Annotated in this window: 56 protein-coding genes and 1 tRNA gene (2 of these 57 only partly in view); 33 read left to right on the top strand and 24 right to left on the bottom strand. The window is 53.8% G+C overall.

Going from position 1 to position 57,219, the window contains the following annotated elements:
* From gcvP to M2406_RS23680, 3 genes are all read left to right on the top strand, one after another.
* Positions 1 to 2,082 carry the 3' portion of an aminomethyl-transferring glycine dehydrogenase gene (gene gcvP, locus M2406_RS23690; protein ID WP_259191622.1) on the top strand. It extends 798 nt beyond the left edge of the window, so only the last 2,082 of its 2,880 coding nucleotides appear in the window; the start codon falls outside the window, past its left edge; it ends in the stop codon at positions 2,080 to 2,082.
* Between the two features lie 239 nt (positions 2,083 to 2,321).
* A complete protein-coding gene (locus M2406_RS23685; protein WP_259191619.1) occupies positions 2,322 to 5,597 on the top strand; it encodes an autotransporter domain-containing protein in 3,276 nt (1,091 codons plus the stop codon).
* Positions 5,598 to 5,714: 117 nt separating this feature from the next.
* The gene (locus M2406_RS23680) at positions 5,715 to 6,680 is read left to right on the top strand and encodes a zinc-binding alcohol dehydrogenase family protein (protein WP_310473643.1); all 966 of its coding nucleotides are present in this window, start codon (positions 5,715 to 5,717) and stop codon (positions 6,678 to 6,680) included.
* Between the two features lie 98 nt (positions 6,681 to 6,778).
* On the opposite strand, the gene M2406_RS23675 is transcribed toward M2406_RS23680, so the two are convergent.
* Both M2406_RS23675 and M2406_RS23670 read right to left on the bottom strand, forming a co-directional pair.
* Positions 6,779 to 8,185: a HAMP domain-containing sensor histidine kinase gene (locus tag M2406_RS23675; protein ID WP_135344952.1), complete on the bottom strand. Its 1,407-nt coding sequence runs from the start codon at positions 8,183 to 8,185 to the stop codon at positions 6,779 to 6,781.
* A complete protein-coding gene (locus M2406_RS23670; RefSeq protein WP_017893868.1) occupies positions 8,182 to 8,850 on the bottom strand; it encodes a response regulator in 669 nt (222 codons plus the stop codon). The genes M2406_RS23675 and M2406_RS23670 overlap by 4 nt, the downstream gene beginning before the upstream one ends.
* Positions 8,851 to 9,037: 187 nt before the next feature.
* On the opposite strand from M2406_RS23670, the gene M2406_RS23665 reads away from it, so the two are divergent.
* Both M2406_RS23665 and M2406_RS23660 read left to right on the top strand, forming a co-directional pair.
* Positions 9,038 to 9,256, top strand: a complete 219-nt coding sequence (locus tag M2406_RS23665) for a hypothetical protein (protein ID WP_115183882.1) — start codon at positions 9,038 to 9,040, stop codon at positions 9,254 to 9,256.
* 148 nt (positions 9,257 to 9,404) lie between these two features.
* A complete protein-coding gene (locus M2406_RS23660) occupies positions 9,405 to 10,151 on the top strand; it encodes an SDR family oxidoreductase (protein ID WP_112363189.1) in 747 nt (248 codons plus the stop codon).
* Between the two features lie 167 nt (positions 10,152 to 10,318).
* On the opposite strand, the gene M2406_RS23655 is transcribed toward M2406_RS23660, so the two are convergent.
* Positions 10,319 to 10,996, bottom strand: coding sequence for a GntR family transcriptional regulator (locus M2406_RS23655; protein ID WP_259191612.1), 678 nt, complete (start codon positions 10,994 to 10,996; stop codon positions 10,319 to 10,321).
* A 129-nt stretch (positions 10,997 to 11,125) separates the two neighbouring features.
* Between M2406_RS23655 and M2406_RS23650 the strand changes: the two genes are divergently transcribed.
* From M2406_RS23650 to M2406_RS23635, 4 genes are read left to right on the top strand one after another with little or no spacing between them, the layout of a single operon-like run.
* Positions 11,126 to 11,839 carry a DUF2848 domain-containing protein gene (locus M2406_RS23650; RefSeq protein WP_012146607.1) on the top strand — a complete coding sequence of 238 codons (714 nt, stop codon included), beginning with the start codon at positions 11,126 to 11,128 and terminating at the stop codon, positions 11,837 to 11,839.
* A complete protein-coding gene (locus M2406_RS23645) occupies positions 11,839 to 13,188 on the top strand; it encodes an amidase (RefSeq protein WP_259191610.1) in 1,350 nt (449 codons plus the stop codon). The genes M2406_RS23650 and M2406_RS23645 overlap by 1 nt, the downstream gene beginning before the upstream one ends.
* 51 nt (positions 13,189 to 13,239) lie before the next feature.
* On the top strand, positions 13,240 to 13,893 hold the full coding sequence (locus M2406_RS23640; protein WP_259191606.1) for a DUF4286 family protein: 654 nt from the start codon (positions 13,240 to 13,242) through the stop codon (positions 13,891 to 13,893).
* Complete coding sequence (locus M2406_RS23635) at positions 13,890 to 15,215, top strand: MFS transporter (RefSeq protein ID WP_017893860.1); 1,326 nt, start codon at positions 13,890 to 13,892, stop codon at positions 15,213 to 15,215. The genes M2406_RS23640 and M2406_RS23635 overlap by 4 nt, the downstream gene beginning before the upstream one ends.
* Before the next feature lie 50 nt (positions 15,216 to 15,265).
* Here the strand turns inward: M2406_RS23635 and M2406_RS23630 are convergent, their stop codons facing one another.
* Positions 15,266 to 15,874 (bottom strand): HD family hydrolase, encoded by a 609-nt coding sequence (locus M2406_RS23630; RefSeq protein WP_012146603.1) that lies wholly within the window; start codon positions 15,872 to 15,874, stop codon positions 15,266 to 15,268.
* Between the two features lie 183 nt (positions 15,875 to 16,057).
* Here M2406_RS23630 and M2406_RS23625 point away from each other — a divergent pair, with 183 nt between their 5' ends.
* Positions 16,058 to 16,732, top strand: a complete 675-nt coding sequence (locus M2406_RS23625) for a hemolysin III family protein (protein ID WP_012146602.1) — start codon at positions 16,058 to 16,060, stop codon at positions 16,730 to 16,732.
* 90 nt (positions 16,733 to 16,822) lie between these two features.
* Here the strand turns inward: M2406_RS23625 and ygfZ are convergent, their stop codons facing one another.
* The gene (gene ygfZ, locus M2406_RS23620; RefSeq protein ID WP_112363194.1) at positions 16,823 to 17,815 is read right to left on the bottom strand and encodes a tRNA-modifying protein YgfZ; all 993 of its coding nucleotides are present in this window, start codon (positions 17,813 to 17,815) and stop codon (positions 16,823 to 16,825) included.
* Between the two features lie 323 nt (positions 17,816 to 18,138).
* On the opposite strand from ygfZ, the gene sdhE reads away from it, so the two are divergent.
* From sdhE to creD, 5 genes are all read left to right on the top strand, one after another.
* A complete protein-coding gene (gene sdhE, locus M2406_RS23615) occupies positions 18,139 to 18,405 on the top strand; it encodes an FAD assembly factor SdhE (protein ID WP_012146600.1) in 267 nt (88 codons plus the stop codon).
* The gene (locus M2406_RS23610; RefSeq protein WP_012146599.1) at positions 18,386 to 18,808 is read left to right on the top strand and encodes a protein YgfX; all 423 of its coding nucleotides are present in this window, start codon (positions 18,386 to 18,388) and stop codon (positions 18,806 to 18,808) included. The genes sdhE and M2406_RS23610 overlap by 20 nt, the downstream gene beginning before the upstream one ends.
* Positions 18,808 to 19,503 (top strand): two-component system response regulator CreB, encoded by a 696-nt coding sequence (gene creB / locus M2406_RS23605; protein ID WP_012146598.1) that lies wholly within the window; start codon positions 18,808 to 18,810, stop codon positions 19,501 to 19,503. Before M2406_RS23610 ends, creB begins: the two co-directional genes overlap by 1 nt.
* Positions 19,500 to 20,918, top strand: coding sequence for a two-component system sensor histidine kinase CreC (creC, locus tag M2406_RS23600; RefSeq protein ID WP_259191603.1), 1,419 nt, complete (start codon positions 19,500 to 19,502; stop codon positions 20,916 to 20,918). The genes creB and creC overlap by 4 nt, the downstream gene beginning before the upstream one ends.
* Before the next feature lie 82 nt (positions 20,919 to 21,000).
* On the top strand, positions 21,001 to 22,365 hold the full coding sequence (gene creD, locus M2406_RS23595) for a cell envelope integrity protein CreD (protein WP_012146596.1): 1,365 nt from the start codon (positions 21,001 to 21,003) through the stop codon (positions 22,363 to 22,365).
* Between the two features lie 36 nt (positions 22,366 to 22,401).
* Here the strand turns inward: creD and fldB are convergent, their stop codons facing one another.
* Positions 22,402 to 22,920, bottom strand: coding sequence for a flavodoxin FldB (fldB, locus tag M2406_RS23590; RefSeq protein ID WP_017893855.1), 519 nt, complete (start codon positions 22,918 to 22,920; stop codon positions 22,402 to 22,404).
* Between the two features lie 107 nt (positions 22,921 to 23,027).
* On the opposite strand from fldB, the gene xerD reads away from it, so the two are divergent.
* From xerD to M2406_RS23560, 6 genes are all read left to right on the top strand, one after another.
* Positions 23,028 to 23,927 (top strand): site-specific tyrosine recombinase XerD, encoded by a 900-nt coding sequence (gene xerD / locus M2406_RS23585; protein WP_112363198.1) that lies wholly within the window; start codon positions 23,028 to 23,030, stop codon positions 23,925 to 23,927.
* 27 nt (positions 23,928 to 23,954) lie between these two features.
* Positions 23,955 to 24,671 carry a bifunctional protein-disulfide isomerase/oxidoreductase DsbC gene (dsbC, locus tag M2406_RS23580; protein WP_012146593.1) on the top strand — a complete coding sequence of 239 codons (717 nt, stop codon included), beginning with the start codon at positions 23,955 to 23,957 and terminating at the stop codon, positions 24,669 to 24,671.
* Between the two features lie 6 nt (positions 24,672 to 24,677).
* Complete coding sequence (gene recJ / locus M2406_RS23575; RefSeq protein WP_012146592.1) at positions 24,678 to 26,411, top strand: single-stranded-DNA-specific exonuclease RecJ; 1,734 nt, start codon at positions 24,678 to 24,680, stop codon at positions 26,409 to 26,411.
* A gap of 166 nt (positions 26,412 to 26,577) precedes the next feature.
* Positions 26,578 to 27,676, top strand: a protein-coding gene (prfB, locus tag M2406_RS23570) for a peptide chain release factor 2 (RefSeq protein WP_112363199.1) whose coding sequence is annotated in 2 segments (ribosomal slippage) — positions 26,578 to 26,652 and positions 26,654 to 27,676 — 1,098 coding nt in all. Because the reading frame shifts where the segments join, the coding sequence is not laid out codon by codon here.
* A 9-nt stretch (positions 27,677 to 27,685) separates the two neighbouring features.
* Positions 27,686 to 29,203, top strand: coding sequence for a lysine--tRNA ligase (lysS, locus tag M2406_RS23565; protein WP_012146591.1), 1,518 nt, complete (start codon positions 27,686 to 27,688; stop codon positions 29,201 to 29,203).
* 168 nt (positions 29,204 to 29,371) lie between these two features.
* Positions 29,372 to 29,445, top strand: a tRNA-Gly gene (locus tag M2406_RS23560).
* Positions 29,446 to 29,880: 435 nt separating this feature from the next.
* On the opposite strand, the gene M2406_RS23555 is transcribed toward M2406_RS23560, so the two are convergent.
* Positions 29,881 to 30,906, bottom strand: coding sequence for a DUF4062 domain-containing protein (locus M2406_RS23555; RefSeq protein ID WP_259191602.1), 1,026 nt, complete (start codon positions 30,904 to 30,906; stop codon positions 29,881 to 29,883).
* A gap of 437 nt (positions 30,907 to 31,343) precedes the next feature.
* On the opposite strand from M2406_RS23555, the gene M2406_RS23550 reads away from it, so the two are divergent.
* The 7 genes from M2406_RS23550 to M2406_RS23520 all read left to right on the top strand — a co-directional run bounded on the left by M2406_RS23550 (position 31,344) and on the right by M2406_RS23520 (position 36,586).
* Complete coding sequence (locus tag M2406_RS23550) at positions 31,344 to 31,898, top strand: recombinase family protein (protein WP_151415949.1); 555 nt, start codon at positions 31,344 to 31,346, stop codon at positions 31,896 to 31,898.
* A gap of 310 nt (positions 31,899 to 32,208) precedes the next feature.
* Entirely contained in the window at positions 32,209 to 32,982 is a 774-nt protein-coding gene (locus tag M2406_RS23545; protein ID WP_259191601.1) for a helix-turn-helix domain-containing protein, read from the top strand.
* A gap of 226 nt (positions 32,983 to 33,208) precedes the next feature.
* Positions 33,209 to 33,598: a hypothetical protein gene (locus M2406_RS23540; protein ID WP_259191600.1), complete on the top strand. Its 390-nt coding sequence runs from the start codon at positions 33,209 to 33,211 to the stop codon at positions 33,596 to 33,598.
* Between the two features lie 73 nt (positions 33,599 to 33,671).
* A complete protein-coding gene (locus M2406_RS23535; RefSeq protein WP_259191599.1) occupies positions 33,672 to 34,637 on the top strand; it encodes a hypothetical protein in 966 nt (321 codons plus the stop codon).
* Positions 34,621 to 35,214, top strand: a complete 594-nt coding sequence (locus tag M2406_RS23530) for a hypothetical protein (RefSeq protein WP_259191598.1) — start codon at positions 34,621 to 34,623, stop codon at positions 35,212 to 35,214. Before M2406_RS23535 ends, M2406_RS23530 begins: the two co-directional genes overlap by 17 nt.
* A gap of 374 nt (positions 35,215 to 35,588) precedes the next feature.
* Entirely contained in the window at positions 35,589 to 36,074 is a 486-nt protein-coding gene (locus M2406_RS23525; protein ID WP_259191596.1) for a hypothetical protein, read from the top strand.
* An 8-nt stretch (positions 36,075 to 36,082) separates the two neighbouring features.
* Complete coding sequence (locus M2406_RS23520; protein ID WP_259191595.1) at positions 36,083 to 36,586, top strand: HNH endonuclease; 504 nt, start codon at positions 36,083 to 36,085, stop codon at positions 36,584 to 36,586.
* 11 nt (positions 36,587 to 36,597) lie between these two features.
* Here the strand turns inward: M2406_RS23520 and M2406_RS23515 are convergent, their stop codons facing one another.
* The 7 genes from M2406_RS23515 to M2406_RS23485 form a co-directional block, all read right to left on the bottom strand.
* Complete coding sequence (locus M2406_RS23515; RefSeq protein ID WP_259191593.1) at positions 36,598 to 36,981, bottom strand: hypothetical protein; 384 nt, start codon at positions 36,979 to 36,981, stop codon at positions 36,598 to 36,600.
* Positions 36,978 to 37,139 (bottom strand): hypothetical protein, encoded by a 162-nt coding sequence (locus M2406_RS23510; RefSeq protein WP_174574723.1) that lies wholly within the window; start codon positions 37,137 to 37,139, stop codon positions 36,978 to 36,980. Before M2406_RS23510 ends, M2406_RS23515 begins: the two co-directional genes overlap by 4 nt.
* 384 nt (positions 37,140 to 37,523) lie before the next feature.
* Positions 37,524 to 37,769: a hypothetical protein gene (locus M2406_RS23505; RefSeq protein ID WP_259191647.1), complete on the bottom strand. Its 246-nt coding sequence runs from the start codon at positions 37,767 to 37,769 to the stop codon at positions 37,524 to 37,526.
* Between the two features lie 165 nt (positions 37,770 to 37,934).
* Complete coding sequence (locus tag M2406_RS23500; protein ID WP_259191592.1) at positions 37,935 to 39,128, bottom strand: site-specific integrase; 1,194 nt, start codon at positions 39,126 to 39,128, stop codon at positions 37,935 to 37,937.
* Between the two features lie 119 nt (positions 39,129 to 39,247).
* Positions 39,248 to 40,477 (bottom strand): cysteine desulfurase-like protein, encoded by a 1,230-nt coding sequence (locus M2406_RS23495; protein WP_259191589.1) that lies wholly within the window; start codon positions 40,475 to 40,477, stop codon positions 39,248 to 39,250.
* A complete protein-coding gene (locus tag M2406_RS23490) occupies positions 40,474 to 41,088 on the bottom strand; it encodes a 2OG-Fe dioxygenase family protein (RefSeq protein WP_259191587.1) in 615 nt (204 codons plus the stop codon). Before M2406_RS23490 ends, M2406_RS23495 begins: the two co-directional genes overlap by 4 nt.
* A 177-nt stretch (positions 41,089 to 41,265) precedes the next feature.
* Positions 41,266 to 42,099, bottom strand: coding sequence for an oxidoreductase (locus M2406_RS23485; protein ID WP_259191586.1), 834 nt, complete (start codon positions 42,097 to 42,099; stop codon positions 41,266 to 41,268).
* Between the two features lie 161 nt (positions 42,100 to 42,260).
* On the opposite strand from M2406_RS23485, the gene M2406_RS23480 reads away from it, so the two are divergent.
* The gene (locus tag M2406_RS23480; RefSeq protein WP_135344976.1) at positions 42,261 to 43,202 is read left to right on the top strand and encodes an AraC family transcriptional regulator; all 942 of its coding nucleotides are present in this window, start codon (positions 42,261 to 42,263) and stop codon (positions 43,200 to 43,202) included.
* 15 nt (positions 43,203 to 43,217) lie between these two features.
* On the opposite strand, the gene M2406_RS23475 is transcribed toward M2406_RS23480, so the two are convergent.
* Both M2406_RS23475 and M2406_RS23470 read right to left on the bottom strand, forming a co-directional pair.
* The gene (locus M2406_RS23475) at positions 43,218 to 43,346 is read right to left on the bottom strand and encodes a hypothetical protein (protein ID WP_256138119.1); all 129 of its coding nucleotides are present in this window, start codon (positions 43,344 to 43,346) and stop codon (positions 43,218 to 43,220) included.
* Positions 43,347 to 43,417: 71 nt separating this feature from the next.
* Complete coding sequence (locus M2406_RS23470; protein ID WP_112363203.1) at positions 43,418 to 43,885, bottom strand: helix-turn-helix domain-containing protein; 468 nt, start codon at positions 43,883 to 43,885, stop codon at positions 43,418 to 43,420.
* Between the two features lie 87 nt (positions 43,886 to 43,972).
* Here M2406_RS23470 and M2406_RS23465 point away from each other — a divergent pair, with 87 nt between their 5' ends.
* The gene (locus M2406_RS23465; RefSeq protein WP_259191583.1) at positions 43,973 to 44,914 is read left to right on the top strand and encodes an aromatic alcohol reductase; all 942 of its coding nucleotides are present in this window, start codon (positions 43,973 to 43,975) and stop codon (positions 44,912 to 44,914) included.
* A 254-nt stretch (positions 44,915 to 45,168) separates the two neighbouring features.
* The gene (locus M2406_RS23460) at positions 45,169 to 46,509 is read left to right on the top strand and encodes an anaerobic C4-dicarboxylate transporter (protein WP_012146566.1); all 1,341 of its coding nucleotides are present in this window, start codon (positions 45,169 to 45,171) and stop codon (positions 46,507 to 46,509) included.
* Between the two features lie 163 nt (positions 46,510 to 46,672).
* Here the strand turns inward: M2406_RS23460 and cspA are convergent, their stop codons facing one another.
* The 4 genes from cspA to M2406_RS23440 form a co-directional block, all read right to left on the bottom strand.
* A complete protein-coding gene (cspA, locus tag M2406_RS23455; RefSeq protein WP_012146565.1) occupies positions 46,673 to 46,885 on the bottom strand; it encodes an RNA chaperone/antiterminator CspA in 213 nt (70 codons plus the stop codon).
* A 1,160-nt stretch (positions 46,886 to 48,045) separates the two neighbouring features.
* Positions 48,046 to 48,351 carry a chaperone modulator CbpM gene (gene cbpM, locus M2406_RS23450; protein ID WP_012146564.1) on the bottom strand — a complete coding sequence of 102 codons (306 nt, stop codon included), beginning with the start codon at positions 48,349 to 48,351 and terminating at the stop codon, positions 48,046 to 48,048.
* Positions 48,344 to 49,273 (bottom strand): curved DNA-binding protein, encoded by a 930-nt coding sequence (gene cbpA / locus M2406_RS23445; protein ID WP_012146563.1) that lies wholly within the window; start codon positions 49,271 to 49,273, stop codon positions 48,344 to 48,346. The genes cbpM and cbpA overlap by 8 nt, the downstream gene beginning before the upstream one ends.
* Before the next feature lie 155 nt (positions 49,274 to 49,428).
* A complete protein-coding gene (locus M2406_RS23440; protein WP_259191582.1) occupies positions 49,429 to 49,998 on the bottom strand; it encodes an HdeD family acid-resistance protein in 570 nt (189 codons plus the stop codon).
* A 212-nt stretch (positions 49,999 to 50,210) separates the two neighbouring features.
* On the opposite strand from M2406_RS23440, the gene M2406_RS23435 reads away from it, so the two are divergent.
* Positions 50,211 to 51,977 carry an ABC transporter ATP-binding protein/permease gene (locus tag M2406_RS23435; RefSeq protein ID WP_026142513.1) on the top strand — a complete coding sequence of 589 codons (1,767 nt, stop codon included), beginning with the start codon at positions 50,211 to 50,213 and terminating at the stop codon, positions 51,975 to 51,977.
* A gap of 43 nt (positions 51,978 to 52,020) precedes the next feature.
* Here M2406_RS23435 and M2406_RS23430 read toward each other — a convergent pair whose 3' ends face one another.
* Positions 52,021 to 52,410: a tautomerase family protein gene (locus M2406_RS23430; RefSeq protein WP_012146560.1), complete on the bottom strand. Its 390-nt coding sequence runs from the start codon at positions 52,408 to 52,410 to the stop codon at positions 52,021 to 52,023.
* A gap of 140 nt (positions 52,411 to 52,550) precedes the next feature.
* Between M2406_RS23430 and M2406_RS23425 the strand changes: the two genes are divergently transcribed.
* Positions 52,551 to 53,501, top strand: a complete 951-nt coding sequence (locus M2406_RS23425; RefSeq protein ID WP_112363208.1) for a LysR family transcriptional regulator — start codon at positions 52,551 to 52,553, stop codon at positions 53,499 to 53,501.
* Positions 53,502 to 53,565: 64 nt separating this feature from the next.
* On the opposite strand, the gene lldD is transcribed toward M2406_RS23425, so the two are convergent.
* The 3 genes from lldD to M2406_RS23410 all read right to left on the bottom strand — a co-directional run.
* Positions 53,566 to 54,708: an FMN-dependent L-lactate dehydrogenase LldD gene (gene lldD / locus M2406_RS23420; protein WP_012146558.1), complete on the bottom strand. Its 1,143-nt coding sequence runs from the start codon at positions 54,706 to 54,708 to the stop codon at positions 53,566 to 53,568.
* A gap of 34 nt (positions 54,709 to 54,742) precedes the next feature.
* Positions 54,743 to 56,323, bottom strand: coding sequence for an L-lactate permease (locus M2406_RS23415; RefSeq protein ID WP_259191581.1), 1,581 nt, complete (start codon positions 56,321 to 56,323; stop codon positions 54,743 to 54,745).
* 334 nt (positions 56,324 to 56,657) lie between these two features.
* Positions 56,658 to 57,219 carry the 3' portion of a LysR family transcriptional regulator gene (locus M2406_RS23410; protein ID WP_259191580.1) on the bottom strand. The gene runs 359 nt beyond the window's last position, so only the last 562 of its 921 coding nucleotides appear in the window; its start codon lies beyond the right edge, outside the window — the gene reads right to left on this strand; it ends in the stop codon at positions 56,658 to 56,660.

The following is a 57,219-nucleotide window of genomic DNA, read 5'->3' as shown; positions in this document are numbered from 1 at the left end:
TTCGGCTCCGCGCAGCGCTTTGGCGTGCCGATGGGCTACGGTGGCCCACACGCCGCCTTCTTCGCCTGCCGTGACGAATTCAAACGTTCGATGCCGGGCCGCATCATCGGTGTTTCCCGCGATGCCGCTGGTAACACCGCGCTGCGCATGGCGATGCAAACCCGTGAACAACATATCCGTCGTGAAAAAGCCAACTCGAATATCTGTACCTCGCAGGTGCTGCTGGCCAACATCGCCAGCCTGTACGCGGTGTACCATGGCCCACAGGGCCTGCAGCGCATTGCCGGGCGTATCCATCGCCTGACCGACATTCTGGCAGCCGGGCTGCAACAGGCCGGTCTGCAATTGCGCCACAAAACCTGGTTCGACACCCTGACGGTGGAAGTGAAAGACAAGGCCGCGGTGCTGGAACGCGCATTGAGCTTTGGTATCAACCTGCGTACCGACATTCACGGTGCGGTGGGTATCACGCTGGACGAAGCCACCTCACGTGAAGACGTGCAGACTTTGTTCGCCCTGCTGGTGGGCGACAATCACGGTCTGGACATCGACGCGCTGGACGCGGCGGTAAGCAAAAATAGCCAGTCGATCCCGGCGGGCATGCTGCGTAAGGATCCGATCCTGACGCACCCGGTATTCAACAGTTACCACAGCGAAACCGAGATGATGCGTTATATGCACCGTCTGGAGCGCAAGGATCTGGCGCTTAACCAGGCGATGATCCCGCTCGGCTCTTGCACCATGAAGCTGAACGCCGCGGCGGAAATGATCCCGATTACCTGGCCTGAATTCTCCGAGCTGCACCCGTTCTGCCCGCCAGAGCAGGCTGCAGGCTATCAGCAGATGATCGGCCAGTTGTCACAGTGGCTGGTGCAATTGACCGGTTACGACGCGGTTTGCATGCAGCCTAACTCCGGCGCGCAGGGTGAATATGCCGGGTTGCTGGCGATCCGCCATTACCATGAAAGCCGTAACGAATCCGGCCGTCATATCTGCCTGATCCCAAGCTCCGCACACGGTACTAACCCGGCTTCTGCCCAAATGGCAGGAATGAGCGTGGTGGTGGTGGCCTGCGACAAGAACGGCAACATCGATCTGCACGATCTGCGCGTCAAGGCAGAGCAAGCGGGTGAAGCGCTGTCTTGTATCATGGTGACTTACCCGTCGACCCACGGCGTGTATGAAGAAACTATCCGTGAAGTGTGCCAAATCGTTCATCAGTTCGGCGGCCAGGTGTACCTCGACGGCGCCAACATGAATGCTCAGGTGGGCATCACTACGCCAGGTTATATCGGTGCGGATGTCTCACACCTTAACCTGCATAAAACCTTCTGTATCCCGCACGGCGGCGGCGGTCCAGGCATGGGGCCAATCGGCGTTAAAGCGCATTTGGCACCCTTCGTTCCAGGCCACAGCGTAGTGCAGATCGACGGTGTGCTCACTCAGCAGGGTGCGGTTTCCGCTGCGCCGTTCGGCAGCGCTTCTATTCTGCCAATCAGCTGGATGTATATCCGCATGATGGGCGCGGAAGGGCTGAAACAGGCGAGCCAGGTGGCAATTCTTAATGCCAACTACATTGCGACCCGCCTGAAGGACGCTTACCCGGTGCTGTATACCGGCCGCGATCACCGCGTGGCGCATGAATGTATTCTCGACATTCGTCCGCTGAAAGAAGAGACCGGCATCAGCGAAATGGATATTGCCAAACGTCTGATTGACTACGGTTTCCATGCGCCGACCATGTCGTTCCCGGTAGCGGGCACGCTGATGGTTGAACCTACCGAATCGGAGAGCAAAGTGGAGCTGGATCGCTTTATCGACGCGATGCTGGCTATCCGCAGCGAGATCGACCGGGTGGCAAAAGGTGAATGGCCGTTGGAAGACAACCCGCTGGTGAACGCGCCGCACATTCAGGCGGAACTGGTCAGCGACTGGCAGCATGCCTATAGTCGTGAGCTGGCTGTGTTCCCTATCGCCGGTGTGCGTGAGAACAAATACTGGCCGAGCGTGAAGCGTCTGGATGATGTGTACGGCGACCGTAACCTGTTCTGTTCCTGCGTGCCGATGAGCGAATACGAATAAGCTCTTCTGTAGTCCGGTGTTTAAAAAGCAGCGCATCATGCGCTGCTTTTTTTTGCCCTTTAACCCATACTTTTCTTGCTTATATTTTTGATGTTTTTTTATTTATTGTGCAGCTCTGCGCAGTTTATTCTCAACCTGGTTTAAGACTTCATCCGGTATACATTCCGTTTAAACCCTGGTGATTAAATTGATCTCAGCAAAATATTTTGCAGGGAAGATTGACTCACAAGGAGTGCTCTATGAAAAGGTTGGCTATCGCAATCATTGCGGCTTTACCCTTCTGTTCCGCGCAGGCGGTTGAGAGTTATGAAGTCCGTAATCACAGCGGACAAACGGTATTTAAACTGAATTTTTACGCTCCCCCCGACGGCAGTTATTTTACGGATGAGGATGGGCCTCAGCGCTCATCCTGGACACTGGATGCCGGACAAAAGGCCCAGGTGATCAGTGCGGCGCAGCGCTGGGCCGATATCATTAAACCCAAGCCCGGCGAATTGCCCGGGGTGATCAATATCGGTACTTTTGATGAACAGAATGCCGGAGCATTGAGCCCTGATGTTAGCGAAGCCCCTTTCAGCCTGACCCAACTTCAGGCGGTATTGCAAGGCCAGGATGCGGGTGAGTTGGACAGTGGCGCTCACGCCTTCGTCAGCATCGGTAAACTGAACTTTACCCCGGTACAGGCCGCGCCTGCGCAGGTCCCGACCGATTCCCGCTTTGATCTGGAAGTCACCCTATTTCATGAGCTTGCCCATGCGTTAGGGATTAGCACCAGCGCCGGCGTGCCGGATGATGGCGTGACCCAGTTCGGTCCGACGCAGGGCAGCTGGACATCACACCTGTTTGACGACAACGGTAATCCGGCACGGCCAGGGCAGGCTATTTTATGCAAAGGATGCGAGGGGCCGGACGATCCTTCAGGCTTTGACGTGCGCAAAGACCAGGGCTATTTTGCCGGCAGTCACGTCAAAGAGGTGCTGGCCGGTGCTATGCCGGGAGTTCCTGTGCGAATCCTCTTTGAGGATGGCAGTCTGGATGATGATTACATGTCCCACAGTGAGCTGGACCGCAGTCTGATGAGCCATCAAGACTACCGCAACTACACCTCCATGATGGAAGCCGAACTGGCGGTGTTGCAAGACATGGGATACGACATCGATCGCCGTAACTTCTTTGGTCGCTCTGTGTACGGCAGTGGCCTGGATGTGGTTAATCAGCTGGGGTATTTCGCGCGCAATGCCGCAGGAACTGCGTATCTCGACGGCCAGGCCAATACCGCCGCCCGCGGTGTCGGGTTGCACATTTACGGCAGTAATAACCGGGTGGAGCAACGCGGTGACTTACTGGCCGACGGCGTTGCCGCCGCCGGTATTCGGGTTGACGGTGCGGGCAATACGCTGACCATCGCACCGGGTACCCGGGTACAGGCCAACGGTGATTACGGCACCGGTTTATTGGTGGCCTACGGAGATAACCACAGGATTCTCCAGCGCGGCAGCCTGGAGGCGACCGGCAAAGAAGGCGTCGCCGCCCGGTTGGATTTCGGCAACAACCTGCTGGGCAATGAGAGTGAATATCGGGGTTCATATATTTGGCTGGTGGGCGGCACCGATCAGTCCGAAGACATGGCGGGACCATTGGTGTCCAGTTTCGATATCACCGGCTCGTTAAAGGGGGCCAAAGCGGCTATTTACCAGTCGGTGAATGCGCTGGCCGGCGCGATTAACGTGATGCGCGGCGCCGATATTCAGGGTGATATTATTTCTGATTATGCGCAATGGGACGAAAATAATCAGGCTCGGCTCACCCGTTTAACCTTCGGTCTGCAACCGGATGGGTTGGGGCAGGTGACCGCTGCGGCGGATAGTGGCTTTGATTTCACCTATAACGGCAACATTCGCGGTAAGGATAATTTGGCTCTGGTGGCCGAAGGGGGCAAAACCACCCTGAATGGCGAGCATCAGGTGTATAGCGTGGATATTGATCCGGGGGCCCAGTTGGCAGGCAACAGCCGTTATGCGCTGTCGGATGCCGGGTTGTTCACCAATAATGGCTTGCTGACGACCGGTTCGCCTTTTGGCCAGGTTGCTATCATTGGTGATTACCAGCAGGGGCCGCAGGGGCGTTTGCAACTGATGTTCGACAGCCTGGGGCGCGGAGATCAGGTGTCAATCAGTGGCACATCCAGTCTGGACGGTGCCCTGACGCTGATGCCGGTAAAAGGCTGGTATGCCTCAGACTGGCAGTTGAACAGCGCTTCGCTGCTGCAACTGGGACAGGTCAGCGGCGAGTTCGATCAAGTCAGCGTGCAGACGCAGTCACCGACGCTGAGTTTCAGTACAGCGCCATTGGCGGCTGGAGAATATCAAATCAGTGCGACCCGTGGTGCATCTGCCTACAGCCAGTATGCGCAGAGTGCTAATGAGCGAAACGTCGGGCTGGCGTTGGCCCGTGCGGCGGCGAGGGCGGGTAATGATATGCGGCCGTTGCTGACCGCGCTGGATTTTTCCACCCCTGATGGCAAGCAGGTGAGCGGCGCTTTGGCGCAGCTGGAGCCGTCGGCCTATAACAGCCTGATTCAGGCGTCATTCGATCGCGAACGCCAATTAACCCGAGCGTTGACGGCGCCGGAGCGCAATTTGACGTTGGCTCCAATGGGCGACGAGCAGGATTGGATCAGTTTTGCCCTGCCTTACGGCGGTGGCACCTGGCAGCGTAATGCGGCCAACATCACCGGTTACAACGCATCGCGCTATGGCGTGCTGTTCGGCGCGGAGAAACGCAATGTCCTGGTGCCGGGGCTGACAACCGGCTTCCACGCGGCGGTTGGTGGGCAAACGGTCAATGCCAAAAGCGCCGATCGGGCGCGTGCACACAGCACGTCATTTGATGTCGGTCTGCAGTTCAGCTTCGCGCAGGATCCCATGGCCGGGCCGTTTGCCTATGGCCTGGGTCGTGTAGGGGCTGAGGATAATCATATGAAGCGTCAATTTGATGTTGCCGGCGTGAGTGGCACCAGCAAGAGCGACTGGACGTCGTGGAACGGTTCATTAGCCCTGGGCGGCGGCTATCATTTTGCGTTAACCGAGTCGTTCAGCTTCGGCCCGTTGGCGGCACTGGATTATACCGCCAGCAGGCATCGTACAATTAAAGAGTCCGGGTCTGGTACCTTGCCGATGCAGATTAAAGGCCATTATGCCGATTCACTGCAAAGCACGCTGGGCGTAGAAGCGTTGTACCAGGGGCCACAGGCTTTGTCCGCCACCCTGCGCCTTGGCTGGCAGCATGAGCTGCTGAGCAACAATGTCACTCAGCGTGCTCAATTCGTCGGTTATGACGCCTCTGCTTTTGATAGCGAAAGCAAGTTGGCCGGTCGTGATGGATTGGCCGCGCAGGCGGGTGTGCAATATCAGCTTACTAAAGATGTTTCCGTCGGGGCCGGCCTTTCCAGCGAGCTGTTCCGTCAGGGCAGCAATTCGTTAGAGGGCAATCTGTCCGTGACCTGGCGGTTCTGATTTTAGTCAATATCAATAACACGTTCGGCAAAGCGTACTATCAGGGGACACTGCATTATGCAGTGTCCTTTTCTATTGTCGCCGCAGGGTACCCGAACGATATATGGAGCAATAATGATGAGAGCTGCAATTGTCAACGTGTTAGGTCAAGCGCCGGTGGCGGGTAATGTGGATGAGCCGGTAGCCAGGGAAGGGGAGACGCTGATCGAGGTGAGCGTAGCCGGTATCAAACAACTGGATCGCGCCATGGTGGCGGGAACCCATTATTCCAGCCCGAAGGCGTTGCCGATCGTGCCCGGAACCGATGGTGTTGGTTATACACCGGACGGCCAGCGGGTTTATTTCGCCTCTTTCCGACAGCCGCACGGTGCTCTGGCTGAGCGTACCGTCGCTTCCTGGACCGTGCCGGTACCGGCTGGTGTGGATGATGCTACCGCCGCCGCCTTGATCAACCCGGCATTCGCTGCCTGGCTGCCGCTGCACTGGCGTGCCGAGCTTCAGGCGGGTGAAACGGTACTGATTATTGGCGCGACCGGCACCTCGGGCAAGCTGGCGGTGGCGGCGGCTCGTCAGGCGGGTGCAGGGCGCATTGTTGCAGCCGGCCGTCGGCAGAGCGTGCTGGATACGTTGGATGTCGATGCTACGGTGGATCTCAGTTTGGAAGGGGATGCGCTAACCCAGGCTTTCGCTGCTGCCGCAGGGCCGAACGGATATCAGGTGATAGTCGATTACATCTGGGGTAAGGCGACCGAAGCGCTGCTGGCCACGCTGAACAACCATGACCTGTCTTCCTACGCCGGAGGGCGCGGTATTCGCTTGGTTAATGTTGGGTCGATGGCAGGGCCGGACATTCGCTTGCCGGCGGCAGTATTGCGCAGTAACCAACTGCAGATTATGGGTAGCGGCACCGGCAATTTCCCATCGGCGGCTGAGATGCAGAGATATGCCAGTGAGATCCTGGCGTTGGCGGCCACCGGGCAGATTTCGGTCGAGACTCAGGAGCATGGCTTATCCGAGATCGCGGAAGTGTGGGATCTGAACAAGAAAAGCGACGTCCGCTCGGTGATCCGCATTGCCGGATAGCTATTATATACTTATGGGCAAACCGCAGTTTGCCCATTTGTTTGCCACAGCAAATCAAGCGGATGCCGTTGCAGTAAAATTGGCTGGGCGATGTTGGCTTAACTCTCCGATGACACCAGATAGTTCTCCGGTAGATCAATAACAAACCCGATGCCGCGTTCATCAAGCCCTTCGGCTACCCGCAGTTGCGCACCGATTTTATCCGCCAGATTTTTGGCAATCGCCAGCCCCAGACCGCTGCCGACCTGCAGAGTACCTGGCACGCGATAAAAACGTTCGAATAACCGTTTGTGGTATTCAGGGTTAATACCGGGGCCATTGTCTCGCACAGTAATATAGCAACCCAGTGGCGATAGCGAACGGATGTTGACTTCGATTCGGCCACCGTCAGGCGCGTATTTGATGGCGTTTTCCAACAGGTTGGTAAAAATGGTAATCAGCGAGTGACGATCGGTATCAATCATCACATTTTCACTGCCATCCAGCGAAAGTTCGACGTTCTTCTCCAGCGCATAGGGCACGTGCTGGGCAATGCATTTGCCGATTTCCGCGTGGATATTCACCGTTTCAATCTTCAGTGGGAAGTCTTCCGACTCCAGTTTGGCCAGATCAATCAGTTGGCGCGAAAGCGATGCGGCGCGATCCAACCCATGCTGCATGTCTTCAATGATTTCCTGACGTTCGGTTTTATCCGCCACCTGGGTCAACAGGTGCAGCTGTGCCAGTACGGCGGCGATCGGGGTGCGCAGCTCATGCGCCGCATCGGCCATAAAACGCTTTTCACGTTGGTTGGCAGCATCGATGCGCGACATCAGCTTATTGATTTCCAAAACGATTGGCCGGATTTCTTGATATTGTTCGGCCGCATTGATCGGAGACAGAGTACCGGGCTTGCGGTCAGAGATCATTCTGGCAATTTGTCGCAGTGGCCGCAGGCTGAGATAGGCGGTAAACAGCAAAGTGACAATGATGGCTGCCAGAGTGACCAACAACGGGATCGCGGTGCTTTCCGCCGGATTGCCGAAAATAGTGGTGCGGTTGTCAAAGGATTCGCCGACGATCACCCTAAATTGCTGTTTATCGCTCCAACTGCCGGCAATATGCCACTTCACATTGGCGTAGCTGATGGTGCCGGACAGCACCGACGGCGGCAGGAACAGCGGTTTTTCCTGTGACGGTGAGGCGTAAAGCATTTGGTTGTTGCTATCGTAAACCACAAATAGCGGGCGATAGTCTATTTCATCCTGCATGCCGTTTTTGATCGAGTCGATATACATGACTTCGATATCTTTAATCACCTCAAGATAACTGCGGTTGCTAACATCTGTCTTATCAAGAATATTGGCGATACCCCGGGCGACAATGCGTTGCTGATTATCTAAATACTTTTCCGCATCGGGATAATATGAATATTTTACCCAACCAATCAATGCGCCCCAGAGCAATAATATAGCTAAAACCTGGAAAATAATGGTGCGCATAAAAAAGGATTTAAAACTTATCATCCCAGAGTCTCTTTTTTTAATAAATAACCGATGCCACGCACGGTGATAATTTTTTCCTTGCCAATCTTGCGCCGCAAGTTATGCATATGCACCTCCAGAGAATTACTTTCCACGCTGTCGCCATGGCCGAACAGACTCTGCTCCAGTGCGGTTTTACGCACCACGGTGCCGGCGCAGCGCATCAGTTCATGCAGCAGCCGATACTCCTTTTTCGATAACAGCAGAAGTTCGTCATCCAGCGTCACCTGGTGATTAATTGGGTCCAGATACAGATTGCCCAGGCTCCAGGTTTGGGAGGCAAACCCGGCCATGCGGCGGTTCACCGCCTTCACGCGGGATATCAACTCAGGCAAGGCGAAAGGTTTGGCCAGAAAGTCGTCCGCGCCGGAGTCCAGGCTATTGACCAGGCTTTCGATACGGTCGCGTGCGGTCAGAATAATGATCGGGATATTTTGTCCGGCGGCCCGCCACTCGACCAGTTTTTTTAATCCATCCCCGTCTGGCAGGGTCAGGTCTAACAGCATTAAATCGAAACTGCCCTGTGAGAGCCTGGTTTGAGCATCATGCACCAGCCGCACCCAGCATAGCTCAAAACCCGCCAGTTCTAGTGCCCGGCACAGGGCCTTGCCCAATTGCAGATCGTCTTCCACTAACAATATGTTCACGGGGTATCCGGTTTATGTCACGACGCTGGCGGCTATATAACTACAACCCTCATGGGAAGACAACGGCGTCATCCTTTTTGCACCATCGTTCTTAAGCAAACCTTAATCTGGGATTAATTTGGCGTTAAGGGAGCGTCGATATATTTCGATTACGCTGATTCCTGCACAAATCATCAGGGTAGGAAAAATGCGTGTCGACAACTTTTCAATGGCGGTTACCTGTACAGGCGCAATTTTATTGTTGGTGTTGGTCATACTGCCTTCCGACGTTGGCGCGCAAGGGGGTAATCATCCCGTCCAGATTTCTTCTCCTTTGCCGCATATTCAGCATGAGCAGTCCCTGATTTTTTATAAAAGCTTAAAGCCACGGATTAAAAAACAGCTGCGTCGTTTGGTGCAGTTATAAGGTTTATTTTAATAAGGGCAACAAGTGGAAAAATACCCTTGGATATTCTGCAGCATGGATATCTATACTCTGTTGAAGAAGGTGGCTGAGGTAGCTTTGCCGAGCGCCAGTTACCGGTTATGACTTCCCAATCAAAGAAAGGAACAACATGACTAAAGTTGCATTGGTCACCGGCGCCAGCCGGGGAATTGGCCGCGCCACGGCGCTACTGCTGGCACGTCAGGGTTATGCGGTAGGCGTTAACTATCTGCAGAATGAAGCTGCGGCGCAACAGGTGGTCGCGGAGATAGAATCACTGGGCGGCCGGGCGCTGGCGCTGCGTGCCGATATTGGCGATGAAAGCCAGGTACAGGCGATGTTTAGCCAACTGGATGCCACCCTCGGGCCTATTGATGCTCTGGTCAACAATGCCGGTATTCTGTTTCAGCAGTCGAGCATTGAGCAACTGACCGCCGAGCGCATCAACAAGGTGCTGAGCACCAACGTTACCGGTTATTTTCTCTGTTGCCGCGAGACGGTGAAGCGCATGGCGCATCGTCATGGCGGCCAGGGCGGGGCGATCGTCAATGTCTCTTCCGCTGCAGCACGCTTAGGCGCACCGGGCGAATACATCGACTATGCCGCCTCTAAAGGGGCGGTGGACACGCTAACTACCGGACTGGCGTTGGAGGTGGCGGCGCAGGGCATTCGCGTCAACGCGGTGCGGCCGGGGCTTATTTATACCGAAATGCATGCCAGCGGCGGCGAGCCTGGGCGCGTTGATCGGGTAAAAAGCAGCCTGCCGATGCAACGCGGCGGTACCCCGGAAGAGGTGGCAGAAATCATCGCCTGGCTGCTGTCCGATGCCGCTTCTTACGTCACCGGCAGCTTTATCGAGGCCGCCGGCGGTCGCTGACAGGGATAAAGGGAAATGACTTTAGGTGTCATTTCCCTTTTGTCGCCGCTAATTACCCTAATAACTCAATTTCATGGGATGCTGCTACTCCGCTAATGTCAATTGTTGATATTCAGTCAATTTTATTACAAACGGTATCTAGGCGGACCCTTTGCAGTTCAAGAGTGTCAGCCCTCATGCAGCAGCGCGCTGCGGAAAGACAGAATGTGCGCCTCTGCTGCATTGGCGGCTGCGTCGTCATCCTGTGCGGCCAGTGCAACGATAATGGCTCGATGTTCTTCGATCACCTCTCGCATATGACCTTCGCGTGACAGCGTACTGGCCCAAAAGCGTTGCGCCCTGGCATGCAGCACGCTCAGGATGTCCGCCAGCATATTATTCCCGGCGATCTGCGCCAGCTGCTGGTGGAACTGGTGGTCCAGCGTCATCATCTGCACCCGGTCACGGCGCTGGCTGGCGGCTTCAATTTGTTGATTGAGGGCCGTCAGTGCAGCGACTTGTGGTTCGGTAATTCGCTTGCTTGCCAGCCGCATACACAGCATTTCATTGGCCAGTCGGACTTCAATCAGTTCCAGTGCGTCATCCATCGACAGCGGCGAAACCATCACTCCTTTACGCGGGATCACCTGTAACAACCCTTCATTGGCCAGCCGGTGGATTGCCTGATTGATTGGCGTTCTGCCCATATCCAGCTCACTCATTACCTGCGCGGTATTGAGATATTCACCAGGCTTATAACTCAACGTCACCAATGCCTGCTTAAAGCGCCGATAGGCCAGTTCATTCAGTGACATTCCGGCTTCCTCTGCCGTCGGGAGTTCCTGGCTCTCTGCGTCAAGGCTCATCACGTTCTGCTCCTGCAAGAAGAAAGTTTTTAGACATAGTACACAAAAACATGGCATGGAAATCGCTTATTTGGTAGCTAAAGATATAGTGAAATTTCACAGTATTTTAACCAAGGGGACACAAACGCCATGAGACTGACCTTCACTTTACCTGAATCCAGCGGGGCCGGGGTGCTGGATGTTGAGATTGATCATCTGGTGATCGCCGGCTGGACCGGCCGCGATCGCGAGGCCATTCTGCACCATATTAGGGAGTTGGCCGAGCTGGGCGTGCCCCAACCCAGTGCAGTCCCGCTATTTTATCGGGTGGCGGCTAATCAGCTCAGTCAGAGCGATTGCATTGAAGTGATCGGCAATGCCAGCTCCGGCGAAGCGGAACCTTTGATCTTCACTCATCAGGGTGAACTGTTTGTTTCGCTGGCCTCAGATCATACCGATCGCCAACTGGAGGCGCACAGCGTCGCGCTGTCCAAACAAATCTGCGTCAAACCGGTAGCCCGCGCCGCCTGGCCACTACGGGAAGTGATTGCTCACTGGGATTCATTGATCCTGCGATCCTGGATCAAAGAAAACGGTGAGTTCCGGCTTTATCAGCAGGGTTACCTTGCCAGTCTGCGTACTCCCGGCGATCTGCTGGATCGCTATTTGAGTGGTCAGCAGGTGCCGGAGGGCGGGCTGACGGTCCCGCAGCCGCGAGATGGCCTGGCGATGGCCTGTGGCACGGTCGCGGCGATTGGCGGTATCCGTCCGGCGGTCGAGTTTCGTATGGAACTGGTGGACGAAGTGCTGGGACGTACCATCAGCCACGGTTATCGCAGCATAGAACTGCCGGTGGTGGCGTGATGAAAAAACTGACTTTAGCGCAGGCCGTCGCCGGGTTGGCCAGTGGTGAATTCACTGCTGTGCAACTGACCGCCACCGCTCTGGCGCAAATCGCCGACCCACAGGGGGAGGGCGCACGCACTTTTACTCATGTTTATAGCGACTGGGCACAGCAGCAGGCATTGACTGCCGATCGACGGCGTGCGGCGGGTAAGCCCCTGTCGGCGTTGGACGGTGTGCCGGTATCGGTCAAAGACCTGTTTGATGTCGCCGGGGAGGCCACCGCTGCCGGTTCGCGGGTGTTGGCCGATGCGCCGGTAGCCAACAACCACGCTGCAGTGGTGGCGCAGTTGTTGCAGGCTGGCGCGGTAGTGATCGGCAAAACCAACATGACCGAGTTTGCCTATTCGGGGCTTGGCATTAATCCCCACTACGGCACGCCCGCCAATCCCTGGGATCGCCCTGCTGGCCGTATTCCCGGTGGTTCGTCTTCCGGTGCGGCGGTTGCGGTGGCTGACGGCATGTGCTTTGGCGCGATAGGCAGCGATACCGGCGGTTCGGTACGTATTCCGGCGGCCTTCTGTGGCCTGACCGGTTATAAACCTACCGCCCGGCGCATCAGCAGTCGTGGTTTGCTGCCCTTGTCACCCTCACTGGATTCAATTGGCGTGATTGCCCATGACGTTGCCGGTTGCATCGCGCTGGATACGGTGATTGCCCAGCAGCCGCTGCACCCGCAGCAGAAAACGCTGAGTCAGGCGCGCTTTGCCGTGCCACAAACGTTGGTGCTGGATGGACTGGATGAGGAAGTCACCGCCGCCTTTCATCTCAGCGTGGAGCGGCTGGTGCAGGCGGGGGCACAGATTGAATTTATTCCCTGTCATGAGTTCGCCGAGCTGGCAGCGATCAACGCCGCCGGTGGTTTCACCGCGCTGGAGTCCTGGCGCTGGCACCAGCCGCTGATTGCCGAACATGCCGAAGACTATGACCCACGGGTGCTGTCACGTATTCGTCGCGGCCAGTTGCTCGATGAGCAGGATCTGCAGCAATTGCGGATGCAGCGTGCCGATTGGCAACGGCGAGTGACCGCGGCAGTGGGAAAATTTGACGCGTTGTTGATGCCAACCCTGCCCTTTATTGCGCCGACCATTGCCGAACTGCAGGAGGATGAAGACGCCTATTTCCGTATCAACGGTGCCGCGTTGCGTAACCCTTCGGTGATCAACTTCCTCGATGGTTGTGCGCTGTCGCTTCCTTGCCAGCGGCCCGATACGGCTCCAGTGGGCCTGATGGTGGCCGGGCTGCCGCTGCATGACGAGGCGCTGCTGGGCTGGGCGCTGGCGATCGAACGCTGCCTCGCCGAGGCGTGATTTTCCGGTGGGGACGACCCCGCCTTACTTTGAACTAACAGGAGAGTACCCATGACCGGTTCCCCAAACGGAATGCTGTTTGTCGCAACAGATGTCGCCGCGCAGGACGAGGCGGATTTCAATAAGTGGTACGACCGCGAGCACGTGGAAGAGCGAGTGCGGGTGCCCGGTTTCTTGTCGGGTACGCGCTATCAGGTGCTGCAGGGCGGACGCAAATACCTCGGACTGTATAAAACCGAATCCCTGGCCAGCTTTACCTCGGCGGCCTACCGCGCTGCGTTTACCGAACAGACCCCCTGGTCGGTCGCCAGTCTCGATAAAATGCGCAACCCGATGCGTCGTGTCTGCGCGGTGGAGGCGGTTACCGGTCAGGGCTGCGGTAGCCATTTGACTATCGTTACCCTCGAACCGGCGCAGCCGCAAGTGCTGAAGGCCTGCATCAAGCATTTGGGGAGCCAACTGGCCGAACTGTCCGGTTTTGTGCGCAGTAGCCTGCTGTCGCCGGACGCTGAGCTAAGTTCCCCGTTGCCGAAAGAGTCGCGGGAGAACCGCCGGTTACTGCCGATGATGCTGATCGAAAGCAGCAGCGCCGAAGCCGGACAGCGGCTGAGTGAGTTGGCCTGTAGCCAACTGAAAATCCCCGCCACCGATGCCCTGCATTATGCCCTTGGCTGGCAACTGACCACACAGGAGCTTTCATCATGAGCACTTCAACCACACAGCCGTCAATCGCGGAAGCCTCCACTGCCGAGGCTACCGCCCATCCGCCAAACACCGGCAAGCTGGCGGCGGCCAGTTCGATTGGCACCGCGCTGGAATGGTATGACTTCACCGTCTACAACATCATGGCGGCGCTGATTTTCAACCACGTATTTTTCCCCTCTTTCGATCCGCTGGTGGGCACCATTTTGGCGTTTTCCACCTACGCGGTGGGTTATGTTTCGCGGCCGATTGGCGGTATCGTCTTTGGTCATCTGGGTGACGTGCTGGGACGGCGTTTTGTATTGGTGACCACGCTGGTGATCATGGGTGTGACAACCGCGCTGATGGGGCTGCTACCCGGTTATGCCAGTTGGGGGATTTGGAGCCCGCTGCTGTTGGTGACGCTGCGCTTTATTCAGGGAATTGCGCTGGGGGGCGAATGGGCGGGGGCGGTATTGCTGTCGATGGAGCACGGCAAGCCTCATCAGCGAGGACGCAACGCCTCCTTTGCTCAGGTTGGCCCTTCCTGCGGAACGCTGATCGGCACCGGGCTTATCACGCTGGTGACGGTGGCGATGACGGCGGAGGATTTCCAGCAGTGGGGCTGGCGTATTCCCTTCCTGCTTAGCCTGGTACTGGTGGTGTTTGGCCTGTGGCTACGCCGTGGCGTGGGGGAAACGCCGGCGTTTCTGAAACTGGAGGCATCGAAGGATGTTACCCATTCACCAATCCGCGAAGTTTTCACCCAGCATCGGCGTCCGCTGTTGATCGCCGGGGGTTCGCGTATTGGTTCCGACGTGCTGTATGCGTTGGTGGTGGTTTTTACCCTAACCTACGTCACTACGGTATTGAACCTGCCGCGCCCGGTGGCGTTGGCTGCCACCATGTTGGGGGCGATCGGTAACGCGATTACCGTGCCGATGTTCGGCGCACTGTCCGATCGTTTTGGCCGTCGGCCGGTGTATATCGGTGGGGCTTTGGCGGCGATGGTTTGGGCATTTGTGTTCTTTATGCTGCTCGACAGCAGCCAGCCGGTGCTGATCTGCCTGGCGGTGGTAGTGGGTCTGTTGATCCATGCGGCAATGTATGGTCCGCAGGCGGCCTTTATCACCGAACAATTCCCAACCCGGGTGCGTTATGCGGGGTCGTCGTTGGCTTATACGTTGGCAGGTATTATCGGCGGTGGCTTTGCGCCGCTGATCATCGCCTCATTGTTCAAGTCTTACGACAGCACGCTGGCTATTTCGGCCTATGTGGTGCTGGCACTGCTAATCACACTGTGGGCAGTGATTGCCGCGAAGGAAACGGCACACAAGCCGTTATGAAAGGCGTGCCGGGTGAAGGGATCACCCGGCCTGTCACAATAGCAACGCTGTTACTTCAGCCAGCCTTTGCGTTGTGCGTCCTGCAGGTGTTGCAGCAGGTACTTCCACAACTCCGGGTGAACATCGGCGATGGTAGTGTTACGCGCCAATACCTGCTCCAGGCTGATACCGTTCTCTACCCAGCTTTGGCCCTGGTTGTGCAGGTTCATCAGCATCGGCATGGTGCGATCCAGCACCAGCGCAAAGCGCGCGTCGGCGCTCTCGCCATCTTCATATTCCTGCCATAAAGCGGTGAAATACTCGCGCTGAGTGTCCGGCAGCATACCGAACAACCGGCGTGCCGCCGCCACTTCCACATCATGGATCGCTGCGCGTGCCGCCAGATCGTAGACCAGCACGTCACCGGCATCGATCTCAACGATGTCATGCAGCAGCGCCATCTGGATCACGCGTTGGATATCTACGCCTTCACTGGCGTAAGGGGCCAGGCTCATGGCAGCAATAGCAAAGTGCCAGCTATGTTCGGCGGAATTTTCCTGGCGTTGGGTGCCCAGCACTTTGGTGCGGCGTTGCACGCTTTTCAACTTGTCGATTTCCATCAGGAACTGGATGACCTGGGTCATGGAGCCGAAATCTAACGCGGGTACAGCGGATGACATGGTGTAAACCTCATGGTAGATGGGTTGAAGCCGAACGATTGTAGACCAGCGGGCGAGGGATTTCGATGGTTACACGCGCACACAGTTTTATTTTAGCGTACACGTGTACACTGAAATTATTCTCAGTTAAGCTGCCTTGCGGTAATTTCGAACAATGTTGGCTGTTTTGAGGGGTTGTGTGCAATGGGAAAAACGGGCGTAGTGAAAGCCGGTACTGAAAAAATGGCCGCCACGGCCTATCCGTGGGCGGAAGAAATCGCTAACAGCATCAGTCACGGTATAGGGTTGGTTTTTGGTATTGTCGGCCTGGTACTGTTGTTGGTTCAGGCGGTAGACACCGGCGCTGACGTAACGGCCATCGCCAGCTACAGTCTTTATGGCGGCAGCATGATCCTGCTGTTCCTGGCCTCCACGCTGTACCATGCCATTCCCCACCAGAAAGCCAAGCACTGGCTGAAAAAATTTGACCACTGCGCCATTTATCTTTTGATTGCCGGTACCTACACGCCGTTTCTGTTGGTGGGGCTGAATTCACCGTTGGCAAAGGGGTTGATGGCGGTAATTTGGGGTTTGGCGCTGCTGGGCGTGTTGTTCAAACTGGCGTTCGCACACCGGTTTGAAGCGCTCTCGCTGGTGACCTATCTGACCATGGGTTGGCTGTCGCTGATCGTGATTTATCAGTTGGCAACTCGTTTGGCGCTGGGCGGTGTGACGCTGCTGGCGGTCGGTGGCGTGGTTTATACCCTGGGCGTGATCTTCTATGCATCGAAGCGTTTCCGCTTCGGCCACGCCATTTGGCATGGTTTCGTGCTCGGTGGCAGCCTGTGCCACTTTATGGCGATTTATCTGTACGTCTGAGACCCGCTGATATCTTTCGCACTGCAGCGTTGTTGGCTGCAGTGCGAAATCTATTGCAGACAGACCAGGAAGCTCTGACTGCTCCCTTCTTTATTTCTCTTCCGCCAGTGAGTATGGCAGCGGCTTGATGGCCAGTTGACTGGTGGCATCGTCGCGAACCCGCAGCTTGCTGTCGGCGTCCAGATCGTTATTCAGCACCACTTGTACCCACAGCGTGCCGTCGGCCAATCTGGCAGCGCTCAGCACCGTACCGGTACGGCGCCAGTTTTCACCCAACTGCAATTCCACGTCTTCAGCGGCCTGCGGCACTCGCCCAGCCTTGCCTTCCAGCCAGTACAATGCCCGTTTGTTGGCCCCGCGGAACTTGGCGCGCGCCACCATTTCCTGACCGGTGTAGCAGCCCTTGCTGAAGCTGATGCCATCCAGCGCCTGCAGGTTGGTGGCCTGTGGGATCAACTGCCCGCTGTTGGCGGCGTCAATCACCGGGTAGCCGGCTTCGATATCCAGCGTCAGCCACTGCTGACTGTCGTTCAGTTCGGCCTGCTCGTGCAGTTTGTCGACCAGCTGTTCGGCAACGGCGGCGGTGGTGACCAATAGAAAACGTTCTGCCGGGAGTGAGAAGTGCAACAGGGTAGTTTCACCGTCCTGCACGACCTGATGTTCGGCATCCGGCAGGCTGTTGAAAACGCCCGCCAGCGCCGCGCGTGCCTGAAAACCGGCTACGCCCAGCAACACTGCTTCGCTGTCGGCGGCAATGGTGAGTTTGGAAAATACCGCGTACTTTTTGATTTCAGCCAGTTGGCTGTCCAGCACGCTGCGGCGTTCCAGATAGGCAAAGCCTTCACCGCGATGGAATAAACGCAGGTTGCTCCACATTTTGCCTTTGGCATCACAGTGGCCGCACAACACGTGGCTATCGGCCGGCAGCGCTTCGATATCGGCGGTTACCTGGCCCTGAAGGTATTTCACCCGGTCCGGCCCGTTCAATGTCACCAGCGCCCAATCTTCCAGAGAGATCAGGGTCAGGGGCAGATGGGAGGAAGCGGAAGGCTGACGGGGTGGAAATGGAATTTTATACGCCATAGTAAGATCCTGCTTAACGTTTAGCTTACCTGAAGGTGTGTTGGCCCCATGGTAAAAGAGGTGGCGGCCTTTGCAAACTGTTATTCACGCTTGCCTCGCAGACAGCGCTTTTTTTGACATTTAGCGCTTTATTACGCTTTACACCGAGAACGTTCTTCCCGGCGAGTATGTCAAATTGTTACTCTATAGGCTTGCGGCCAAGGGTAACCCTTGCAGACAGATCTTTGGCTGATGGAATTATATCGCGCCGGTGTTGCCATACAGTGTGTCAGTTGAACCCTGCGATGGCGTTGCCACGCTGAAAAGAGGTTAGTCATAACAACATGGATATTAATAACAAAGCACGTATCCACTGGGCTTGTCGCCGCGGTATGCGTGAGCTGGACATCTCCATCATGCCCTTCTTCGAGTATGAATATGACCTGTTGAACGATACAGACAAAGCGCTGTTTATCCGTCTGCTGGAGTCTGACGATCCCGATCTCTTCAATTGGCTGATGAATCATGGCGCTCCGCAGGACAGTGAACTGCAGAGAATGGTGACACTGATCCAGACGCGAAATAAAGACCGTGGCCCAGTGGCGATGTGACGTCCGTATTTCCTGGCGCACCCAGTTATTTTCGCTGCTGACACATGGCGTATTGATCCTGCTGATCCTGATTTCGCCCTGGCCGGAAGGCTATGGCCCGATCTGGCTGGTGCTACTGACGCTGGTGGTGTTTGAGTGCATTCGCAGCCAAAAGCGTATTGCGTCGCGGCAGGGTGAGCTGCGCCTGCTGGAGAACCAACGCCTGGGTTGGCATGGGCAGGAGTGGCAACTGCTAAAGCAGCCCTGGATGCCACGTTACGGCATTCTGTTGACCTTACAGCCGGTGGGAGGCAAAAAGCGCCGTCGGCTGTGGCTGGCTTCCGACTCCATGGCTAAAGCCGACTGGCGGCAGTTGCGCCAACGGTTGCTGTATCCGCCCGCCAGTGATGACGAGGAGCCCTGATGAAGCCGACGCTCTGGCTGGTGGAAGATGAACCCAGCATTGCCGATACGCTGATTTATACCCTGGAAAGCGAAGGCTTTCAGGTGCGCTGGTTCGAACGCGGTGAACCGGCATTACAGGCGTTGGCGCAAGGGGCACCTGCGCTGGCGATCCTCGATGTTGGTCTGCCGGACATCAATGGTTTTGAACTCTGCCGCCGGTTGTTATCGCAGTCGGCGGATTTGCCTATTTTATTTCTCACCGCCCGCAGCGATGAGCTTGATCGCCTGATAGGGTTGGAAATCGGTGCCGATGATTACGTCGCCAAACCCTTTTCCCCGCGAGAAGTCAGCGCCCGGGTGCGCACTATTCTGCGCCGTTTGCAAAAACAGCAGCGCCTGCAGCAGCCGGCTCTGTATCAATTCGGCCCTTTCAGCCTGGACGAACAGGCCGCGGCCATCCATTACCATCAGCAGCCGCTGCTGCTGACCCGTTACGAATTTTTGCTGTTGAAAACGCTGTTGCTGGCGCCCGGCCGGGTATTTTCACGCCAGCAACTGATGGAAAGCGTCTGGGCGCTGGCCGAAGAAAGCCTGGATCGCACCGTCGACACCCATATCAAAACGCTGCGTGCCAAGCTGCGCGCCATCGATCCCGCTGAACCGCCGATCCACACTCATCGCGGCCTCGGCTACAGCGTGAGCCGCCAGCCATGAGAATAGGCCTACGCCTGCTGTTGGGGTACTTCCTGATTGTGGCGGTGGCGGGCTATTTCGTACTGAGCATTTTCGTGCAGGAAGTGAAACCCGGCGTGCGGCGCGCTACCGAAGGCACACTGGTGGACACTGCCAACCTGCTGGCGCAGATTGCACGTCTGGACATGCAGCGCGCCGACGTAGCGCACGGGCAACTGGCGCAGGCGTTCTCTCAACTCAATCAACGCCCCATTGGCGCCAATATTGCCGGCATCCGCAAGGATCGCAGCGAATATCACGTTTATCTTACCGATCAAAACGGCAAGGTCATTTTTGATTCCAGCGGCAAGGCGCTCGGCCAGGACTACTCACGCTGGAATGACGTTTATCTGACGCTGCTTGGCCAGTACGGCGCACGCAGCACGCGCAGCGATCCGCAGGATGAAAACAGCTCGGTGATGTATGTTGCCGCGCCGGTCATGGAGCAGGGGAAAATTATCGGTGTGCTGAGCGTCGGTAAACCTAACAGCACCATGGTACCGGTAATCAAGCGCAGCGAACGCCGTATTCTGTGGGCCGGTGCGCTGCTGTTGGGCATTGCCTTGCTGATTGGCCTGGGCTTTGTCTGGTGGATCAACCGCTCGATTGGGCGGCTGGTGTACTACGCCGACGGCGTGGCGCAGGGAAAAAGTGTGCCGTTGCCGAAGATGGGCGGCCACGAATTGACCCAGTTGGCGCAGGCGCTGGACAGCATGCGGGTGAAGCTGGAGGGCAAGGCTTACATCGAACAGTATGTACATACCCTGACCCACGAACTGAAAAGCCCGTTGGCGGCGATCCGCGGTGCGGCCGAGCTGTTGCAGGAACAGCCACCTCCGGCCACCGCCCAGCGTTTTCTGACCAATATCGAACAGCAGAGTGCGCGCATTCAGCAACTGGTGGATAAATTGCTGGTGCAGGCGCGGCTGGAGAGCCGGCCGGTCCTGGAACTTGTGCCACTGGCAATGGCGACGCTGGTGCGTCAGGCTGTGGCAGGCAAAGAGGCGCAGGCAGCGCGGCGTAGCGTTTTGCTACAGGTTGAAGGAGTGGAAGATATTACCCTGAACGGCGATGGACTGCTGATTAGCCAGGCGCTGACCAACCTGCTGGACAACGCACTGGACTTCACCCCGGTTGGCGGCAGCATCAAGGTGCGCGGTGAGCGCCATGAGGGCCACTATCAGGTCACCGTTAGTGACGACGGCAGCGGCATTCCGGATTATGCACTGGATAAAGTGTTCGAGCGTTTCTATTCTCTGGCCCGATCGGATAAGCCGAAAAGCAGCGGTCTGGGGCTGAATTTTGTGCAGGAAGTGGCGCGCTTGCACCGTGGCAGTATCCAGTTGAGCAACCGTCAGCCGCACGGCGTGACCGCTATTTTCACCTTATCGCTCTGACTTCACCGTCCCTTCACATAACCACATTCTGCTTTCACCCGAGGGCATTATCGTGACTCCATTACCTACATGGAGCGCGGCGATGATGAAATCGATACTGTTTTGGAAAATAACCACTCTGCTGGGACTAATGATTTTAATGATTATCCCGGTAACGATGTTAATGAATGTGATTGATGAGCGCAGCGGCTACCGCCAGAGCGTGGTTGGGCAGGTCAGTGAAAGCACCAGCCGGGCGCAGCGCATTTTGGGGCCGCTGATCGTCATCCCTTACAGCGAGCGGGAGGAGAAGACGGATGACAAGGGGCAGAAGGTGGTGCAGATAGTTCGGCATCATCGCTATCTGCTGCCCGAGACGTTGCAGGTCAGCGGCAAGCCGAACGTGGAGGTGCGCAAGCTGGGCATTTACCAGACTCAGGTCTATCAGGGACCGTTGCAGTTTAAGGTGAAGTTTGGCCAGCCGGATGTGACAGACCTGCAACGCAGCAATGTCGTGATTGGCCAGCCGTTCCTGCTGGTTTCGCTGAGCGATTCACGCGGCATCAAGAGCATCTCGCCGCTTAGCAGCGCAGAGTCTCAAACGGTGTTTGAACCGGGTACCCAGGTAAACGTGTTACCTCAGGGTATTCATGCACCGCTGACGCTGCCCGCATTGCAAAAAGCGGGGCTGGATGCCGAGTTCACCCTGACGCTGGCCGGCACCAGCAGCCTGTCACTGGTACCGCTCGGGCGTAGCAGCGAATTGACGTTGCAGAGTAATTGGCCACACCCGAATTTCCTCGGTAACTTCTTGCCGGACGAACGCAAGGTGACGGAAAAAGGCTTCAGTGCCCGCTGGCGCAGCACCTGGTTTGCCAACAACATCAACAGCGCTTTCCATTACGACGACGAAATTCTTGGCGAAGACAAGTTGCCAACCTTCAGCACCAGCCTGATTGAACCGGTCGATCACTATCAACTGACCGAACGCGCGGTGAAGTATGCGGTGCTGTTTATCGGCCTGACATTTATGGCGTTCTTCCTGTTCGAAACCCTGACCGGCCTGCGGGTACACCCGATTCAGTACCTGCTGGTCGGCACGGCACTGGTGCTGTTCTACCTGATCCTGCTGGCATTCTCCGAGCATTTTGGCTTCGCCACCGCTTATCTGCTGGCCAGCATCGCCTGCAGTGGGTTGATCGCCTTTTACCTCAGCGCGGTACTGCGTGGCAGGCTGCGGGGGGCGCTGTTCGCGGCCAGTCTGTTGATGTTGTATGGCGTGCTGTATCTGTTGCTGCAGTCGGAAGATAACGCGTTGGTGCTGGGGGCAGGGCTGTTGTTCGCTATTTTGGCGGGAATTATGCTGCTGACGCGTAAATTGGACTGGTATCAGGTGGCCGATCCGGCGCGCTTGAACGGAGAAACGCCAACCGGCGCGGAGGAGAGCCGCTTCCGGTTGTGGAAATAAGCATCGGACTGGGCGCGGCTACCGCGCCCACGGGCATTACAGCAGGGGTTCCATCTCCAGCAGGATCTGTTCGCACCACTGTTGCAGACGTTCTTCGCTCATGTCGTATTGGTTCACATCATCGAGCGCCAGGCCAACAAAGTGTTTGCCGTCGGCGCTTAGCGGTTTCGGGCTGGTGAATTCGAAGCCGTCGATCGGCCAGAAACCAATAAACTGTACGCCCAGTGGGGCAATGTGATCGTGCAACATGCCGAGTGCATCGAGGAACCATTCGCCATAGCCGAGTTGATCGCCCATGCCATACATGGCGACAATTTTCCCCTGGAGATCCAGCGTGGTCAGCTGTGGCCAAATCGCTTCCCAGTCTTCCTGAAGCTCACCGAAATCCCAGGTTGGCATGCCGAGGATCAGGATGGAGTACTCTTCCATCAGCTTGGGGGAAACGTCTTTCAGGTTGTGCAGGTCGACCAGGTCTTCACCTAAAATCTCACGGATTTTTTCTGCCGCCATCTCGGTGTAGCAGGTGCTGGAGCCGTAAAACAGACCAATCTTCATGTGTAAACCGTTTATATTGCCGTAGGTAGAATTGCAGCGAGTATACCCGATTTGTCCCGGCTTAAGGCATAATGCCTGTGGCATAAACGTAACAAAGAGAGGACCGCGTGCAACAGCAAGAGAGTGCGTTGATTGAGCAATTCCTGGATGCGCTGTGGCTCGAACGTAATCTGGCAGAAAATACGCTGGCCTCTTACCGATTGGATTTGCAGGCGCTGGGTGCCTGGCTGAATCAGAAAAATACCTCGCTGTTACAGGCACAGGCGCTGGATTTACAGGCGTTTCTCGCCGATCGGGTGGAGGGAGGATATAAAGCGACCAGCTCCGCACGTTTGCTGAGCGCCATGCGCCGTCTGTTCCAATACCTGTATCGCGAAAATATGCGTAGCGACGATCCCACGGCACTGCTGGCTTCGCCGAAGTTGCCGCAGCGCCTGCCGAAAGACTTGAGCGAAGCGCAGGTCGATGCGCTGCTGAAGGCGCCCTGTGTCGATCAGCCGCTGGAGCTGCGTGACAAGGCGATGCTGGAAGTGCTGTACGCTACCGGGCTGCGCGTCTCCGAACTGGTCGGGCTGACCATCAGCGATGTCAGCCTGCGTCAGGGCGTGGTACGGGTGATAGGTAAAGGCAACAAGGAACGACTGGTGCCGCTGGGTGAAGAAGCGGTGTACTGGATAGAAAATTATCTGGAGCACGGCCGCCCGTGGATGGTCAACGGCCAGGCGCTGGACGTCTTGTTCCCCAGCAACCGCAGCCAGCAAATGACCCGACAGACATTCTGGCATCGCATCAAACACTATGCGATCCTAGCGGGCATTGACAGCGAGAGGCTGTCGCCGCACGTGTTGCGCCACGCGTTTGCCACCCATTTGCTGAACCATGGGGCCGATCTCCGTGTCGTACAGATGTTATTGGGGCATAGCGACCTCTCGACCACACAAATTTACACGCATGTAGCGACCGAAAGACTTAAACAGCTACATCAACAGCACCACCCGCGTGCCTGACACGCCGGGTTCAAAAGGATTGGAAGAATGAAGAAAGGTTTAATGCTGCTCTCTATGCTGGTGGCTTCAGTGACCGGCGCGGCCCATGCCGACGACGCGGCAATTCAAAAAGCACTTGGCAGCCTGGGCATTCAGCAGGCGGACGTGCAGCCTTCACCGGTGAACGGCCTGAAAACCGTATTGACCGATAGCGGCGTGCTGTACGTGACCGAAGACGGCAAACACATTCTGCAAGGCCCGCTGTACGACGTGAGTGGCAAAGAGCCGGTTAACGTCACCAACCAACTGCTGACCGGCAAGCTGGAAGCGCTGAAAGATCAGATGATCGTCTACAAAGCGCCAAAGCAGAAACACGTGATCACCGTGTTCACCGACATCACCTGTGGCTATTGCCACAAGCTGCACCAGCAGATGAAAGAATATAACGATCTGGGCATTACCGTCCGTTACCTGGCGTTCCCGCGTCAGGGGCTAAATTCCCAGGCCGAAAAAGACATGCAGTCAATCTGGTGTACCGCCGACAAGGCCAAGGCCTTCGATACCGCCATGAAAGGCGACGCGGTTTCTCCGGCGACCTGTAAAACCGATATCAGCAAACACTATGCGCTCGGCGTGCAGTTCGGTATTCAGGGCACCCCGGCGATCATTCTGGAAAACGGCATGATGATCCCAGGGTATCAGGGGCCAAAAGAGATGGCCGCCATGCTGGACGCGCATCAGACCGCAACCAAAACCGGTGGTTAATCGCCGGTGAGCATCAAAACACAACTACGCCGCCGTGCGGCGACGGACGACAGCCATTTGCCAGCCAGCCTGCACCCGCTGTTGCGCCGTTTATATGCGCTGCGCGGCGTTCAGGCTGAGCAGGAATTGGAACGCAGCGTCAAAGGCATGCTGCCGTGGCAGCAGTTGGATGGCATTGACACCGCCGTTGGCATTCTGCAACAGGCGCTGGCGGCGAGTCGCCGCATCATGGTGGTGGGGGACTTCGACGCTGATGGCGCCACCAGTACTGCGTTGACGGTGTTGGCGCTGCGCAGCATGGGCGGCAGTGCGGTCGATTATCTGGTGCCGAATCGTTTTGAGGACGGCTACGGCCTGAGTCCCGAAGTGGTCGAACAGGCGGCGACGCGCGGTGCCGAATTGATCCTCACGGTGGATAACGGCATCTCTTCCCATGCGGGAGTGGACGTGGCCCACGCCAAAGGCATGCAGGTGCTGGTGACTGACCACCACCTGCCGGGGGAAACCCTGCCGGCGGCGGAAGCGATCGTCAACCCGAACCTGCGCGGCTGTGAGTTCCCTTCCAAATCCCTGGCCGGCGTCGGTGTGGCTTTTTATCTGATGCTGGCGCTGCGTGCGCGGCTGCGTGACAGCGGCTGGTTCGAACAACGTGCGCTGGCGATGCCGAACCTGGCGGAACTGCTGGATCTGGTCGCGCTCGGTACGGTGGCGGACGTGGTGCCACTCGACGCCAACAACCGCATTCTGGTGTACCAGGGCCTGAACCGCATCCGCGCCGGTAAATGCCGGCCGGGCATCCGGGCGCTGCTGGAAGTGGCTAATCGTGATGCACGTCAGCTGGCGGCCAACGATCTCGGCTTTGCGCTGGGGCCGCGGCTCAACGCCGCCGGGCGGCTGGATGATATGTCGATCGGCGTGGCCTTGTTGTTGAGTGATGACATCGCGCAGGCGCGTATGTTGGCTAACGATCTTGATGCGCTCAATCTGACACGGCGTGAGATTGAACAGGGCATGCAGGTTGAAGCTCTGCAGCTGTGCGACGAACTCGAGCGCAGCAGCACCGCCTTGCCATACGGGCTGGCGATGTATCATCCGGAGTGGCATCAGGGCGTGGTGGGGATTCTGGCCTCACGTATCAAGGAGCGCTTCCATCGCCCGGTGATAGCCTTTGCACCGGCCGGTGAGGGCATTCTTAAAGGTTCGGGCCGTTCGATAGCCGGTCTGCACATGCGTGATGCGCTGGAGCGGTTGGATACGCTGAATCCGGGGTTGATGATGAAGTTCGGTGGTCATGCCATGGCGGCCGGGCTGTCGCTGGAAGAGAGCAAATTCGACGAGTTCCGCCAGCGCTTTGGCGATCTGGTGGGTGAATGGCTCGATCCGGCGATGCTGGAAGGGGTGATTTGGTCTGACGGCGAACTGGCGATGCAGGAACTTTCGCTCGAAACGGCGGAGCTGTTGCGCGAGGGCGGCCCCTGGGGCCAGGCGTTCCCGGAACCGACCTTCGATGGCACATTCCGCATCCTGCAGCAGCGGCTGGTGGGCGAGAAACACCTGAAACTGATGGTGGAACCGCTTGGCGGCGGCCCGCTGCTGGACGGTATCGCGTTCAATGTCGATACCACCCTGTGGCCCGACAGCAGCGTGCGCGAAGTGGAGCTGGCCTACAAGCTCGACGTCAACGAGTTCCGTGGCAACCGTAACGTGCAGTTACTGATCCAGCACCTCTGGCCGCGTTGATTTGTGGTTGCTTTATCCCGGGGTTTGCTCTGCCAAATCCCGGCAAGTTTTCTTCCCCCACAAAAACTAACCAACCGGCTATAAACTGACGCCTGGATCCGCTAGAATTACCGGTTCCAATGGCATTTCGCCATCGACGACATCAACGTAAAAGAACGCAAAAAACATGTTTGAAATTAACCCGGTAAAAAACCGAATTCAGGACCTGTCCGTGCGGACTGCCGTTCTTAGGGGGTATCTTTGACTATGATGCCAAGAAAGAACGCCTAGAAGAAGTTAACGCAGAGCTGGAACAACCTGACGTTTGGAACGAACCCGAGCGCGCACAGGCGCTGGGTAAAGAGCGCGCAGCGCTTGAAGCCATCGTTGAAACCATCGATCAGCTGGAGCAGGGCGGCGAAGACGTCTCTGGCCTGCTGGAATTGGCGATTGAAGCCGACGATGAAGAAACCTTTAACGAAGCCGTCGTTGAGCTTGATCAACTGTCTGCCAAGCTTGAGCAATTAGAATTCCGTCGTATGTTCTCTGGTGAATACGACAGTGCTGATTGCTACCTGGACATCCAGGCGGGTTCCGGCGGCACCGAAGCACAGGACTGGGCCAGCATGTTGCTGCGCATGTACCTGCGCTGGGCCGAGGCCAAAGGCTTCAAGACCGAAGTGATTGAAGAGTCCGACGGCGACGTGGCAGGGTTGAAGTCCGCCACCATCAAGATCATCGGTGACTATGCGTTCGGCTGGTTGCGTACTGAAACCGGCGTACATCGCCTGGTGCGCAAGAGCCCGTTCGACTCCGGCGGCCGTCGTCATACCTCGTTCAGTTCGGTGTTTATCTACCCGGAAGTGGACGACGATATCGATATCGACATCAACCCGGCGGATTTGCGTATAGACGTTTACCGCGCCTCGGGTGCGGGTGGTCAGCACGTGAACAAAACTGAGTCGGCGGTGCGTATTACCCACTTGCCGACCAACATCGTAGTGCAGTGTCAGAATGACCGTTCTCAGCATAAGAACAAGGATCAAGCGTTTAAACAGCTGCGAGCCAAGCTGTACGAGTTTGAGATGCAAAAGAAAAATGCTGATAAACAGATGATGGAAGACAACAAGTCCGATATCGGGTGGGGCAGCCAAATCCGCTCTTACGTGCTGGATGACGCCCGAATCAAGGATTTGCGCACTAACGTTGAAACGCGCAACACGCAGGCCGTATTAGATGGCGACCTGGATAAATTCATTGAGGCAAGTTTGAAAGCCGGGTTATAAGGAACAGAAATGTCTGAGCAACAACCACAAGGCGCCGAACAGGCGCTGGATCTCAATAACGAGTTGCAGTCACGCCGTGAAAAACTGGCTGCGCTGCGCGAGAACGGCATTGCGTTCCCGAATGATTTCCGTCGCGACACCACGTCCGACAAGCTGCACGCTGCGTACGGCGATAAAGACAACGAAGAGCTGGAAGCACTGGGTGTAGAAGTCACCGTTGCCGGCCGTATGATGACCCGCCGTATCATGGGCAAGGCATCCTTTGTCACGCTGCAAGACGTTGGTGGCCGCATCCAGTTGTACGTCGCCCGCGACGATCTGGCGGAAGGCGTTTACAACGAAGAATTCAAGAAGTGGGACCTGGGTGACATCCTTGGCGCACGCGGCAAGCTGTTCAAAACCAAGACGGGTGAACTGTCTATCCACTGCACCGAACTGCGCCTGTTGACCAAGGCACTGCGCCCGCTGCCGGACAAGTTCCACGGCCTGGCCGATCAGGAAACCCGCTATCGTCAGCGTTACCTGGATCTGATTGCCAATGACGAATCGCGCAAGACCTTCCAGGTGCGTTCTCAGATCATGGCGGCGATGCGTAACTTCATGGTGGAACGCGGCTTCATGGAAGTCGAAACCCCTATGATGCAGGTGATCCCGGGTGGCGCTTCTGCTCGTCCATTCGTGACTCACCACAATGCGCTGGACATCGATATGTACCTGCGTATTGCCCCAGAGCTGTACCTGAAGCGTCTGGTGGTAGGTGGCTTCGAGCGCGTGTTCGAAATCAACCGTAACTTCCGTAACGAAGGCGTTTCTCCGCGTCATAACCCAGAGTTCACCATGATGGAACTCTATATGGCTTACGCGGATTACAAAGATCTGATCGAACTGACCGAGTCGCTGTTCCGCACCCTGACCCAGAACGTGCTGGGTAATACTCAGGTGCAGTACGGTGATGAAGTGTTCGACTTCGGCAAGCCGTTCGTGAAGCTGACCATGACCGAGGCGATCAAAAAATACCGTCCGGAAACCGATCTGGCTGACCTGGCTGATATGGGCAAAGCGGTGGCTATCGCTGAATCCATCGGCATCAAGGTTGAGAAGAGCTGGGGTCTGGGCCGCGTAGTGACCGAGATCTTCGAAGAAGTGGCGGAGAGCCATCTGATTCAGCCGACTTTCATCACTGAATACCCGGCCGAAGTTTCACCGCTGGCGCGCCGTAACGACGTTAACCCGGAAATCACTGACCGCTTTGAGTTCTTCATCGGCGGCCGTGAAATCGGCAACGGCTTCTCCGAGCTGAATGACGCAGAAGACCAGGCGCAGCGTTTTGCTGACCAGGCTAATGCGAAAGACGCAGGTGATGACGAAGCCATGTTCTACGACGAAGACTACGTCACCGCGCTGGAGCACGGCCTGCCACCAACCGCAGGTCTGGGCATCGGTATCGACCGTATGGTGATGCTGTTCACTAACAGCCACACCATTCGCGACGTGATTCTGTTCCCGGCAATGCGCCCGCAGAAATAACTTCGCAGTAATGAATATCAACCGGCGCAGGTCTCTGTGCCGGTTTTTTTTCGTCTCATGAGTGAGGATAGAGCCTATTATCGCTAACTGCTTAAAACATCAGCAGTTACGCGTTATCTCCGCTTGCCCGGCAGGGATAACCGGTTATAATGGCAGCCGCACACCGATGCGGGTGTAGTTCAATGGTAGAACGGCAGCTTCCCAAGCTGCATACGAGGGTTCGATTCCCTTCACCCGCTCCAATCCTTTCTGTTAGTACCTTTTCGGTAAAAATCAGCAAGTTAAGAAGTGGTTGAATGTTCAGGTACCTACAAAGGTATCACAAGGAATTGCCCATCGCTGTTGTGGCTTGGTGTGTGGTTCTGGGAGCATATCAAACCGCTGGCGGTCGTTCTACTGTCTTACCGCGATAGCTTAACAAGAACAGCATGCCGTGCCAGCGGCTCTAAACTCTCCCAAAACATAATACATCGCAGCATTCAGCCCCGATGCCCCTTTACAGGGATAAACAGGCTCAAGTGATACGCACCGGTAGCGAAAGATCCGGCTCTATCTCCGGCTGGCCCACGGTTCCTTTAGGATGCACGGGCGACCTGATAACGATGATGTGCTATGAAAATCTGATGATGTCGCTGACGCTCCGCTGCTTAGGTATCACTAACCGGGGCTTTATGGTTTTATTCACCCGAGTTTACTTGTGTTTGATTTTTGATCGTTCTAATCCTGAGCATTTCACTTTTTCCTGAGTCAGTAAGAATCCAAAATAGAGCCATATTTCCTGTCGTTGTTTTAAGGGATTGTATGCTAATTAATTCATAGGCTTGAAGTTGGATACCGATCGTTTTCAAATCTTGTGATACTACTGATGGGTTGGTTCCACCCTTACCGATTTTCTGTTGCGCTGATTTTGCTATTAAATTAGATACTTTACTCTCTGCCATATACTCAGATAAATAAGGGGATATAACATAAAAAATCTCTTTCCATGACATTTCTACATCCCACTCTCTATATCCTGCCTTGCTATATTTTTGAGCGTCATAATGTGATGTACATGCAAAGTTGAACGAGCTTTCAATATCAGCCAAGTTTAGACTTTCTGATTCTCTTTTGTTACTTTTAATATTGAGAAGTTCATTTTTCAAATGCTCATATTCTTTCTGTAGTTTTATCATATCCCGCAGGTCAGACTCATTACCTAAATTATTGGCGCGAACCCAACCTATTGCCGGATAAGTTTTTATAGTTTTTGTCATGCTTAAAGCTACTAATCCGGGGAGGTCTTTTGCGGTTGCCCATGTTTTTCGGAGCCTGCCTGTGGAAGCCTTCTCAATGAATAACTCTAACTTATTTCGTAATTCCTCATTGATATCAGATTTGGCAACTGGTAGCGCTGAGCGATCTTCATGAGTTAATACAACTATTTTTATACCTTTCGAAACAGCATAGTCGAATTCTTTTTCTGTATAGCTAAGTCCATCTTCCGCTACGGAACCATAACGACCACCAATAATAAGTAGGTAATAATCACAGTCGTCAATGATTTTCTTTATAAACTCCCATTGTTCCTCATCAATTGCCGGGAATAGTTCCATTCCTGCTGGTATGCAGTCCATTTCCATTAGTGTTTGAATTACGTTGCTGCGCTCTTCTTTCAAATCAGTAAAGGTAGAACTTACAAAAACCTGATATCTCTTATCCATATGATTTACCTGTGGTATGACGTTGATTATATATCGAAATATTGTATGATAATTTATTGGAACATTCTATGTGCAACTAAATTTTATTATACTCATGGAAGCCCCTCCCTCCATCGACCCACGGTCACTAGTCCCCCGTACCCGTCTGTTATACGCGTGCCGAACGCGGGGAGGGGTAGGCTAACCATTCCTCATACCTATAACGTCCTGTACCGATCCCTGTGGCCTTTTCCTCAGAAGCCTCAATTACATTGACGAGCGTTTGTAACGCCGCTGCATGCCTTACAGATCGCAGCATCGCATAAGCAGGTATCATTTGAGTATTACCTACTGATACTGCGTGACTACGTATCTGTTTAGTCTCAAATACGCTATTGCATAACTCAAAAGATACAGTATCATTCTGGTCATTAATAAAAGACTAGGGAGAGGTATGTATGAGCTGTAAAACCTTCGGGTATGCACGTGTATCAACAAAAGATCAGAATCCCGACCGGCAAACACTAGCGCTGGTTGATTGTGATGAGATACTGCTGGACAGGGTAAGTGGAAAGAACACCGACCGGCCAGAGCTGGCTAAACTCCGTGGGATGGTTCGTGCCGGAGATACTGTGCGGGTGAAGTCCGTAGACCGTTTGGCACGTAATACAAAGGATTTGCTGGAACTGCTGGAAGAGTTCACCGCGAAAGGAGTCAGCGTGTCATTCATCGATAATAGTATGACGTTTGATAATAGCCCGACGAGTAAGTTTATGATTACTATGCTGGGTGCTGTGGGAGAGTTGGAACGCAGTTTTATCCGACAGCGGCAGAATGAAGGCATTGCAGCAGCCAAGGAGCGGGGAGCTTTCAAGGGCCGCCAGAAGGATGATGAACTGCGGGAGAAAATACACAGATATATCCGGCTAGGCACCCACAGCAATGATGACATCATCAAGCTGGTTGGTTGCGGTCGGGCGACTTTTTACCGTATAAAAAAGGAATTTAGTTAGTACAGATAACTTATTCCTTCATATTGAAATTTCTTTAGAGATGCACTCTAAGGGAGATGAGAAGTAATAACTCACACCGCTATGAGAGCGGGCTTCGCTAGTAATAGCAATTAAGATGACCACTCTAAGGGAGATGGGGGAAGTGACTGCCAAAAATCATCGAGAGAATATTCATATTATGCTTTCCCTTGAGGCACAATATGAATAATCTTTCTTCTACAAAATAATACAGCCTGCTTAAACCTAAACACACCACTTCATCACGTGGTGCGATAAATAACGCCTGAGTAGGCTCAATATAGGAGAAAGAATGTTTGATGATAAAGAATTACCTGAACAATTCGGCGGTAATAACACTCCGCCAGAGCTGAACCAAATAGACGCCACATACTGGGGTATGTTTCAGAATGGTTGGGTGCCATCTCATAACGATATGCAAGCCCCCTCAATTAAACAATCGTACGAACGCTACCGAGCGACGCATTCAAGCTCCGACATGAAAGCGGCTGTAGCGGACAAGCTACGCGCAGAGGCTACTATACGTAAGTTGGCGATGCAGAACCCTAACCGCGTCAGCCTAAAGCAAAGCCAAGTAACCCACGCAGTGAGGTCTTCGCTGGATGTTTACCACTCTGGTGAGCCACAACCCAGCATTAATATTGTACGCAACCTGTTACCCGGAAAGGATGTAAAGCCCGTGATGAGCAGACCTCAGCAGCGCAAGCGCATGAAAAAGGCCCTCAAGGCAAACGCTAGTCACCCCGCAGTTGTTACCGCTCAAAAGCAAGGGAACCCTATTCGTATGGATGCCGATACTATCAGTTCCGGTCTACAGAGCCTCCAGAATGCCGCTATGGTTGTCCGTAAGTTGAATGAGCATGAGCAGCGCATGCAGGATATGGAATCGCGCCTGAAAGAGCTGGAAGCGTTCAAGGAGAACACTGAAAAACGCCACGCCATCGAAGATGCCGGGCAAGACCCGCGAGAACTGTCTCGCAGTATGCACGCGGATGGGAAGTCGCTCGGTGCGATTGCGAAAGCCACAGGCCGTAGCCGTAGCACTATTCAGCGATGGGTTAAGTAGCTGTACGCGATTTGCGTACAGTTGCGTACACCTAAAATAGGCCAAAAGTCTTATATATAAATATATATGTAATTCTTCCATCCCTGCACCAGAAAATCCCTCCCCAGAATAATAACAACCTGCCCCGACCGGTTCTTTCCAGTATCACTTTAGCCTTGGGTTAGGGCGTTCCTATTTAATCGGGTTTCAGAATCCATCTATTCAATTTATCTACGAGGAGCCAAGCATGAGCAATTTCAACTCAATGTTTAAATCAAAAAGTAACATATCCGACAGCTTCAACCAGCACTATCAAAAAGGCCCGCAATCAGTAGCCCGTTCCAGTGGCTCTGGCTCATCTCGTTCCGACAGTTCAAGTTCCGCAGGCTCCAGCTTCAGCCATCAGGAGCGGCAGGTGTTACACGACCTAGGCCAGCGAATGCGTGGTGCCAATGCTAACCAGCACGCCCTGTATCAACAGGCGCTAAATCAGTTGATTGGTGAGCGTGAACTCTCTGGCGCTGATGCCCGAATGGTGGCGTTGTACGCCAAGACAGGCTCAGCCGATGGGCGCACAGGTAGTACTGAGGGCGCGAAGTGGGGCGAAGCATTGGAAGCCCTGCGTGATGTTGAGTAAGCCTAACCGGTACTGGTAGCGCCAGCCAATAAACCTATACGAAATAACGAATTAAAACCAAGTAGGAGATACAATGACCAATAAAATTAAGCCAGCTTCAACTGATGCAGCACCTGCCCTGCGAGTTACCGTGCTGGATGTCCCCGGGGTTCCATCCCCGACTGCAGAAGCAACAACCCCGGATGAGGCAACACCTAAGCAGGGTATGCCTACCAACGCCCATGAGGCGCTCTCAATGGATCGTGGTGCTGTTCTGGCTGTTCTTGAATACGCTGGTACCGTGCAGGCCGCAGAGACGATCCAGGATCTTCCTGAGCCGTTACAGGCGGTGCAGTACTCTGCCGATGAATTATCTTTCCAGTACCGAGCAAGTGCCCATTCACGAGTTGCGTTAGACGTCCGCGATATTACCCGCGGTTGGCATGTTCAATCGTTGGCGGATATCGATTCTCTACTTGGGATTATCGGCGCTGAGATGGCCAACAAGATGTGCCGTGATAAGCGTGACCGAATCCTCGAGGTTGGGCGCTCGGCCCGTGCCGCTGCCGCAGATAAGCTAGCTGCTGATTATAAGTTGGTGGCCGATGGGTTCATGCACCTGCACGCCCTGCGTAAGCGTTTCAGTGAAACTGAAGTGCAGTCACTGCTGGATATGCTGGCCGATGGCAAGCCGAACATGGCTGCGCAGATGGCCGGGGTAGACCTCACCGGCGTACTCCCTGCCGTGGGGGCTGATTATCGCACCGCAGCGGATGCATGGGCTGAGCAGGCGGATTCACCATCGGGCTGCACTTTCAGTCTGCCTCTCGGAAATGTGAAGAACTCCCCCGAGGGTTCTAGCTTTAATATGGCTGTGCAGCCGGGCGGTAAGTGGATTCTGAGCGTATGGACTGACTCAGGCTGGTACCCGATTCAGGTATCCACTGCGGCCCGTGCAATCGCTCTGGAGCAGCGTGAACAGGTTAACCGCGTGCGGAACATTCAGGCCCGTGGCAAGCCAATTATCGGGGAGGTGTTCGCTGATGAACTCCAGTCGTAACCCATTGCCGAATGGTAAACACCCTACCAATCGCGAACTCCAGCTAATGCGACTGGGGTACGCCGAATATCAGCCCCGCCTGCGAAGCATCCAGAAAAACAATCCAGAGCGATATTCAGCAGTGCTAGATGGACGTAAACGCTTTTATCAGCACGGGTGGGCTTGCCCCACCTGTGGCAACAGCGAGCGTTACACGAGGAACCTAGCCTGCGCTTTCTGTGCAGGGCAACGCATCCCGTTGTGTTTCACGATTATCGAGGGCGTCGGCTCGGTGTACACGCCACTGTCGGAAGAACGTTCAGCCGAGTACCAAGCCCGCAGGCAGTCGCTGATGTATCAACGCGACCTGAGAGACAGAATCCGCAAGTTTGGCGAAATCCGTTGTGGGGGCTGGGTATTTCGTGATGGCGACTTTATCGGGAAGAACCTAGCGGGTGTAACTGTGGTTATTTCTGTGCATGAATCTGACGCCTTCACCGTTCGAAATCTATGTAAACAAGACCCTGCCTTTAAGGCTATCTGGGAGTACGTTCACGCCGTGTTGCGGCTGACCCCTGCACCAGACTTGCCCCTTTAATCGTCCCCGGCTACGCGCTGGGTGTGGAGGAATAATGACCCAATTTAATACCGGCGCTGGTGCGGACGCCAGTGCTGCGCCTAGGCCCCGCCGTAAACAACCCCGCCGCACGGTATCAATCCGACAGGCCGCACGCTTCAATGCTGCACTGGCTCTGAGTGATAATTCCCCATCCGGATTGGTCTGGAAGGAGTGGAACAGGGGAGTTGGCACCCGCAGCCGGAACGCAGGCGACCCCGCAGGCTGTGAGAAGAAAGCTCAGCCGGGCTGTTACGTTATCGGATTGGACGGTGTCCTGTGGCACGCCAGCACTATCAGGACTTCTTTACAGGCGCTGTACTCTGTTGCTGGTCAAGCCCTGTAAAGGAGGCGATATGTTCTACAAAGAAATTCCTGGGATTAAACCTATCGATGAGCAGTTCACGCTAGCCGCTGATTCTCCTTCTGGTCTGCGCCATCGAACAGGTGGTGATACTGGTCCGGTTGCTGGCTCGCCATGTACGGTGTTCTTTCCCGGTGAGGAACGAGAGCTGTTCCGGCAGCAGCACCTACAGCCGATGAACTACGAGGTTCATGTTCATACCGGTTGGCGGGACGTTATGGAGTTGGGGTTTGGGTACGACATCGACCGAGAATTCCAGTACGTGCCTGCGGAGATTGTGCGGGAACACCTTGAGCTGACTCGCGAGATTCAATTGCTCACAGCCATCGTACAGGGTGGGCAGAAGCAGCCCCCTGTGGCACTGGTGCAGCATTTGACATCCCGCGCCAAGACCGTACGCATCTCTGCCCTGAAGCTGACTGCTATCGATGCGATGAACCCTAGTGAACGCAGCAGGGCGCTGCTACGTGAAATCTGAGAGGTAGCATGGGTACTTTCCCGCAAGAAATTGAGTATCTGATTCAGAATGCGCTTGCGCCTGATGCTACTTCCCCGAGTGGTCTAGCATGGCGACGTCCGTTGGCTAATCGTGTTAAGGCTGGAGGTATTGCCGGTACACTTGGTAAAGATGGTTACTGGTCTGTGCAGGTTAAAGGTAAGAAACTAGCTGCGCATCGCGTGCTGTGGTGGCTGTTGAATGGAGAAATCCCGGCAGGGCTATGTATTGACCACATTGACGGCAACCGAGGAAACAACAGGTTGGAGAACCTGCGGCTTTGTACTCGCGCTGAGAACAACCGGAACACCCGTAAAAGGTCGGGTTCTGCGGCACTGCCGAAAGGGATTACCGTTGTTGGCAGAGCATACCAAGCGCAGGTGCAATCTAATGGCGCTCGCTGGCGGGTTCGTTCAAGCAACTTGGAAACACTGACAAGAATGATACAGACCGTACGTGTACAGTTGCACGGCGGTTTCGCTTGTCATGGATAGTACCACTCTAGTTATTGTAGTTTGCGACACCGGGGATTTTGATTATTAGAACATTCTCCAACGTTGGCACCATTGATAACAAACTCTCTCGGCTTTGACGGAAACACTTTATCAAACTGAATGACAGTCTGGTCGAATAATTTAATACAGGACTCTGGTGTCGCAACGGCGAAGTTATTATTAACTTTAAGTACGCAGCCCTCACTGTAAATCCAGCTGTTAAATCTCTTTATCGGTACTTTATTGAATTCTAAAGTATCCATGCCTTGCTTTACATAATAAGTAGGGTCTTCTCTATGTGCTGGTATGTATGGCGGTGCTGATGTCGATATTACAGTGATTGATATAACGATTGCTGTAATAGCTGTGGATGCTGAAATTATTGCTATTTTCATTGTTCATTCTCAGCAATTGATTGATACTCTCGATAACCATCGATTATATTACCCGAGTTATCAAAGCGCTCTGAAATAATCATTATGTCCCAATCCTGAGAACTGTTTTCTCTGTCTAGCTCGGGGTAGTTCCCTTCTGTATTGTTGGTGCTTGTCATCGGTTTTCCTAAGAGTTGAAATTCAGACGCGCGTTTAGAGCGAACTGTAGCGGCCTTCGGAGATCGTTCACGAAGGTACTGGGCACATGTAGCGAGGTCGTTATTGTTCCATCTGTGCATTAAATAATTTGTCTGTGCATTTCATCAATCTCACCCAGCACACATCTTGTCATTCTGGCAGCTATGAGGGGTGATTGATAATTGGTTTTGTAGATCAATTTCGCCACATCGATCGGCCAAAGTGATCAGTTGGTGATGTTAGTCGTGCTTGGGTGGTTGGGTTGTCAGGTATGATTAGGAGCACCGCTTAATGTGTTGGGCGAGGGGAATCATGCAGAGAGGCAGGAAAAAGGCGACGAAAGCCGCCCTTAGAGTATGTATTACTTAGCGTTTCTTGTCTGACTGTGAAACAACAGTTCCGGCAAGGGTACGTGTAAGAGCTGCGGAACGAGGATTATCTAAAGCTGCTGAAGCCTTTGATTCCATTGAAGCGCCAGTCTGTTTGCTTGTACCTGATTGAGCCAAGGCCGAACCAGCTAAGCTTTTTTGAATTGCTGATGCGTTAGGGTTTTTCAGTGTTTGTGCAGCCGTTGAGGCTACTGATTTAGAGGTTTGTTTGCTGTTTGCCATTTCTATGACCTTATCGTTGTTTAGGGTACGAATTACTTGCATGTGGTGTCTATATTTAAATATTAACACTACATGTTGTGTTAACTGTATGTCTACCCAGCAATAAGATCAAGAAGAATGTGGGTAAAGCTATGTAAGATTTTCAGTGTATTACTGAATGCTGAACTACAAGCCCTGATAATTCACTAACTCTATGATCTTACTTAACTCTTCAAGTTCAACTCCTTGACTATAAACCTGTTTCGCCATGGTTCGCTGTGTGTGACCTACAAGCGCGGCTATCCGGCTGTCGTCTATGTTGTGTCTGTCCAAACTGGTGATAAACATTCCCCGTAGGCTGTGGAAGCATTGCCGGTCTGTAGCGTTCGGCAGCACCTTATTTCGTAGGCGGGTGAACTGCTGACTAAACCACGGCCCGCGCTTGGCATCTGCCCTCTTGATGGCGTTTGCTTTAGGCAGCAAGTACTGCCCATGCTGCCCCTGAGCATTCAACTGTTTGTACTTCTCGATGATGCCTATCAAAGCGGGATGAATTGGCACCAATCGAACGCCTGCTTTTGTTTTGGCTACCTGAACACGGAAGCACTTCACACTGTCGACTTCTGACACGTCGTCAACACCGAGAGAGGCAATTTCATTCAGACGCATTCCTGAGTACAGGCCAATAAAAATAACGTCATGAAGTTCTTCCTCAGCATGAGCGAGAAGGGTTGTAATCTCTACCTGCGTGAACGGCTGGTAACTGCTAACTGTCTGCTTCGCCTCAAGTCGATGTCCTGTGAACGGTGAGGCGGCGGGGATATCGTCATAACAGCGGCGGGCGTACTCATACACCGAGTTCAGGCCGGACAGGTAGTTCTGGATTGTCTGGGCGGATTTCTTGGGTTTTAACGTGCGGATGAACTGCGTAACTGCAGTCCGGGTGATTCCGGTTATCTCGGTATCAGCAACGGTTAAATGTTCGAGCAGGAGTCGCACTGCTAGAGCGTGTTTACTGATGGTGCTGGGGCTGCGTGTTTTCTTGTATTCAGCGAGGTATTCGGAAGTAACCGCTCGAAGCATTACCTGATTACCGGAAGCCGCTGCTGATACTTGTCCCAGTTGCTGTACTGCATTGATGGCGCGATTTAACGTTATAGTTTCGGTATCAACAGCGTGTTTTTCTTTTACGTGGTTCCATTCAACAACTAATCGGTCGCGCACTGTTCGGGCTTTCTGAACGTCACGCTGACCAGTGCTTTTCCTGAACAGCCTCCGGCCATTTGTTAAATGTCGCATATGCTGAGGCACTGCTATTTGAAACATCCAAATACCGGATTCGTGTCTGTACAGGTACTGATTTCTCGCACTGTTACCCATAGCGTTATCCCATTCTCTGATGTAGTATTCACCGCATCAGCAATGGGATTAGGCACTTACCGGTAGTTCGGGAAGTACCTATGTTCGATTCCCTTCACCCGCTCCAAAACTTCCTGTCACTACCTTCCGCTGGCAAGTATCTCAAACAAAGTATCGATTTCTTGCAGAGTATTGTAATGCATCATCCCAATGCGCAGCACGCCGCCGCTGTCCTGCAGGTTCAACCGTCGAATTAACCCCAGTGCATAGAAGTGTCCGCTGCCGACGCAGATATTGTGTTGGCCTAACCTGCGGGCAACCTGTTCAGGCGAATGCCGCTTAAAGGTCAATGCAAACGTGGGCGTCCGGCGTTGGGGATCCGCCAGGGGTGAACCGTAGAGTTGTACATCATCGATTTGCGATAAGCGTTGCAAAAAGTACCTGCACAGATTCTCTTCATGACGGTGATAGTCGGCAAAACTTTCCTGTAAACGCTGCCTTAAAGGAGCGCCTGCTGTGCCCCATTGCGCCAGGTAGTCAATCGCCGCCGTTACACCGGCCAGCCCTTCGAAACTTTGGGTGCCGGTCTCAAAACGGCCTGGGCCGATGTCGGTGGCCGGCTCGACTTTATAGGGCTGCAGCCGTTGCAACCATTGCGGCGCGATATAGGCCATGCCGATATGCGGGCCAAAGAATTTATAGGCAGAACACACCAGAAAGTCGCAACCCAGCGCCTGCACATCGATCAGGTTATGCGGAGCATAATGCACTGCGTCGACATAAACCTGCGCGCCGACCCGGTGGGCGGCTTCGGTGATGGCTTTAATATCGACGATGCTGCCCGTAACATTAGACGCATAGCTGACTGCGACCAGGCGAGTTTTGGCGGTAATCTTTTCGCAAAGCCGGGCGGTATCCAAAGAACAATCCGCTTGTTGCAGGGGGATTTGATGCACGGTGACTTGCTTGTCATTTGCCGCCTGCTGCCAGCTGGAGACATTGGCGTAGTGATCCAGCTCGGTAACGATGATTTCGTCCCCGGCTTGCCAACTACGGCTAATGATGCGGCTGAGGTGGAACGTCAGCGAGGTCATGTTCATGCCAAAAACGATATTATCGGGCGAGGGTGCATTCAAGAAGGCGCGCACCGATTCCCTTGCATGATCCATCACCTCGGTTGTTTTATGGCTGGAAAAATAATGTCCGCCCAGATTGGCGTTATATTTCCCCAGGTAGTGGGTCATTTTCTCCAGCACCCCTTGCGAAACCTGAGAACCGCCAGGCCCATCGAAAAAGATAACGGGTTTGTCATCATGGTGTTGGGTCAGCGCACTAAACTGAGCCCGGGCGAGTTCGGGAGTAAATGTCATGCTTTCTCCCCTCGTGCGGTCAGAACAAACAGGTCAAGATGCCCTTCTTGTTCCGGGACAATGGCGCTGATCGGCGTGGCGTTATGCCATAGCTTACTGTCCGCCAACAAAACGGCTTCGCCGTCCGCCAACACTTTTTTAAAGAACGGGGGCTGGTGATTATCGGCGTATAGCATGATCTCGCCGCCGACAATATTTTGCCGATGAATACCAATCATCGCTATATGGTCAAAACCATCCTGATGGATCCCTTCCGGCGCCACCTGCGTTTCATTATCAATAGCGACCACGCGCATCTGATGAATTTCTATTTCCGTTCCTTCAGGTAAATCATTGCTTTCAGCAAACAGATTGCACATTTCTTCCATAGCGGCGCTTTGCAGTACGGCATCGTCAATCGGTTCGAAACGGCGCACTACGTTGCCCTGAAAGTGGTTGATTTCATCAGACTGAACGAAATTGCGCGGACCAATTTCTACCACATGACCATTGATATGTTTGACGACCGAATAGCGGCGCAAACGGTACTTGCCGTCGGCGTGTTGTGTATGCGGCAAGCCAGAAAACGACGGCATTAATTGTTGGGTGGCCTGGTGGCTAAGTGCAGTCATACTTATTACGTTTTCGTGTTTATGTAACATAATCACCTCAAATATGAATCAAGACTGACTTTGTAGGGAGGTATTTCGATTGAATTGTAGTCGACACTATTGCCAACGCAATTTTTAGCCAGCGCCGACTACCTTCAAGCGATATGTTGCTGTAAACAAGAATGAACGCAGACAGTATTAGCTGTCGGTTGAGCGGCTAAGGGTTTCCCAAGCATCGATATCGGTATTCATTTGGTGCAGTTTTTCTCTGACATACATGACGGCGTCGCTGCCCAGCAGCAGTGATGCAGGTGGGGCTGGGCTGTTGATGAGTTGCAGGATGGCTTTGGCGGCCTTAACCGGATCGCCGGGTTGATGGCCGCTGCGTTTTTCGCGTGTTTCACGGATCGGTCCAAAACTCTGATCGTAATCACTGATGCTGCGTGGTGAACGCACCATCGAGCGCCCGGCCCAGTCGGTTCGAAAAGAGCCGGGCTGAATGGCGGTGACCGCAATATTAAAGGGCTTTAGTTCTTTGGTCAGCGTTTCTGAAATTCCCTGCAAGGCAAATTTGCTGCCGCAATAGTAGCTGATCCCCGGCAGGGTAATGAAGCCGCCCATGGAGGTCACATTGAGAATATGGCCGGCCCGGCGCGCCCGAAAATAAGGCAGGATGGCTTTAATTACGGCCACTGCACCAAACACGTTGACCTCAAATTGGTGGAGAGCTTCACTCAGCGGCGATTCTTCCATAATCCCTTCGTGGCCATAACCGGCATTATTGACCAGAACGTCGACAGCCCCCAGTTCCTGCTCTACGGCATCGACCAGTGGGGCAACCGCAGCAAAGTGAGAGACATCGAGAATGCGGCCAAAGCAGCGGCCCGGCGCCAGGGTTTCGAATTCATCTTTGGCCTGCTGGTTGCGTAGTGTTCCGACCACGCGGTGCCCCGCTTTAAGCGCTTCTTCTGCCAGTGCGCGACCTAAACCGCTGCTGACTCCGGTGATGAAAAATAATTTTGAATGGTTCATGGCACTCTCCTCAGTAATGTGGAGAAGCAGAATAGGGGGGACAGGATAAAATCCGTAGCCCAGATCCTCTCTGATGTTTGCCTATTCCTCTGAGCTGTCTGGACGAGGATGACGCTGAGTGTCACACTTCAATGACTTCCCACTTCTCTTTTCAGATGCCTATGACCTTCTTCATGCCAACGGTTACGGACCAGATGATTGAGCTTTTGGATCGGTTGACACCGCGTGAAGGCTACAACCTAACCGCCCTGGCGGACGTGCGTTTTTTACGCTCCAACCGTCCGCTGATGCGCACGCCGGTTTTATATGAACCGGGGATCGTCATTGTGGTGCAGGGGCGAAAACGCGGATTTTTGGGGAACGATGTCTATTTGTATGATGCGCAGCATTATCTGATGGTCTCGGTTCCGGTGCCCTTTACCATGGAAACGGATGCCAGTGCTTCCGAGCCGATGCTGGCGATTTACATGCGGTTGGATTTCAGTTTGGCCGCTCAGTTGATGTTGCAACTCGACGATCGCGCTCCGGCGCTCAGCGAGCCGCCACGAAGTATGGTCTCGAGTCCGATGGATGACGCAATAAGCCGTTCGGTTTTACGTTTTTTACAGGTCATGGCTTCACCGCTGGATGCCGAGATATTGGGGCCGGCGATGATGCGGGAAATTTATTACCGCGTAATGACCGGGGCGCAGGGGCAGATGTTGCGAAATGCGCTGACCACCCAAGGGCAGTTTGGCAAAGTGGCGAAAGCGCTGCGAAAATTGCACGCTGAATATGACTCGCATCTGGATGTGAATGCGCTGGCGAAAGAGGCGGGTATGAGCCTGCCAACATTCCATAGCCATTTCAAAACTGTGACCAATACCACGCCGATACAATATCTTAAGTCTACGCGACTGCATCAGGCCAGATTGCTGATGCTGCGAAATAATCTCTCCGCTTCAGCCGCCTGCGTGCGGGTGGGGTATGAAAGCGTTTCTCAGTTTAGTCGTGAGTTTAAACGTCTGTTCGGACTAACGCCGCTTAATGAAGTTGAGCGTATGAGGCACAACTTTTCGTTGCCTGCGCCAGTGACCCCTTCAGATTTTATTTCTTCTCATTGACCGGGAGGCCGCGCTTCACGAAATGGCGACCAGAGCACCGATGATGGCGATCAGCAGGATCCAAAACCATTTGGAGGTTTTTTCCGGTTTCCATTCTTCGCCATATTCAACCTGATAATCGGGTTTAGGCTCCTTTTTGTTCATCCTGTTCCCTGGCATTTAATATCCATAAATATGCCAGGTGTATTTTAAGATGAATCCTAATCACATTGAATCTAAAACTGTTTTTTGGGTAAAAATCCTAATTGTGTCGCTGTGTTTTCACCTTGAACATCCATAGCTCCCGCCATAAATTTGCTACGGGAATCCCGGATCTCAGCCATGTTTGACAGGATCCATTCCCACATTGGCAGCATATTAATCAGCACGCCTTCGCCAATTGGGGTTAATTGATATTCAACGTGAGGATGCGGGTATTTTTGTTGGTAGTCGTGACGAGTAATCAATCCGTCACGCTCCAAATGGCGCAGTGTTCTTGTCAGCATGCGTTGTGTTACACCGGATAGCGCCCGGCCCAGTTCCGCATGACGTAAAGGCCCATGGGTGCCCAGCGTATAGATGATACTCAGAGACCAACGGTTGCCGGTATGCGCCAATACTTCTCGTTTTAAGCCATCATCTTCATCGCTGAGCGCACTGCATATCGCGGCAAATTTTGTTTTTTGTTCGTCGTTGAGTTTCATTTCATCCTCACAGTATCAACGGTGTGCCTGATTGCTCCCCTGCTATCAGGCTGACAGGATATGGCGACCAATACAGCAGGAGAGAGTATGAGCATCTCAAATAGTCGTCAAATATCTAATATCCTGATTCTGGGGGCCGGAGAACTTGGCATGGCCATGTTGAACGGATTTGTGAGGGAGAAGAAACGGCGGCCTGATATCGAACTGACGGTACTGCTGCGGCCTTTATCACTGGGCAATACCTCGCAGGAAAACCTGTTGCGTCAAAGGCAGCTCGAAGCATGGGGGATTAATATCGTTACCGCCGATTTTAGCCTGCAATCGGAACAAGAACTGGCAACGGTTTTTGCCAAGTATGACGCCGTCATAAACTGTAGTGGATTTGTCGGTGGTAAAGGAACACAGCTTAAAATTACTCGTGCGGTTCTGTTAGCCGGGGTGGCCCGTTATTTCCCCTGGCAGTTTGGCGTCGATTACGATCGTATCGGCATGGGAAGCGGCCAACCGGTATGGGATGAACAGCTTGCCGTGCGGAGTCTGTTACGTGCGCAGCAGAGGACAAATTGGGTCATCGTATCGACCGGAATGTTCACCAGCTATCTTTTCGACCCCGGCTTTGGGGTGGTTGAGCGGGAGCTCCACAGGGTTAATGTACCGGGGAGTGCTGACTATTCGGTCACCCTGACCACGCCCGAAGATATTGGTCGACTGACGGCGAAGATTTTCTTCCAGCGGCCACGGATAGACAATGACATTATTTATATCGCAGGGGATAGCATTACTTACCGTCAGTTGGCTGAACTGCTTGGTGAGCATGACCGATGTGCTTATACGCTGGTGGTCGAGGATCATCAGGCTTTGCAAGATGCTGTGACTGCGTCACCTGAAAGTCTCACTGCGGCCTACCGACTGGCGTTTGCCCGTGCTGATGGTGTCTCCTGGGATAAAGCGAAAACCTACAATGCTCGGCAGGGTATTGTAGTGACGGATGTTCGGGGATGGCTGAAACAACATTGCCCCGACGTTTAATTAATCACTGCCGGCATTGTCGGCAGTCTTAAGGGAAATTTATAGCTATATTTATTTACCGAAGTTGATGATAATCAATTTCCATTTTTTTACAAAACAAAAACAATAATAACTTTATTTAAACAAGCTGAGTTCAAGTTATTTCCCCTGGTGTTTTTTTAACTTAAAAAACCATCTGTTTGTGATCGCTATCCCTCAATGGAAATGAAAATAAGTTAACTATTAACCTTCTTAACAATAATAATGAGGTTAGCATGTTATTTACCATTCAACTTATTGTCATACTGATCTGTCTCTTTTATGGAGCCAGAAAAGGTGGGATTGCACTGGGGCTGCTCGGCGGTATTGGATTAATCATCCTGGTTTTCGTTTTTCATTTACCGCCCGGAAAACCGCCGGTTGACGTTATGCTGGTTATCATCGCCGTGGTGGCCGCATCGGCGACGTTGCAGGCATCCGGTGGGCTTGACGTGATGCTGCAGATTGCCGAGCGTATGCTGCGCCGCAATCCTAAATATGTTTCCATCGTCGCTCCCTTTGTGACCTGCATCCTGACCATTCTTTGCGGTACCGGGCATGTGGTATACACCATTTTGCCGATTATTTATGATGTGGCAATCAAGAATAACATTCGCCCGGAAAGGCCGATGGCGGCCAGTTCTATCGGGGCACAGATGGGCATTATAGCCAGCCCGGTATCCGTCGCTGTGGTGTCGCTGGTCGCCATGTTGGGTAATTTTACCTTCAATGGCAAGCACCTCGAGTTTCTCGATCTGCTGGCCATTACTATTCCCTCGACCCTGTGCGGCATTCTGGCTATTGGTATATTCAGTTGGTTCCGGGGTAAGGATCTGGATAAGGATGAAAAGTTCCAAAACTTCATTTCAGACCCAGAAAACTATAAATACGTTTATGGCGAAACGGCAACATTACTGGATAAGAAATTGCCCACCAGCAACTGGGTGGCAATGTGGATTTTTCTGGCTACCATAGCTATTGTTGCGCTATTGGGCGCTTTTTCTGAACTACGGCCATTAATTAATGGAAAACCACTTTCCATGGTATTGGTCATCCAGATGTTTATGCTGTGTGCAGGTGCAGTAATTATTATCGCGACCAAAACGAATCCGGCCAATATCTCAAAAAACGAGGTTTTCCGTTCAGGCATGATTGCCATAGTGGCGGTTTACGGTATTGCCTGGATGGCCGAAACCATGTTTGGTGCGCATTTGGAAGAGATAAAGTCCGTACTGGGAACCCTGGTTAAAGAGTATCCCTGGGCCTACGCTATCATTTTGCTGCTGGTTTCCAAGTTTGTTAACTCCCAGGCTGCTGCACTTGCAGCCATCGTCCCTGTCGCATTGGCTATCGGTGTTGATCCGGCCTATATCGTAGCTTCTGCTCCCGCTTGTTATGGCTACTATATTTTACCCACCTACCCAAGCGATCTGGCGGCTATTCAGTTCGATCGCTCCGGGACAACCAACATCGGACGGTTCGTCATCAACCACAGTTTCATCATGGTGGGTTTGATCGGGGTTTCCGTATCCTGCGTGATGGGTTGGGTGCTGGCCGCGGCCTACGGGTTCTTATAACGGGGGGCGTAGCGCTGGATAATATTGTTTGTTGATGAGTCACTATTTTTCTTAGATGTGAAATGCAAAAAACCCGCTCAACGCGGGTTTTTTATCACTAATGCTTAACTGCTCAGGCTGGTGCCTTCATCGCTATCGTAAGTCTTAGTGAGGTTATCGGCGATTAAAGCGCGATAACATTAACAGCAGATGGGCCTTTAGCGCCGTTCTCAATCGAGAACTCTACTTTCTGACCTTCATCCAGGGTTTTAAAATCGCTGCTCTGGATGGCGGAGAAATGTACGAAGACATCTTTGCTGCCATCTTGTGGAGTGATAAAGCCGAAGCCTTTGTCAGCGTTAAACCATTTTACTAAACCAGTCATTTTGTTAGACATAGATATATCCTTTTCATTTTTTGAGCCACTCAACGTGGCGAACATGGCCTGTTTTGCAGATTTTTACTTATGGGGCACTTAGGAGGAGGCTCATGAAGAAGGGTATCTAGAGATAACGCTTGAACTGAGAACTGCTTTACTAAAACTGCTTTCATAAGGTCTGTGTTCCAAACCGATGCCGCCATAGTAGGCTTGGTTTGATTTATTAAGCAAGGATTAATTTCCTTAATGTCATTGGCAGGCCAATATTTCCTTGGTGCCGCATGAGGGATAATGACAGGACTCAGGCTGTGTGGCAGGCATCTTTTATCGTCATGTGGCTGATGCATAAAAGATAAAAGCCCTGACAATGGTTGCCAGGGCTTTTAAGGTACTATCGACTTCAAATTTAACATTAATGAACTTACTGATTTCTTACTGCTAAGGTACTACCATTAAATGTACATGTTTATCACAGATAATATTGGGCGAACTAAAACCTCCCCTATATTTACCAGTTTACGTTTATCATCAATCCTAATAGATATTCAAAGATTGATGGCTTAACCAGGTACATCTCCCCTCGCGATATAGACTCTTTGATGCGTGGCCTCACTTCTATTGCGATCTGTTGCACTAAACTGAAGAATCGCAAACAAAAAACAATTAGAACATGGCCTTACATCATCGCGTGTTGGTACACACCCTGCGATTGTAGGTACTGACTACATGGCCTGAAAGCGTCATCAATAGAGAATGTTGCTTATCTCGATACTGATGTCCATACAAAAAATACTTCGTGGCCTTTATCGCAAAAATAACTGTAATAACTAAACTTCAATACTTTTACCTTTATCAACAAGCTATTATTACGCTGTTGATGATTACTAATCTACTGGTTTTTTAAGGGGTGTCAATACTGTTTTTAATAACATGTTTTTAATGACATGTCTTTATTAACAGTATTCATAATAATCATCGACTAAGCATCATGGAACGCTTATTTTTCAGCCTCAAATCTTGAGTTTTAGGAGGTTTATTATGCTTGAAATTCGTACAGTGGCGGTAGGGTAAAACTTATTTTTTAATTAATTAATGAAAACAAAATTATAGTGGAACAGCAGAGAATGGCAGTGTCTGACATAGCCCGCTGCAGAAGCAACGGGCTGGTTTTGATGCTATCAGGGCTTAGCGATAAAGCGGGCCAGCCGTTGATGTAATTGACTGTTCTCTTTACGTAAATGCTCAATTTCTTCCAGCAGCGTCAGCGTTACCGCAATTCCGGGCCAATCCAGAGCCAGCTCGCGATGCAACTGCTCAGCGCGATGGAAGGTGATTAATGCACGATCGTCAAAGATCCAGTCTTCAGTCTCGGGATCGCGCGGTTGAATCACACCCAGCCCGACAATTTCCGTCAGCTCATCCTGTGAAACGCCGGTATGCAGGCAAAACTCGGTAATGGTGAAAGTTACTGTTACGTTAGCCATTTTGCTTACTCCAGTCTTTGCGCGGATCGAAGCTCTGCTGGGCTTCTGCCAACTGTTGCCACAGCGCGGCGCTTTTTTCGTCCGGCTTCGGTGGCATCATGACCTTGATCACGGCATACAAATCCCCGGTTTCTTTTTTGCCGACCAGGCCTTTTCCCTTGATGCGCAAGCGCTGCCCGGTTTGGCTACCGGCAGGAATGGTCAACAGGATACTGTCTTTCAGTGTGGGTACCGGTACTTTGGCGCCGAGTGCGGCTTCCCACGGGGCGACTGGCAGCACGATCTCCAGATTGTGACCGACGATGTCGAACAATGGATGCGGAGCAATGCGGATGATCAGATAGAGATCGCCGCTGGCACCACCGTCAGTTCCTGGTCCGCCCTGGCCCTTAAGACGAATGCGTTCGCCATCGCCAACGCCGGCGGGGATTTTCACATTAAGGGTTTTAGGAATTTCCTGCTCCACCATGCCGAAAGCGTTATATACCGGCAGGCTATAGCGAATGGTACGGGTTTGCTCGGCCTGGGTTTCTTCCAGGAAGATAGCCACTTCCATTTCAACATCCTGGCCACGCATGCCCTGACGTCGTTGACGATGTTGTTGGCCACGGGCATGTTCGCCGAACATGGAGGAGAAAATATCGGAAAAATCTTCGGCGTTATGAGCACTGCCATGCTGCGTCTGGCGGCCAAAATTGGGATCGTTGCGGTGCTCTCGCAGTTGATCATATTCGGCGCGGCGTTCGTCGTCTTTCAGCACTTCATAGGCTTCGGCGACCAGTTTGAACTGTTCCTCGGCATTCGATTCGGTGCTGACGTCGGGGTGATATTTTCGTGCCAGTCGGCGATAGGCAGTTTTGATTGCCTTGAGATCGTCCGCCGGCTTAACCCCTAAAATGGCATAGTAGTCCTTGAATTCCATAGCGTTATCATCTCACTTCAATCTTTCGTCAGGGGGATAGTTGAACCTGTATTGGGTGAAACTTTACTCTTAGTCGGGCTGTTTGTCGTTGATGTCCCGATGTCATCAGGCGGTTTGGCAACCAAAAAGCGGAGCCGGGTGGCTCCGCTGCGGGATCACGCCCGTTTCAGTAGTCGGGCAACCTGGAACAGGCTGAAAGAGCTGAACAGCATTTCAATGCCGACAATGGTGGTCACCAACACCACCGACGTCACGGGATCGGCGCTCAGCAGCAGCCAGGCAATCGCCAAATCCAGAACGCCAATCACCAATTGCAACCAGCTTCCTTTAATTTCACGCAGCTTATAGCCGGCGATCAGACGAGCAATCCCACCCAGCGCAAACAAAGCGGCGAGATAAATTGCCATGGCGAAAATGCCCACCGCCGGGTTGGTGATAAAAACGTAGCCGATAATCAGGTAAGCCACCCCGAGCAGAATGCCGCCGATCATCGGCCAGGTATTTTGCAACCGGTTGGCAACCATGGCGAAAATCAGACCGAATCCACTCAGCAACAAGAAAATCCCCACGACCATACTGATCGCCGCGCCGGAGGCGAAGGGGCTGAACAGGCAGAAAAGGCCGCCCAGTAACAGCAGTAGCGAGATGATTAACAGCGGGGTGCGTTGTTTCTTTAGGCTCTGTTCGTCGATGTTCAACGAATGAAGATGATTCATATTTAGCATGATGTAACTCCCTTGTTTTGAATGTCCTGTACTGTTCACCACTGAGTATAGTGGAACACGCCGCCTTGAGGATGATGCATGGCTGCGGTGTTTTTCCTCCGGTACCAAAAAGAGCCTCGCAGGTGGATTACGTAAGGTTTTTCATGGCATACGTGCCAGAATAGAGATAAAACCGATGCCGATATGCTGACCGAGATAATAGATATCCGATGATGGCTCCTTCCCGCTTACTGAAATTTCTGCTGCCTTATCTTTGGCCTAAAGATAACCCTAAACTGCGTTATTACCTGGTTATTGCCTTTGCTTTCATGGTGATATCCAAGGTCAGTATCACGCTGGTGCCGCTGGCATACAAAGCGATGATCGACGCCCTGAGTGGCGAAACCGCCAAAATGCTGGCCATCCCCATAGGATTGATTTTGGCCTATGGCGTCGCCCGTATCGGTGGGGCGTTATTTGAAGAATTACGCAACGTGATGTTTGTGCATGTCAGCCAGAATGCCACCCGATTACTGGGGCTGCGGGTTTTCAGACAGTTGCACGCGCTGAGCCTGCGCTTTCACCTGGAGCGCCAAACCGGCGGGTTATCGTTATCGATCGAACGCGGTACCCAGGCGGTGGCAACGGTGCTTTCGCGGCTGCTGTTCTCCATTTTCCCCATTTTGTTCGAGATCACCCTGGTCGCGGTGATCATGTGGCATCTGTTAAACGGTTGGTTTGCACTGGCCATTTTGCTGACGGTCGGCTGCTATATCCTGTTTACCGTGATGGCGGTCAGTTGGCGTAGCCGCTTTCGGCGCGAGCTTAATCAGGCGAATGCCGATGCCAATACCAAATCTATCGACAGCCTGCTCAATTATGAGACGGTAAAATACTTCGGTAACGAAGACTTCGAGGCCGAGCGTTTTAATATGTCGCGCCGGCTGTATGAATATGCCGCCATCAAGAACCAGTTCAGTTTTACCGCTCTGAACCTCGGGCAAACTGCCATTATTTCCATCGGCCTGATTGTGATGATGGCGATGGCGGCGCAGGGTATTGTGCAAGGGCGCATGACGATTGGTGACTTTGTATTGGTGAATGCCTATCTGCTGCAACTCTATCAGCCGCTGAATTTCTTCGGTTTTATTTATGCCGAGGTCCGGCAGGCGCTGATCGATATGGAAAACATGTTCGATTTGTTGCAGGAAGAGCAGGAGATCGTCGATCGGCCGGATGCGAAGGCGCTGCACCTGGCTGCTGGCGAGGTGAGTTTTGACTCGGTCAGCTTTGGCTATGATGCGCGTCGGCCGATCCTGAAAAACGTCAGCTTCACTATTCCGGCCGGTAACACGGTCGCGGTGGTCGGAGCTTCGGGGGCGGGCAAGTCCACGCTGTCCCGGTTGCTGTTTCGTTTCTATGACGTGAGCGGTGGCTCGGTCTCGATTGACGGCCAGGATATCCGCAGCCTGAAACAGGCCAGCCTGCGCGCGGCGATCGGCATCGTGCCGCAGGACACCGTACTGTTTAACGATACCCTGGGCTACAACATTGGCTACGGTAAAACCGGCTCGAGCCAGGACGAGATCGAGCGGGCCGCCAGGCTGGCGCATATACATGAGTTTATCGTCAGCCTGCCCGACGGCTATCAAACCCGGGTGGGGGAGCGTGGGCTTAAGCTGTCCGGCGGTGAAAAGCAACGGGTGGCAATTGCTCGTACCATTCTGAAAAATCCGGCGATCCTGGTTTTCGACGAAGCTACCAGCGCGCTGGATACCCAGACCGAACGCGAAATCCAGTCGCACTTACGTGAAGTGAGCCGTGACCACACCACGCTGGTGATTGCGCACCGTTTATCGACGGTAGTGGATGCCGATGAAATTATCGTGCTGGAGGCCGGTGAAATCGTTGAGCGCGGACGGCATGAAGCCTTGCTGGCAGCCAATGGCCGCTATGCTGCGATGTGGCAAAACCAATATAACGACGAACAGCAGCCCTGAAGGTGTTGACCCCGGGCGCTTTACTGCGCCTGGGGATTGTCGTTTATAGATCGCCGGTCAGGTACTGCGCTACACCGTTGCCGAAACTCCAGTCGCCCTGACTGTTGGTGGTGATTGACACCATCAGGTCACTGCCTTCAATCCCACAGTTCTCCTTCAGCTCCCGGCTGAGATCGGCATAAAACCGCTGTTTCTGCTGCTCGGGTCGCGGGCTGGTAATCACCCGTACCACCACCAAATCGCGGGTGCGAGTCAGGTTAAGGCCGGTGTCTTCAATCACCATGTGGTGAGCCTTGTTTTCATGAACAATCTGGTACCTGTCACGCGGCGGGACTTCAAAGGCGCTGAGCACCGCTCGGTGGGCAGCATCGAGCAGGGTTTTCAGTTCGGCTTCGCTGCGGCCCTCAATGACTTCAAAGATAAGTAATGGCATTTTTATAATCCTGTCAGTGGGTTAATCTCGATATGAGGCAGCGAGTCATCTTCGCCCTGGAGAACCCATCTTAGCCAAGCGGCGGTGTGGGAAGAAGCGCTATACTTGAACTCATTGTTTATATAAATGAACAGTCGACGATGAAAAACCCAAAAATAGAAACCCTGTGGACCCATTTGCACTGGCTCACCGTGCTGGCCGAGCAGGGCAGTTTTACCCGTGCGGCGGAGCGGCTGGATGTCAGCAAAGCGGCGATGAGCCAAAAAATCAAAGAGATTGAAACCTTGGCCGGGGTGCCGCTGGTGCAACGCACGACGCGCAGCGTCAGACTGACCGATGCCGGGCTGCGACTGGTGGAGGAACTGCGCCAGCCTTTCGCGCAGATAAAGCAGAGTTTCTCCGGCATTTGCGATTCGGCCGGGCCGCTGCGTGGTTCGGTACGGGTGACGGCGCCGGTGGCGTTTGCCCGCCAGCAGCTGGTGCCACGTATTACCGGCTTTCTGCGTGCTAATCCGGAGGTGCGGTTGCAGCTTGAGGTGTCCGACCGGCTGGTGTCGTTAACCAGCGAAGGGTTCGATTTGGCGATCCGCCACAGTGACAGCCTGCCCGATACCCATGTCGCCTGGCGGCTGTGCCAGACCGAAACCTTGGCGGTGGCCTCGGCAGACTACGTGAAACGGCACGGCATGCCGGTTTCACCGGCCGATCTGCAACGGCATCAGTGTCTTTATTATCCCCGCAGCAGTGAATCCCCGAGCTGGAGCTTTGTCGCCAAACAGGCAGCAGAGGGCAAGACAGAAAAGATTCGGGTGCCGGTCAGCGGCCCGTTTGCCACCAACAACAGCGAGTCGATACGTGATGCGGCAGCGGAAGGCTTGGGCATTGCCCTGTTGCCAGACTTTAGCGCGCAGCAGGCATTGGCAGACGGCAGATTGATCGAGGTATTACCGGCCTGGCGGCCGATAGATGCCTTTGCTGACAGCCTTTATGTGGTACGCCCTTATGCGCCCCAGGTCTCGCGAGCGGTGGCGGAGTTCAGCCGTTATCTGCGCAGTGCCTTTGCCGAGGGGTTTTCGTCTGCCGGGTGCTGAATTGCCAGCGTTACCACCCACCAAGGCTGGCGCAATGGTAGCGCTAATTATAAGAACGATGTGATTAACGCAGCCCCTGGACCAGCGAGTCGGCGCTGATGTCCGCAATGGTTTTCGCGCCGATCAGCGTCATGGCAACGCGCATTTCTTTATCGATCAGCTCGAGCAGGTTGGCGACTCCGGCCTGCCCGGCGGCGGCCAGCGCATAGGCAAAGGCGCGCCCCAGCAGCACGCCGTCGGCGCCCAGAGCAATCATGCGCACCACGTCCAGCCCGCTGCGAATGCCGGAGTCGGCCAGCAGGGTGATATCGCCTTTTACCGCCTCGGCAATCGCCGGCAGCGCATGGGCAGTGGATAACACGCCGTCCAGCTGGCGGCCGCCGTGGTTGGATACCACAATACCGTCGGCCCCGAAACGCACCGCATCTTTGGCGTCTTCGGGATCCAAAATGCCTTTGATGATCATCGGGCCTTGCCAGAACTCGCGGATCCAGTCCAGATCCTTCCAGGAGATTGAGGGATCGAAGTTGGTGCCCAGCCAGCCGATATAGTCTTCCAGGCTGGTGGGTTTGCCGCGATAGGCCGAGACGTTGCCCAGATCGTGCGGCTTGCCGCACAGCCCGACGTCCCAGGCCCACTGCGGATGGGTCACCGCCTGCAACATGCGGCGCACGGCGGCATTGGGGCCACTCATGCCGGAGTGGGCGTCGCGGTAACGCGCACCGGGCACCGGCATATCGACGGTGAATACCAGGGTTTTCACCCCGGCCGCTTTGGCGCGCTCCAGCGCATTGCGCATAAAGCCCCGGTCTTTCAATACGTACAGCTGGAACCACATCGGCCGATCGATTGCCGGTGCCACTTCTTCAATCGGGCAAACAGAGACCGTCGACAGGGTAAAAGGAATGCCTTTCTGCGCGGCGGCTTTGGCTGCCTGGACTTCACCGCGTCGGGCGTACATACCGGTTAACCCGACCGGGCCGAGGATCACCGGCATCGCCAGTTTTTCACCGAACAGGCTGGTTTCCAGGCTGAGGTCGGACATATTGCGCAGTATGCGCTGGCGCAGCGCGATGCCCGCCAGGTCTTCCGTGTTGCGTCGTAGCGTGTGTTCCGCGTAGGCCCCGCCGTCAATATAGTGAAACAGAAAAGGCGGGAGCTTAGCCTGTGCTGCGGCCCGGTAATCGGTTGAAGCGGAGATGATCATATTTATACCTTATTTCGATAATGGGCTTTTACGCTCAGAGGATCATTGCCTGCGCCATCACAGCGGCGATCCCCCCGTACACCAACATGGGCAATACGGTCTTTTTGATAATTTTGCCTTCGGCATTGCCGATCCCGAGGATTGAGCAAACGGCGATAATATTGTTCAGGCATATCATGTTGCCCATCGCTCCCCCGACGGATTGCAGTGCCAGCGTCAGGTTGACGTTTAGCCCGCTGCTCAGGGCGATAGACTGCTGGATGCCGCCGAACGTCAGGTTGGAAACGGTATTGGAACCGGAGAAAAACGAACCCAGCGCCCCAAGGAAAGAAGAGAACAGCAGCCAGCTTTCCCCCGTCAATGCCGCCAACGCCTTGCCGATGAGGATCACCGGCGCATTGTCGCCGCCCAGCATCATCAGGTTGACCATCACCAGCGCACCAAACAGGGCGATAAAGGGTTTAGCCACGCGCCCACCGGTTTCTGCGAACATCTGTTTTACCTGCCTGCAGTTCAGCCGAAACAGGGGAATACACAGCACGACCACCAGCAAGAAAGGGATCAGTGCGGGTACATACAGCGTTTTGTAGCTGGCGGCGGCAGAAGTGCCGAACACCTGCTGCAATTCAATGATCAGGGCATTGCTGACGCGTAGCTCACCCAGGTTGCCAAAGCTCCCTTGCCACAGCAGTGCACTGCTGTTGAGCAGCGCTTTAATGCCCAACTGGTGGATACGGGTCACTATCAGAATAGCAATCAGCAGCAGGGTCGGGGTCATTGCCTTGATGACCTGAACGAATGGCACGGCCTGGGGAGATGTTTTGCCTTCGCAGCGGGTCAGGCCGATGCCGGCACGCGCCAACAGCACCGACAGCATCAGGCCAATGGCGCCGCCCACCAGAGCCGGGAATTCATAGTTAACCTGTGCCAGCAGCAGGTAAGGCACCGTGCAACTCAAGACGCTGAGTAAAATAAACGGCAGGTTATAGCGAATTTCACGCCAGGAAACGATAAAACGCAGCGCCAGCAATGGGATAACAAATCCGGCGACAAAGTGGATCAACGCGGTCTGACGGCCAATTTCCAGCAGGCTGGCATCGGATAACCCCAAATTGGCAAACCCGAACCAGGTGGGCGTGCCGACGGCACCGAATGAGACGGGAACCGAGTTCATGACCAGCGTCAGCAGCGCAACGCGCAGGGGGTTAAAGCCTAGCCCGACCAGAATGGGGGCGGCAATGGCGGCTGGCGTGCCGAATCCGCTGGCGCCTTCAATCATAAAGGCGAATGCCCAACCGATAATCATCAACTGAGCTACCGGATTGGGGCTGATATTTTCCAGCCAACGACGAACCACGTTTTCCGCACCGCTGATTTGCATCAGCTTATTCAGCAAAATCGCGCCGGCAATAATGGTTATCGGGGTGAAAACCGACACCAGTGCGGTAATGATATTGGCGTGCAGCAGCAGGGGCAGACTGTCGAACCAAAACATTTGCACGCCATACACGGCAGCGGCCGTTAAGGGCAGCGCGATATAAGAGGGCACACCGTTCTTTTTGGTCATCATCCAAATCAGCAGGACGATCGGCGCAATACTGAAAAACAGGGACATAAGAGCCTCAGCGTTATTATTGTTATTTGTAGAGGTATGTAGCCGGAAGGTTAATTACCGCAACATTTTCATTCTAATCACAACGCTGGCTGATGTTCTATTCTGCAATTTTCCAGGATGGGGATGTAGGGCGGTATAGTGACTCTGTGGGATGATTTCTGATTATTATGTTTGTTATTATTTGATTTAAAATCAAGTGGATATAATTTTTTGTTGTGTGATGAATGTGCTGGGTCACATTGATTACACAATAATTACCAATAGATTATATTCAAAAATGGAGTAATCCCGCGGCTCGCTCACGAGCCAACGAAAAATAATTATGTGACTCACTTCAAAAATAGTGGCTGATATTCTGATAGGACGTAATGATATGTTCGATCAGCAGCCGGGTTTTTAACGGTAAATTGCGGGTATAAGGGTAAACCGCGTAAATACCTAATACCTTGCCACAGTGGCCGCTCAAAACCTCCACCATGCTACCTTCCTGTAAATCCTCGTACACCATGCAGCGTGGCACCATGGCAATGCCATAACCGGCGATCACCGCCTTGCGGATCGCCCGGGCGTTATTGGCGGACAGGTTGCCACTAACCTGCAGTTCATAAATCTTGTTGCTGCCCGGCTGCTTCATCAGCCAGTTGTCGGTGCCGCTTTCCTGATAGGTATAGGTCAGACAGTTATGCTCGAGCAGGTCGCCTGCTGACTTCGGCTCAGAATATTGTTGCAGATAGCTGGGCGAGCAAACGATCACCCAGCGGGAGTTCAGGATCGGACGGGCGATCAGGCTGGAATCCGGCAGGGTGCCGGTGCGGATAGCCAGATCTATCCCTTCGTTGACCAAATCGGCGAAGCGATTTTCCAGCCGCATTTCCACCTTCAGGTTCGGGTGAAGG

Origin of the sequence: Serratia sp. BIGb0163 (assembly GCF_024809935.1) — a bacterium.
GTDB lineage: Bacteria > Pseudomonadota > Gammaproteobacteria > Enterobacterales > Enterobacteriaceae > Serratia > Serratia quinivorans.
This window is presented reverse-complemented; position numbering and strand designations above follow the sequence as displayed.

Coding starts and splice junctions, on each gene's coding strand:
- M2406_RS23415 (WP_259191581.1), bottom strand. CDS start 56,323: ATGTCCCTGTTTTTCAGTATTGCGCCGATCGTCCTGCTGATTTGGATG.
- M2406_RS23625 (WP_012146602.1), top strand. CDS start 16,058: ATGGGAAAAACGGGCGTAGTGAAAGCCGGTACTGAAAAAATGGCCGCC.
- M2406_RS23680 (WP_310473643.1), top strand. CDS start 5,715: ATGAGAGCTGCAATTGTCAACGTGTTAGGTCAAGCGCCGGTGGCGGGT.
- M2406_RS23525 (WP_259191596.1), top strand. CDS start 35,589: ATGTTCTACAAAGAAATTCCTGGGATTAAACCTATCGATGAGCAGTTC.
- M2406_RS23655 (WP_259191612.1), bottom strand. CDS start 10,996: ATGAGCCTTGACGCAGAGAGCCAGGAACTCCCGACGGCAGAGGAAGCC.
- cbpA (WP_012146563.1), bottom strand. CDS start 49,273: ATGGAATTCAAGGACTACTATGCCATTTTAGGGGTTAAGCCGGCGGAC.
- M2406_RS23425 (WP_112363208.1), top strand. CDS start 52,551: ATGAAAAACCCAAAAATAGAAACCCTGTGGACCCATTTGCACTGGCTC.
- M2406_RS23440 (WP_259191582.1), bottom strand. CDS start 49,998: ATGCTAAATATGAATCATCTTCATTCGTTGAACATCGACGAACAGAGC.
- cspA (WP_012146565.1), bottom strand. CDS start 46,885: ATGTCTAACAAAATGACTGGTTTAGTAAAATGGTTTAACGCTGACAAA.
- M2406_RS23515 (WP_259191593.1), bottom strand. CDS start 36,981: ATGAAAATAGCAATAATTTCAGCATCCACAGCTATTACAGCAATCGTT.
- M2406_RS23660 (WP_112363189.1), top strand. CDS start 9,405: ATGACTAAAGTTGCATTGGTCACCGGCGCCAGCCGGGGAATTGGCCGC.
- creC (WP_259191603.1), top strand. CDS start 19,500: ATGAGAATAGGCCTACGCCTGCTGTTGGGGTACTTCCTGATTGTGGCG.
- M2406_RS23460 (WP_012146566.1), top strand. CDS start 45,169: ATGTTATTTACCATTCAACTTATTGTCATACTGATCTGTCTCTTTTAT.
- M2406_RS23675 (WP_135344952.1), bottom strand. CDS start 8,185: ATGATAAGTTTTAAATCCTTTTTTATGCGCACCATTATTTTCCAGGTT.
- ygfZ (WP_112363194.1), bottom strand. CDS start 17,815: ATGGCGTATAAAATTCCATTTCCACCCCGTCAGCCTTCCGCTTCCTCC.
- M2406_RS23530 (WP_259191598.1), top strand. CDS start 34,621: ATGAACTCCAGTCGTAACCCATTGCCGAATGGTAAACACCCTACCAAT.
- M2406_RS23640 (WP_259191606.1), top strand. CDS start 13,240: ATGACCGGTTCCCCAAACGGAATGCTGTTTGTCGCAACAGATGTCGCC.
- M2406_RS23490 (WP_259191587.1), bottom strand. CDS start 41,088: ATGACTGCACTTAGCCACCAGGCCACCCAACAATTAATGCCGTCGTTT.
- creD (WP_012146596.1), top strand. CDS start 21,001: ATGATGAAATCGATACTGTTTTGGAAAATAACCACTCTGCTGGGACTA.
- lysS (WP_012146591.1), top strand. CDS start 27,686: ATGTCTGAGCAACAACCACAAGGCGCCGAACAGGCGCTGGATCTCAAT.
- dsbC (WP_012146593.1), top strand. CDS start 23,955: ATGAAGAAAGGTTTAATGCTGCTCTCTATGCTGGTGGCTTCAGTGACC.
- M2406_RS23685 (WP_259191619.1), top strand. CDS start 2,322: ATGAAAAGGTTGGCTATCGCAATCATTGCGGCTTTACCCTTCTGTTCC.
- sdhE (WP_012146600.1), top strand. CDS start 18,139: ATGGATATTAATAACAAAGCACGTATCCACTGGGCTTGTCGCCGCGGT.
- M2406_RS23510 (WP_174574723.1), bottom strand. CDS start 37,139: ATGACAAGCACCAACAATACAGAAGGGAACTACCCCGAGCTAGACAGA.
- lldD (WP_012146558.1), bottom strand. CDS start 54,708: ATGATCATCTCCGCTTCAACCGATTACCGGGCCGCAGCACAGGCTAAG.
- M2406_RS23475 (WP_256138119.1), bottom strand. CDS start 43,346: ATGAACAAAAAGGAGCCTAAACCCGATTATCAGGTTGAATATGGCGAA.
- M2406_RS23465 (WP_259191583.1), top strand. CDS start 43,973: ATGAGCATCTCAAATAGTCGTCAAATATCTAATATCCTGATTCTGGGG.
- M2406_RS23645 (WP_259191610.1), top strand. CDS start 11,839: ATGAAAAAACTGACTTTAGCGCAGGCCGTCGCCGGGTTGGCCAGTGGT.
- M2406_RS23550 (WP_151415949.1), top strand. CDS start 31,344: ATGAGCTGTAAAACCTTCGGGTATGCACGTGTATCAACAAAAGATCAG.
- M2406_RS23535 (WP_259191599.1), top strand. CDS start 33,672: ATGACCAATAAAATTAAGCCAGCTTCAACTGATGCAGCACCTGCCCTG.
- M2406_RS23555 (WP_259191602.1), bottom strand. CDS start 30,906: ATGGATAAGAGATATCAGGTTTTTGTAAGTTCTACCTTTACTGATTTG.
- M2406_RS23505 (WP_259191647.1), bottom strand. CDS start 37,769: ATGGCAAACAGCAAACAAACCTCTAAATCAGTAGCCTCAACGGCTGCA.
- M2406_RS23470 (WP_112363203.1), bottom strand. CDS start 43,885: ATGAAACTCAACGACGAACAAAAAACAAAATTTGCCGCGATATGCAGT.
- M2406_RS23545 (WP_259191601.1), top strand. CDS start 32,209: ATGTTTGATGATAAAGAATTACCTGAACAATTCGGCGGTAATAACACT.
- M2406_RS23435 (WP_026142513.1), top strand. CDS start 50,211: ATGGCTCCTTCCCGCTTACTGAAATTTCTGCTGCCTTATCTTTGGCCT.
- M2406_RS23430 (WP_012146560.1), bottom strand. CDS start 52,410: ATGCCATTACTTATCTTTGAAGTCATTGAGGGCCGCAGCGAAGCCGAA.
- M2406_RS23650 (WP_012146607.1), top strand. CDS start 11,126: ATGAGACTGACCTTCACTTTACCTGAATCCAGCGGGGCCGGGGTGCTG.
- creB (WP_012146598.1), top strand. CDS start 18,808: ATGAAGCCGACGCTCTGGCTGGTGGAAGATGAACCCAGCATTGCCGAT.
- M2406_RS23485 (WP_259191586.1), bottom strand. CDS start 42,099: ATGAACCATTCAAAATTATTTTTCATCACCGGAGTCAGCAGCGGTTTA.
- fldB (WP_017893855.1), bottom strand. CDS start 22,920: ATGAAGATTGGTCTGTTTTACGGCTCCAGCACCTGCTACACCGAGATG.
- cbpM (WP_012146564.1), bottom strand. CDS start 48,351: ATGGCTAACGTAACAGTAACTTTCACCATTACCGAGTTTTGCCTGCAT.
- M2406_RS23520 (WP_259191595.1), top strand. CDS start 36,083: ATGGGTACTTTCCCGCAAGAAATTGAGTATCTGATTCAGAATGCGCTT.
- M2406_RS23665 (WP_115183882.1), top strand. CDS start 9,038: ATGCGTGTCGACAACTTTTCAATGGCGGTTACCTGTACAGGCGCAATT.
- M2406_RS23500 (WP_259191592.1), bottom strand. CDS start 39,128: ATGGGTAACAGTGCGAGAAATCAGTACCTGTACAGACACGAATCCGGT.
- M2406_RS23635 (WP_017893860.1), top strand. CDS start 13,890: ATGAGCACTTCAACCACACAGCCGTCAATCGCGGAAGCCTCCACTGCC.
- M2406_RS23495 (WP_259191589.1), bottom strand. CDS start 40,477: ATGACATTTACTCCCGAACTCGCCCGGGCTCAGTTTAGTGCGCTGACC.
- M2406_RS23540 (WP_259191600.1), top strand. CDS start 33,209: ATGAGCAATTTCAACTCAATGTTTAAATCAAAAAGTAACATATCCGAC.
- M2406_RS23630 (WP_012146603.1), bottom strand. CDS start 15,874: ATGTCATCCGCTGTACCCGCGTTAGATTTCGGCTCCATGACCCAGGTC.
- M2406_RS23480 (WP_135344976.1), top strand. CDS start 42,261: ATGACCTTCTTCATGCCAACGGTTACGGACCAGATGATTGAGCTTTTG.